This window comes from Sphingomonas kaistensis (assembly GCF_011927725.1).
Lineage (GTDB): Bacteria > Pseudomonadota > Alphaproteobacteria > Sphingomonadales > Sphingomonadaceae > Sphingomicrobium > Sphingomicrobium kaistense.
The window spans coordinates 111,347-165,975 of record NZ_JAATJC010000001.1 but is presented as its reverse complement, the minus strand read 5'-3'; the positions used below and the strand labels follow the sequence as shown (position 1 = coordinate 165,975).

56 protein-coding genes and 1 tRNA gene (1 of these 57 cut by a window edge) are annotated in these 54,629 nt (G+C 67.0%); 30 read left to right on the top strand and 27 right to left on the bottom strand.

The features are described 5' to 3' along the window. Positions 1 to 65: 65 nt before the first annotated feature. The 4 genes from rplQ to rpsM all read right to left on the bottom strand — a co-directional run bounded on the left by rplQ (position 66) and on the right by rpsM (position 2,587). Entirely contained in the window at positions 66 to 491 is a 426-nt protein-coding gene (rplQ, locus tag GGQ97_RS00805; protein ID WP_168067200.1) for a 50S ribosomal protein L17, read from the bottom strand. A 110-nt stretch (positions 492 to 601) separates the two neighbouring features. Next, positions 602 to 1,684, bottom strand: a complete 1,083-nt coding sequence (locus tag GGQ97_RS00800) for a DNA-directed RNA polymerase subunit alpha (RefSeq protein ID WP_168067199.1) — start codon at positions 1,682 to 1,684, stop codon at positions 602 to 604. A gap of 76 nt (positions 1,685 to 1,760) precedes the next feature. Further along, complete coding sequence (rpsK, locus tag GGQ97_RS00795; protein ID WP_029941296.1) at positions 1,761 to 2,150, bottom strand: 30S ribosomal protein S11; 390 nt, start codon at positions 2,148 to 2,150, stop codon at positions 1,761 to 1,763. A 68-nt stretch (positions 2,151 to 2,218) separates the two neighbouring features. After that, the gene (gene rpsM / locus GGQ97_RS00790) at positions 2,219 to 2,587 is read right to left on the bottom strand and encodes a 30S ribosomal protein S13 (RefSeq protein WP_168067198.1); all 369 of its coding nucleotides are present in this window, start codon (positions 2,585 to 2,587) and stop codon (positions 2,219 to 2,221) included. A 225-nt stretch (positions 2,588 to 2,812) separates the two neighbouring features. Here rpsM and GGQ97_RS00785 point away from each other — a divergent pair, with 225 nt between their 5' ends. From GGQ97_RS00785 to GGQ97_RS00760, 6 genes are read left to right on the top strand one after another with little or no spacing between them, the layout of a single operon-like run. Next, the gene (locus GGQ97_RS00785; RefSeq protein ID WP_168067197.1) at positions 2,813 to 3,733 is read left to right on the top strand and encodes a bifunctional riboflavin kinase/FAD synthetase; all 921 of its coding nucleotides are present in this window, start codon (positions 2,813 to 2,815) and stop codon (positions 3,731 to 3,733) included. Between the two features lie 27 nt (positions 3,734 to 3,760). Then, the gene (gene ileS, locus GGQ97_RS00780) at positions 3,761 to 6,658 is read left to right on the top strand and encodes an isoleucine--tRNA ligase (RefSeq protein WP_168067196.1); all 2,898 of its coding nucleotides are present in this window, start codon (positions 3,761 to 3,763) and stop codon (positions 6,656 to 6,658) included. Between the two features lie 32 nt (positions 6,659 to 6,690). Further along, complete coding sequence (gene lspA, locus GGQ97_RS00775) at positions 6,691 to 7,161, top strand: signal peptidase II (protein WP_168070574.1); 471 nt, start codon at positions 6,691 to 6,693, stop codon at positions 7,159 to 7,161. Further along, entirely contained in the window at positions 7,154 to 7,573 is a 420-nt protein-coding gene (locus GGQ97_RS00770; protein ID WP_168067195.1) for a DUF3035 domain-containing protein, read from the top strand. Before lspA ends, GGQ97_RS00770 begins: the two co-directional genes overlap by 8 nt. A 25-nt stretch (positions 7,574 to 7,598) precedes the next feature. Then, on the top strand, positions 7,599 to 8,150 hold the full coding sequence (locus tag GGQ97_RS00765) for a winged helix-turn-helix domain-containing protein (protein ID WP_168067194.1): 552 nt from the start codon (positions 7,599 to 7,601) through the stop codon (positions 8,148 to 8,150). A gap of 56 nt (positions 8,151 to 8,206) precedes the next feature. Further along, positions 8,207 to 8,563 carry a hypothetical protein gene (locus GGQ97_RS00760; RefSeq protein ID WP_168067193.1) on the top strand — a complete coding sequence of 119 codons (357 nt, stop codon included), beginning with the start codon at positions 8,207 to 8,209 and terminating at the stop codon, positions 8,561 to 8,563. Between the two features lie 4 nt (positions 8,564 to 8,567). Here GGQ97_RS00760 and GGQ97_RS00755 read toward each other — a convergent pair whose 3' ends face one another. From GGQ97_RS00755 to GGQ97_RS00740, 4 genes are read right to left on the bottom strand one after another with little or no spacing between them, the layout of a single operon-like run. Beyond that, on the bottom strand, positions 8,568 to 9,398 hold the full coding sequence (locus GGQ97_RS00755) for a sulfurtransferase (protein WP_168067192.1): 831 nt from the start codon (positions 9,396 to 9,398) through the stop codon (positions 8,568 to 8,570). Further along, a complete protein-coding gene (queF, locus tag GGQ97_RS00750) occupies positions 9,398 to 9,844 on the bottom strand; it encodes a preQ(1) synthase (RefSeq protein ID WP_168067191.1) in 447 nt (148 codons plus the stop codon). Before queF ends, GGQ97_RS00755 begins: the two co-directional genes overlap by 1 nt. Continuing rightward, on the bottom strand, positions 9,841 to 11,826 hold the full coding sequence (locus GGQ97_RS00745; protein ID WP_168067190.1) for an OPT family oligopeptide transporter: 1,986 nt from the start codon (positions 11,824 to 11,826) through the stop codon (positions 9,841 to 9,843). The genes queF and GGQ97_RS00745 overlap by 4 nt, the downstream gene beginning before the upstream one ends. A 3-nt stretch (positions 11,827 to 11,829) precedes the next feature. Next, positions 11,830 to 13,038: a M20 metallopeptidase family protein gene (locus GGQ97_RS00740; protein WP_168067189.1), complete on the bottom strand. Its 1,209-nt coding sequence runs from the start codon at positions 13,036 to 13,038 to the stop codon at positions 11,830 to 11,832. Between the two features lie 141 nt (positions 13,039 to 13,179). On the opposite strand from GGQ97_RS00740, the gene GGQ97_RS00735 reads away from it, so the two are divergent. Next, complete coding sequence (locus GGQ97_RS00735; protein ID WP_245197779.1) at positions 13,180 to 15,339, top strand: prolyl oligopeptidase family serine peptidase; 2,160 nt, start codon at positions 13,180 to 13,182, stop codon at positions 15,337 to 15,339. 54 nt (positions 15,340 to 15,393) lie between these two features. Here GGQ97_RS00735 and GGQ97_RS00730 read toward each other — a convergent pair whose 3' ends face one another. Continuing rightward, the gene (locus tag GGQ97_RS00730) at positions 15,394 to 15,951 is read right to left on the bottom strand and encodes a L,D-transpeptidase family protein (RefSeq protein WP_245197777.1); all 558 of its coding nucleotides are present in this window, start codon (positions 15,949 to 15,951) and stop codon (positions 15,394 to 15,396) included. A gap of 271 nt (positions 15,952 to 16,222) precedes the next feature. Between GGQ97_RS00730 and GGQ97_RS00725 the strand changes: the two genes are divergently transcribed. Beyond that, positions 16,223 to 16,804 (top strand): hypothetical protein, encoded by a 582-nt coding sequence (locus GGQ97_RS00725; protein ID WP_168067046.1) that lies wholly within the window; start codon positions 16,223 to 16,225, stop codon positions 16,802 to 16,804. Between the two features lie 95 nt (positions 16,805 to 16,899). Next, complete coding sequence (gene guaA, locus GGQ97_RS00720) at positions 16,900 to 18,453, top strand: glutamine-hydrolyzing GMP synthase (protein WP_168067187.1); 1,554 nt, start codon at positions 16,900 to 16,902, stop codon at positions 18,451 to 18,453. A gap of 119 nt (positions 18,454 to 18,572) precedes the next feature. Here the strand turns inward: guaA and GGQ97_RS00715 are convergent, their stop codons facing one another. After that, positions 18,573 to 19,472 (bottom strand): DUF4394 domain-containing protein, encoded by a 900-nt coding sequence (locus tag GGQ97_RS00715; RefSeq protein ID WP_168070570.1) that lies wholly within the window; start codon positions 19,470 to 19,472, stop codon positions 18,573 to 18,575. Positions 19,473 to 19,660: 188 nt separating this feature from the next. Between GGQ97_RS00715 and GGQ97_RS00710 the strand changes: the two genes are divergently transcribed. Further along, the gene (locus tag GGQ97_RS00710) at positions 19,661 to 21,247 is read left to right on the top strand and encodes an FAD-dependent oxidoreductase (protein ID WP_168067186.1); all 1,587 of its coding nucleotides are present in this window, start codon (positions 19,661 to 19,663) and stop codon (positions 21,245 to 21,247) included. Positions 21,248 to 21,315: 68 nt separating this feature from the next. Then, complete coding sequence (locus GGQ97_RS00705) at positions 21,316 to 21,894, top strand: L,D-transpeptidase family protein (protein ID WP_168067185.1); 579 nt, start codon at positions 21,316 to 21,318, stop codon at positions 21,892 to 21,894. On the opposite strand, the gene GGQ97_RS00700 is transcribed toward GGQ97_RS00705, so the two are convergent. Continuing rightward, positions 21,891 to 22,268 carry a SpoIIAA family protein gene (locus GGQ97_RS00700; RefSeq protein WP_168067184.1) on the bottom strand — a complete coding sequence of 126 codons (378 nt, stop codon included), beginning with the start codon at positions 22,266 to 22,268 and terminating at the stop codon, positions 21,891 to 21,893. The two genes, GGQ97_RS00705 and GGQ97_RS00700, sit on opposite strands and share 4 nt — an antisense overlap. A 73-nt stretch (positions 22,269 to 22,341) precedes the next feature. Here GGQ97_RS00700 and GGQ97_RS00695 point away from each other — a divergent pair, with 73 nt between their 5' ends. Both GGQ97_RS00695 and GGQ97_RS00690 read left to right on the top strand, forming a co-directional pair. After that, positions 22,342 to 22,929, top strand: coding sequence for a ferric reductase-like transmembrane domain-containing protein (locus GGQ97_RS00695; protein ID WP_168067183.1), 588 nt, complete (start codon positions 22,342 to 22,344; stop codon positions 22,927 to 22,929). Then, complete coding sequence (locus GGQ97_RS00690) at positions 22,929 to 23,228, top strand: PepSY domain-containing protein (protein ID WP_168067182.1); 300 nt, start codon at positions 22,929 to 22,931, stop codon at positions 23,226 to 23,228. Before GGQ97_RS00695 ends, GGQ97_RS00690 begins: the two co-directional genes overlap by 1 nt. Here GGQ97_RS00690 and GGQ97_RS00685 read toward each other — a convergent pair. From GGQ97_RS00685 to GGQ97_RS00665, 5 genes are all read right to left on the bottom strand, one after another. Next, the gene (locus GGQ97_RS00685) at positions 23,225 to 24,124 is read right to left on the bottom strand and encodes a hypothetical protein (RefSeq protein ID WP_168067181.1); all 900 of its coding nucleotides are present in this window, start codon (positions 24,122 to 24,124) and stop codon (positions 23,225 to 23,227) included. The two genes, GGQ97_RS00690 and GGQ97_RS00685, sit on opposite strands and share 4 nt — an antisense overlap. A gap of 114 nt (positions 24,125 to 24,238) precedes the next feature. Then, positions 24,239 to 26,302, bottom strand: a complete 2,064-nt coding sequence (locus tag GGQ97_RS00680; protein WP_168067180.1) for a 3-hydroxyacyl-CoA dehydrogenase NAD-binding domain-containing protein — start codon at positions 26,300 to 26,302, stop codon at positions 24,239 to 24,241. Positions 26,303 to 26,367: 65 nt separating this feature from the next. Next, positions 26,368 to 27,147, bottom strand: coding sequence for an SDR family NAD(P)-dependent oxidoreductase (locus tag GGQ97_RS00675; protein WP_168067179.1), 780 nt, complete (start codon positions 27,145 to 27,147; stop codon positions 26,368 to 26,370). 4 nt (positions 27,148 to 27,151) lie between these two features. Beyond that, complete coding sequence (locus GGQ97_RS00670) at positions 27,152 to 27,928, bottom strand: SDR family NAD(P)-dependent oxidoreductase (protein WP_168067178.1); 777 nt, start codon at positions 27,926 to 27,928, stop codon at positions 27,152 to 27,154. 26 nt (positions 27,929 to 27,954) lie between these two features. Then, complete coding sequence (locus GGQ97_RS00665) at positions 27,955 to 29,211, bottom strand: acyl-CoA dehydrogenase family protein (RefSeq protein WP_168067177.1); 1,257 nt, start codon at positions 29,209 to 29,211, stop codon at positions 27,955 to 27,957. A 97-nt stretch (positions 29,212 to 29,308) separates the two neighbouring features. On the opposite strand from GGQ97_RS00665, the gene GGQ97_RS00660 reads away from it, so the two are divergent. The 6 genes from GGQ97_RS00660 (at position 29,309) to GGQ97_RS00635 (ending at position 34,352) form a co-directional block, all read left to right on the top strand. Continuing rightward, complete coding sequence (locus GGQ97_RS00660) at positions 29,309 to 29,875, top strand: hypothetical protein (RefSeq protein WP_168067176.1); 567 nt, start codon at positions 29,309 to 29,311, stop codon at positions 29,873 to 29,875. A 63-nt stretch (positions 29,876 to 29,938) separates the two neighbouring features. After that, complete coding sequence (locus GGQ97_RS00655; RefSeq protein ID WP_168067175.1) at positions 29,939 to 31,096, top strand: acyl-CoA dehydrogenase family protein; 1,158 nt, start codon at positions 29,939 to 29,941, stop codon at positions 31,094 to 31,096. A 34-nt stretch (positions 31,097 to 31,130) separates the two neighbouring features. Beyond that, complete coding sequence (locus tag GGQ97_RS00650; RefSeq protein ID WP_168067174.1) at positions 31,131 to 32,252, top strand: acyl-CoA dehydrogenase family protein; 1,122 nt, start codon at positions 31,131 to 31,133, stop codon at positions 32,250 to 32,252. Between the two features lie 61 nt (positions 32,253 to 32,313). Beyond that, entirely contained in the window at positions 32,314 to 32,511 is a 198-nt protein-coding gene (locus tag GGQ97_RS00645) for a (2Fe-2S)-binding protein (RefSeq protein WP_168067173.1), read from the top strand. Between the two features lie 68 nt (positions 32,512 to 32,579). Further along, positions 32,580 to 33,062: a bacterioferritin gene (gene bfr, locus GGQ97_RS00640; RefSeq protein WP_168067172.1), complete on the top strand. Its 483-nt coding sequence runs from the start codon at positions 32,580 to 32,582 to the stop codon at positions 33,060 to 33,062. A 69-nt stretch (positions 33,063 to 33,131) separates the two neighbouring features. Then, the gene (locus tag GGQ97_RS00635) at positions 33,132 to 34,352 is read left to right on the top strand and encodes a DUF418 domain-containing protein (RefSeq protein WP_168067171.1); all 1,221 of its coding nucleotides are present in this window, start codon (positions 33,132 to 33,134) and stop codon (positions 34,350 to 34,352) included. Here the strand turns inward: GGQ97_RS00635 and GGQ97_RS00630 are convergent. The 8 genes from GGQ97_RS00630 to GGQ97_RS00595 all read right to left on the bottom strand — a co-directional run bounded on the left by GGQ97_RS00630 (position 34,349) and on the right by GGQ97_RS00595 (position 41,189). Then, the gene (locus GGQ97_RS00630) at positions 34,349 to 34,807 is read right to left on the bottom strand and encodes an Hpt domain-containing protein (RefSeq protein ID WP_168067170.1); all 459 of its coding nucleotides are present in this window, start codon (positions 34,805 to 34,807) and stop codon (positions 34,349 to 34,351) included. The two genes, GGQ97_RS00635 and GGQ97_RS00630, sit on opposite strands and share 4 nt — an antisense overlap. 36 nt (positions 34,808 to 34,843) lie before the next feature. Further along, on the bottom strand, positions 34,844 to 36,208 hold the full coding sequence (gene der / locus GGQ97_RS00625; protein ID WP_168067169.1) for a ribosome biogenesis GTPase Der: 1,365 nt from the start codon (positions 36,206 to 36,208) through the stop codon (positions 34,844 to 34,846). Between the two features lie 57 nt (positions 36,209 to 36,265). Next, positions 36,266 to 37,585, bottom strand: coding sequence for an outer membrane protein assembly factor BamB family protein (locus tag GGQ97_RS00620; protein ID WP_168067168.1), 1,320 nt, complete (start codon positions 37,583 to 37,585; stop codon positions 36,266 to 36,268). Between the two features lie 16 nt (positions 37,586 to 37,601). Then, on the bottom strand, positions 37,602 to 38,297 hold the full coding sequence (locus tag GGQ97_RS00615; RefSeq protein ID WP_168067167.1) for a tetratricopeptide repeat protein: 696 nt from the start codon (positions 38,295 to 38,297) through the stop codon (positions 37,602 to 37,604). Positions 38,298 to 38,393: 96 nt separating this feature from the next. Beyond that, positions 38,394 to 39,263 (bottom strand): 3-methyl-2-oxobutanoate hydroxymethyltransferase, encoded by an 870-nt coding sequence (panB, locus tag GGQ97_RS00610; protein ID WP_245197776.1) that lies wholly within the window; start codon positions 39,261 to 39,263, stop codon positions 38,394 to 38,396. Further along, on the bottom strand, positions 39,260 to 39,697 hold the full coding sequence (locus GGQ97_RS00605) for a hypothetical protein (RefSeq protein WP_168067166.1): 438 nt from the start codon (positions 39,695 to 39,697) through the stop codon (positions 39,260 to 39,262). Before GGQ97_RS00605 ends, panB begins: the two co-directional genes overlap by 4 nt. 80 nt (positions 39,698 to 39,777) lie before the next feature. Further along, the gene (locus GGQ97_RS00600; RefSeq protein WP_209022761.1) at positions 39,778 to 40,950 is read right to left on the bottom strand and encodes an MFS transporter; all 1,173 of its coding nucleotides are present in this window, start codon (positions 40,948 to 40,950) and stop codon (positions 39,778 to 39,780) included. Beyond that, on the bottom strand, positions 40,947 to 41,189 hold the full coding sequence (locus GGQ97_RS00595) for a plasmid stabilization protein (RefSeq protein WP_168070567.1): 243 nt from the start codon (positions 41,187 to 41,189) through the stop codon (positions 40,947 to 40,949). Before GGQ97_RS00595 ends, GGQ97_RS00600 begins: the two co-directional genes overlap by 4 nt. Before the next feature lie 76 nt (positions 41,190 to 41,265). On the opposite strand from GGQ97_RS00595, the gene typA reads away from it, so the two are divergent. From typA to GGQ97_RS00575, 4 genes are all read left to right on the top strand, one after another. Then, the gene (typA, locus tag GGQ97_RS00590) at positions 41,266 to 43,098 is read left to right on the top strand and encodes a translational GTPase TypA (protein ID WP_168067165.1); all 1,833 of its coding nucleotides are present in this window, start codon (positions 41,266 to 41,268) and stop codon (positions 43,096 to 43,098) included. 401 nt (positions 43,099 to 43,499) lie between these two features. Further along, positions 43,500 to 44,252, top strand: coding sequence for a cell wall hydrolase (locus tag GGQ97_RS00585; RefSeq protein ID WP_168067164.1), 753 nt, complete (start codon positions 43,500 to 43,502; stop codon positions 44,250 to 44,252). 161 nt (positions 44,253 to 44,413) lie between these two features. Next, positions 44,414 to 44,920, top strand: a complete 507-nt coding sequence (locus GGQ97_RS00580; protein WP_168067163.1) for a response regulator — start codon at positions 44,414 to 44,416, stop codon at positions 44,918 to 44,920. Positions 44,921 to 44,978: 58 nt separating this feature from the next. Continuing rightward, the gene (locus GGQ97_RS00575; protein WP_168067162.1) at positions 44,979 to 46,271 is read left to right on the top strand and encodes a L,D-transpeptidase family protein; all 1,293 of its coding nucleotides are present in this window, start codon (positions 44,979 to 44,981) and stop codon (positions 46,269 to 46,271) included. A 187-nt stretch (positions 46,272 to 46,458) separates the two neighbouring features. On the opposite strand, the gene GGQ97_RS00570 is transcribed toward GGQ97_RS00575, so the two are convergent. Continuing rightward, a tRNA-Gln gene (locus tag GGQ97_RS00570) sits at positions 46,459 to 46,532 on the bottom strand. 165 nt (positions 46,533 to 46,697) lie between these two features. Between GGQ97_RS00570 and GGQ97_RS00565 the strand changes: the two genes are divergently transcribed. Next, positions 46,698 to 47,756, top strand: a complete 1,059-nt coding sequence (locus tag GGQ97_RS00565) for a Ppx/GppA phosphatase family protein (protein WP_168067161.1) — start codon at positions 46,698 to 46,700, stop codon at positions 47,754 to 47,756. Positions 47,757 to 47,787: 31 nt separating this feature from the next. Continuing rightward, complete coding sequence (locus GGQ97_RS00560; protein WP_168067160.1) at positions 47,788 to 48,456, top strand: RlmE family RNA methyltransferase; 669 nt, start codon at positions 47,788 to 47,790, stop codon at positions 48,454 to 48,456. Here GGQ97_RS00560 and GGQ97_RS00555 read toward each other — a convergent pair. Further along, the gene (locus GGQ97_RS00555; RefSeq protein ID WP_168067159.1) at positions 48,416 to 49,360 is read right to left on the bottom strand and encodes a LysR family transcriptional regulator; all 945 of its coding nucleotides are present in this window, start codon (positions 49,358 to 49,360) and stop codon (positions 48,416 to 48,418) included. The two genes, GGQ97_RS00560 and GGQ97_RS00555, sit on opposite strands and share 41 nt — an antisense overlap. A gap of 96 nt (positions 49,361 to 49,456) precedes the next feature. Between GGQ97_RS00555 and GGQ97_RS00550 the strand changes: the two genes are divergently transcribed. The 5 genes from GGQ97_RS00550 to groL all read left to right on the top strand — a co-directional run bounded on the left by GGQ97_RS00550 (position 49,457) and on the right by groL (position 54,343). Next, positions 49,457 to 49,777, top strand: coding sequence for a hypothetical protein (locus tag GGQ97_RS00550; RefSeq protein WP_168067158.1), 321 nt, complete (start codon positions 49,457 to 49,459; stop codon positions 49,775 to 49,777). A gap of 215 nt (positions 49,778 to 49,992) precedes the next feature. After that, on the top strand, positions 49,993 to 50,826 hold the full coding sequence (locus GGQ97_RS00545; protein WP_168067157.1) for an SMI1/KNR4 family protein: 834 nt from the start codon (positions 49,993 to 49,995) through the stop codon (positions 50,824 to 50,826). Positions 50,827 to 50,865: 39 nt separating this feature from the next. Next, on the top strand, positions 50,866 to 52,257 hold the full coding sequence (locus GGQ97_RS00540; RefSeq protein WP_168067156.1) for an MATE family efflux transporter: 1,392 nt from the start codon (positions 50,866 to 50,868) through the stop codon (positions 52,255 to 52,257). A 101-nt stretch (positions 52,258 to 52,358) separates the two neighbouring features. After that, positions 52,359 to 52,646: a co-chaperone GroES gene (groES, locus tag GGQ97_RS00535; protein ID WP_168067155.1), complete on the top strand. Its 288-nt coding sequence runs from the start codon at positions 52,359 to 52,361 to the stop codon at positions 52,644 to 52,646. Between the two features lie 53 nt (positions 52,647 to 52,699). Next, positions 52,700 to 54,343 carry a chaperonin GroEL gene (groL, locus tag GGQ97_RS00530; RefSeq protein WP_168067154.1) on the top strand — a complete coding sequence of 548 codons (1,644 nt, stop codon included), beginning with the start codon at positions 52,700 to 52,702 and terminating at the stop codon, positions 54,341 to 54,343. Between the two features lie 66 nt (positions 54,344 to 54,409). Here the strand turns inward: groL and GGQ97_RS00525 are convergent, their stop codons facing one another. Beyond that, positions 54,410 to 54,629, bottom strand: the 3' portion of a protein-coding gene (locus tag GGQ97_RS00525) for a hypothetical protein (protein ID WP_168067153.1). Its footprint extends 407 nt past the window's final position; only the last 220 of its 627 coding nucleotides appear in the window; its start codon lies off the right edge, out of view; its stop codon occupies positions 54,410 to 54,412.

Sequence of the window (54,629 nt, the reverse complement as noted above, 5' to 3'; positions counted from 1 at the left end):
CAAAAGAAAAGGGCCGCTCCGGGGTGTCCGGGGCGGCCCTTTCCGTTTGTGCTGTGCGCTACCGCTCAGGCGGCGAGCTGATCGTCCTCGTCGTCGATCATCACCGGGCCGCTGTCCTGGCCCTTGGCCGAAACGTCGCGGTCGACGAATTCGATGATCGCCATCTGCGCGGCGTCAGACATGCGGATGCCGGCCTTGACCACGCGGCAGTAACCACCGCTGCGGCCGGCGTAGCGCTCGGCCAGGACGTCGAACAGCTTCACCAGCTGCGCGTCGTCGAGCAAGCGGGCGTGCGCCAGACGGCGGTTCGAAAGACCACCCTTCTTGGCGAGCGTGATCAGCTTCTCGGTGTAGGGACGCAGTTCCTTCGCCTTGGCGAGGGTGGTGGTGATCTGCTCATGCTTGATGAGCGCAGCCGCCATGTTGCGGAACATGGCCGCGCGGTGGGCCGAGGTCCGCTGCAGCTTACGATGGCCAACGCGATGTCGCATGTGTTCTTCCTTTGTCGTTCGTCAGGACCCCGTTCGAGGTAGGTCCAGCCAGGCGGTGAATAGGGCACCGCCCTTACCCTTTTGCCCCGGCCGAAGCCGGGGCGGGAGCCTTAGCCGAGCATTTCCTGCTCGAGCTTCTTGGCCATCTCTTCGATGTTCTCCGGCGGCCAGCCAGGGATGTCCATGCCGAGGCGCAGGCCCATCGAGGCAAGGACTTCCTTGATCTCGTTGAGGCTCTTGCGGCCGAAGTTCGGCGTGCGGAGCATCTCGGCCTCGGTCTTCTGGACCAGGTCGCCGATGTAGATGATGTTGTCGTTCTTGAGGCAGTTGGCCGAACGGACCGACAGCTCGAGCTCGTCCACCTTCTTGAGAAGGTAGCGGTTGAGCTGGTTGGTGTCGGTGGTCTCCGGCACCGCACCGCCGGCCATCGGAGCGGCCGGGGCTGCCTGGCCGATCATCGGCGAGGCGGCGCGATAACTCTGGTCGTCGAAGCCGACGAACAGGGCGAGCTGGTCCTGCAGGATGCGCGCGGCATAGCCGACCGCTTCCTCGGGGCTGACGGTGCCGTCGGTCTCGACGGTCAGGGTCAGCTTGTCATAGTCCAGTTCCTGGCCGACGCGGGTGTTTTCCACCTTGTAGGCGACCTGGCGGACCGGGCTGTACAGCGAGTCGATCGGGATCAGGCCGATCGGCGCGTCGAGCGGGCGGTTGTTGGCGGCGGCCACATAGCCCTTACCCACGTCCGCGGTCAGTTCCATGTTGAGCGTCGCACCCTGGTCGAGGTGGCAGATCACCAGCTCGGGGTTGGTGATCTCGATGTCGCCCGAGGTCTGGATCTGGCCGGCGGTGACCGGGCCCGGACCGGTGGCGGTCAGGTGGAGGCGCTTGGGGCCTTCGCCTTCGAACTTCAGCGCGACCTGCTTGGTGTTGAGGACGATGTCGGTGACGTCCTCGCGAACCCCGGCGAGGCTCGAGAATTCATGCAACACGCCTTCGATCTTGATCGAGGTGATCGCGGCGCCCTGGAGGCTGGAGAGCAGCACGCGGCGCAGCGAGTTACCGAGCGTCATGCCGAAGCCGCGCTCCAGCGGCTCGGCCACGAACACGGCCTTGCGGCGGGCATCGCCACCGACCTTGCGCTCCAGCGCGTTGGGCTTCTTCAGTTCCTGCCAGTTCTTTGCGTTGACGGCCATTTGTCTTCCTTGGCAGCGGGGGCCGCGTCCGGCCCCCTGGAGTATCGGGTGGGTACGAGAAAGGTCGAAGCGCCGGTTAGACGCGGCGACGCTTGCTCGGACGGACGCCGTTGTGCGGGATCGGGGTCACGTCGCGGATCGAGGTGATCTGGAAACCGACCGCCTGGAGGGCGCGAAGCGCGCTTTCGCGGCCCGAACCCGGTCCCTTGACCTCGACCTCGAGGGTGCGGACGCCGTGGTCGGCAGCCTTGCGGCCGGCATCCTCGGCCGCGACCTGCGCGGCGTAGGGGGTCGACTTGCGGCTGCCCTTGAAGCCCATCATGCCGGCGCTCGACCAGGCAATCGCATTGCCCTGCGCGTCGGTGATGGTGATCATGGTGTTGTTGAAGCTCGCATTCACGTGGGCAACGCCCGCCGAGATGTTCTTGCGCTCGCGGCGCCGAAGGCGCTGAGGTTCGCGTGCCATATCCTACTATCCTTATCCATTCGTCCCGAGCGTTGCTCGAAGGACGTGAAGCTGAAGCGAGAAGAAGATTACTTCTTCTTGCCCGCGATCGGCTTGGCCTTGCCCTTGCGGGTGCGCGCATTGGTGTGCGTGCGCTGGCCGCGGACCGGCAGGCCCTTGCGGTGGCGCAGGCCACGGTAGCAGGCGAGGTCCATCAGCCGCTTGATGTTCATCGCGGTCTCACGACGGAGGTCACCCTCAACCGTGTGATCGGCGTCGATCGCTTCGCGGATCTGCAGGACTTCCTGGTCCGACAGGTCCTGAACGCGACGCTCGGAAGCGATGTTCAGCTTGGTGGCGATTTCCTTGGCCTTGGTGCGACCAATGCCGTGGATGTAGGTCAGCGCGATTTCGACGCGCTTGTTGGTGGGGATGTTGACCCCGGCGATACGTGCCATGAAGGTGCGTTCTTCCTCTGGTTAGCTCCACGGGTCAGCGGTCATGCCAACCCATCTCGTCGCTTGCACCCCGCATTCCAGTCCAGACTAACGCCAAAACGGCGGACGCAACGAGAGCGCCGCCGGGACCGGAGGAACGGGATGGGTGCCAGATATGCTGCGGGTGCGAGAGAGTCAACGGCTCACTAGCGGTGCGGGCCAGTCTCTTCTACACAGCCGGCCAAGATGCAACGCCTCCTCCTGGCCGACGGCATTCCGGACCGCTTCCGGGGCAGTGTCGTGGCCCTTGGCAATTTCGATGGCTTCCATCTCGGCCACCAGGCGGTGGTCGGGCGCGCGGTGGCGCGGGCGGCGCATGAAAGGCGCCCCGCGGTGGTCGCGACCTTCGACCCCCACCCGGTGCGCTTCTTCAAGCCCGACGCGGCGCCGTTCCGGCTGACCAGCCTCGACCAGCGCGAGGCCCTGTTCGCCGGGGCCGGGGCCGACGCCATGCTGGTGTTCGATTTCGGGGCCGCGCTGGCCGCCACCAGCGCCGAGGATTTCGTCGCCCTGCTCGCCCGCGACGTCGGCGCGGCGGCGGTGGTCACCGGCGAGGACTTCACCTTCGGCGCCCGGCGCGGCGGCAATGCGATGGTGCTGCGCGAGCTCGGCGCCGCCCACGGCCTTGCCGCCGAAGCGGTGGCGCCGGTCGCGCTGGGGGATGAACCGGTCAGCTCGAGCCGTATCCGCCAGGCCCTGACGGCGGGCGATCCGGGCACCGCCACCCGCTTGCTGACCCGCCCGTTCGCGATCCGCGGAATCGTCCAGCATGGCGACAAGCGCGGGCGGGAAATGGGCTATCCCACCGCCAACCTGACGCTTGGCGACTACCAGCGCCCCGCCTACGGCATCTACGCGGTGCGGGCGCGACTGGCCGACGGGACCGAGGTGGCGGGGGTCGCCAACGTCGGCGTGCGCCCGACCTTCGAGCCGCCGGTCGAGCTGCTGGAAACCTATCTGTTCGACTGGTCGGGCGACCTCTACGGGCAGGAGATCGAGGTCGCGCTGCACCATTTCCTCCGCCCCGAGCGCCGCTTCGACAGCATGGATGCGCTGGCCGCGCAGATGCGCAGCGACGAGGCCGAGGCGCGGCGGTTGCTGCTGTAAGCGCGCGCCGCTAGAGCCGCGCGCGACATGTCCGACGAGACCCCAGAGAAGCGCGACTATCGCGACACCGTATTCCTGCCCAAGACCGGCTTCCCGATGAAGGCCGGCCTGCCGCAGAAGGAGCCGGCGTTCCTTGCCCGCTGGAAGGAGGCCGACCTCTACGGCCAGCTCCGCGCAGCCCGCGAAGGCCGGAGCAAGTTCATCCTCCACGACGGCCCGCCCTACGCCAACGGCGACATCCACATCGGCCACGTCCTCAACAAGACACTGAAGGACCTCGTCGTCCGCACCCAGACGCTGATGGGCAAGGACGCGCCCTACGTGCCCGGCTGGGACTGCCACGGCCTCCCGATCGAGTGGAAGGTCGAGGAGCAGTATCGCAAGAAGAAGCGCAACAAGGACGAGGTCCCGCCGGCCGAGTTCCGCGCCGAATGCCGCGCCTACGCCCAGCATTGGGTCGACGTGCAGCGCGAGCAGTTCCAGCGGCTCGGCATCCTCGGTCAGTGGGACAAGCCCTATCTGACGATGAGTTTCGAGGCTGAAGCGACCATCGTCGGCGAGCTGTGCAAGGTCGCCGAGAGCGGCCAGCTCTACCGCGGCGCCAAGCCGGTGATGTGGAGCCCGGTCGAAAAGACCGCGCTGGCCGAAGCCGAGATCGAATATGAGGACGTGACCTCGACCCAGATCGACGTCGCGTTCGAGATCGTCGAGAGCCCGGTGCCCGAGCTGGTCGGCGCCGAGGCAGTCGTCTGGACCACCACGCCGTGGACCATCCCGGTCAACCAGGCGATCGCGTTCGGCGAAGGCATCGATTACGAAGTCATCGAATGGGGTTTCCCGGTCCGCCGCTACCTGGTTGCGTCCGACCTCAAGAATGCGCTGATCAAGCGTCTCAGCGAAACGCTGGACAAGGACGATGACGCGCCAGTCGCTGACTTTCCGCCCGAATTCCACGAGGCCTTCCTCGCCGAGCTCGAGCGTCAGGAACGGGAGAATCCGCCGCCGCCGCCGGCCACCTGGCGCGGCGAGCAGCTGGCCGGCACGGTCGCCCGCCACCCGATGCACCAGCTCGGCGGCTTCTTCGCCAAGCCGCGCCCGCTGATCGCGGCGCCGCATGTCACTACCGACGCCGGCACCGGCCTCGTCCACATGGCGCCCGACCATGGCGAAGAGGATTTCGAGGCGTGCAAGGCGGTTGGCATCGACCCCGTGTTCGCGGTCGAGGGCGACGGCAAGTATCGCGAGGACTGGCTGTGGCTGGGCGGGCAGGGCTCGGTCATCAACCCGAAGTTCAACGGTCCCGAAGGCCCGATCCTCACCGACCTGCGCGAAGCCGGGGCGCTGCTGAGCGCGGGCGACTTCCGCCACAGCTATCCCCATTCATGGCGCTCCAAGGCGCGCGTTATCTACCGCTGCACCCCGCAATGGTTCGTCGGCATGGACCGTCCGATCGAGGGCGGCACCACGCTGCGCCAGCGCGCCCTGTCCGAGATCGAGCGCGTCCGCTTCGTCCCCGACAAGGGCCGCAACCGCATCGGCTCGATGGTCGAAGGCCGTCCTGACTGGGTGCTCAGCCGTCAGCGCGCGTGGGGCGTGCCGATCACCCTCTTCGTCGACCGCAAGAGCGGCAAGTATCTGGTCGACCCGGAGGTAAACGCCCGCATCGTCGCCGCCGTCCGTGAAAAGGGCGTCGACGCCTGGACCGAGGAAGGCGCCGTCCAGCACTTCCTGGGTGAGGGCCGCAACCCTGACGATTACGAACAGGTCACCGACATCCTCGATGTCTGGTTCGACAGCGGCTGCACCCATGTCTTCACGCTGGAAAGTGGCCACTGGCCCGAGCAGCGCTGGCCCGCCGACCTCTACCTCGAAGGCTCCGACCAGCATCGCGGCTGGTTCCAGTCCTCGCTTCTGGAAAGCTGCGCGACCCGCGGCCGGGCGCCCTACGACACGGTGCTGACCCACGGCTTCACCATGGATTCCAAGGGCATGAAGATGTCCAAGAGCCTTGGGAACACGGTCAACCCGCTCGACCTCATGAAGGAAACCGGGGCCGACATCCTGCGCCTGTGGGTCGCGTCGGTCGATTTCACCGAAGACCATCGCATCGGCAAGGAAATCCTCGCCGGCGTGTCGGACGCTTATCGCAAGATCCGCAACACTTTCCGCTATCTGCTGGGCGCGCTGGAAGGGTATGAGGAAGCCGAGCGAGTCACCGACGTCGCCGAGATGCCCGAGCTAGAGCGCTACATGGCGGCGCTGCTGAGCAAGCTCGACGAGGAACTGCAGGCGGCGGTCGAGGCGTATGACTTCAACGGCTACGCCCGCGCGCTGACCGACTTCTGCAACAACGACTTGTCGGCCTTCTACTTCGATATCCGCAAGGATTGCCTTTATTGCGACGCGCCCGGCGACCCCAAGCGCCGCGCTTATCGCAGCATGCTGGACACGATGTTCCATGCGCTGGTGCGCTGGTTCGCCCCGATCCTGGTGTTCACCACCGAGGAAGTGTGGGCGACCCGTTATCCGGACGCGCAGTCGGTCCACCTCAGCGACTGGCCGGAACTGCCCGACGCCGCCGACCGCCGCCTGCTCGACATCTGGTCGACCTATCGCGCCTTGCGTGAGCAGGTCACCGCCGAGATCGAGCCGATGCGCCGCGAAAAGACCATCGGCTCGAGCCTCGAGGCCAAGGTGGCGATCGGTCTGCCCGACACCGCCGACCGTCCGATGCTGTCGGCCGACGAACTGGCCGAGCTGTTCATCGTCTCCGAAGTGCTGCTCGACACCGGCACCGTGGTCGAGGGGCCGGCGGTGGTCGCGCACCGCACCGATTATCACAAGTGTGGCCGCTGCTGGCGGCATCTTCCCGAAGTCGGGGAAGACGGCGACCTGTGCGCCCGTTGCGAAGAGGTGGTGGCGTGAAGGGCAAGACCGGATTTGCGCTGGCCGGCGCGATGTTCGTCCTCGACCAGTTCACCAAGTGGCTGGTGGCGGGGCCGCTCGGCCTGACCGAATTGGGGCAGAACATCCACCTGCTGCCGTTCTTCGACCTTACCCGGGTCCACAATCGCGGCATCTCGCTCGGCCTGCTGACCGCGGGGTCGGAGAATGCGCGCTGGCTGCTGGTGGCGATGACCGCGGTGATCGCCGGGGTGGTGGCCTGGTGGCTGACCCGCGAGGAGCAGCGCGGCGACCAGCTGGCGCTCGGCCTCGTGCTGGGCGGGGCGCTCGGCAACATCGTCGACCGCGCCCGCCTTGGATACGTATTCGACTTCCTCGACCTTCACATCGGCGAGTTTCGTCCGTTCCTGGTCTTCAATGTCGCCGACGCATGCATTAGCATCGGCGTCGTGATCCTGATATTGCGCGCCTTCCTGGTCCGCGAGCCCAAGCCTTCGATGACGAAAGAGCCTGACAATGCGTAAGCAGCTTTCCCTACTCACCATCCTCGGGACGGGCCTTGCCCTGTCCGGCTGCGCCCTGTTTGGCGGCGGCGGGAGTGGCGGCACCAAGCTCGACGAATTCCGTGTCGCCCGCAACGCGCCGTTGGTGATCCCGCCCGACTACAGCTTGACGCCGCCGCGTCCGGGCACCGCCAGCCTGACCGCCGAGGGCGCCCAGACCCAGGCGGTCCAGGCACTGTTCGGCGGCCCCGCGCCGCGCTCGTCGAGCGAAACCGGCCTGCTTGAAAAGGCCGGTGCCGATCGCGCCGCGCTGGGCGCCCGCTCGGTGGCTGGAAGCCCCGACACGGCGGTGGTCGACAAGGGTGCGCTGACGCAGACCATCCTGTCCGCGCCGGCCGGTGACGGGCAGACCGCGTCGGTGCAGACGCCGTAAGCAAGACGATAGGGACGGGGGACGAATGGCAGACGATACGATTTCCGCCCGGCTGGTCGAGGTCGAGGCTTTGCTGGAGAAGTCGCGCAAGCGCTTCGAGGAAGGGACCAAGTTCGCCGACGAGGCGCACGCCATGGTGTCCGAGCTTCAGCAGCAGCTGATCGGCGCGCCGGTCAATCTCGGTGCGCGCGACGATGCCGACGATGTCGCTTCCAAGCTCCTCGCAAGCCTCAAGGCGCAGGGCTCCGAGCTTCCGCCGACCCTGTGCGGCGGGCGGATGGCGGTCGACCAGGTCCAGCGCCTGATTCGCATCGACGGTCACCCGATCGCGATCACCGAGATGGAATATCGCGTGCTCGAATTGCTGGCTTTCGCACGCAACAACGTGGTGACCCGCACGATGCTGCTGAAGCATCTCTATCGCCGGGCCGACGACCAGCCGCAGCCCAAGATCATCGACGTCTTCATCTCCAAGCTGCGCAAGAAATTGCGCATGTCGAGCGGCGGGGCCGAGTTCATCGAAACCATTCCGCAGCGCGGCTGGATCCTGCGCGACCTGGAGGCCAGCCCGGCCTGACCTAGGGTCGAGCGGGATTCACCTCTTCTCAACCATGCGGCTTTACTTCGAGTCGCATGATCCATTTCCAGCCCGAACAAACCGGCCAGGCGGCGCCTTATGCCGATGCGGTCAATCGTCTGCGCAGTGTCCGCAAGGCGCTTGGCCTGGTCGAGATGTTCGAGGGCCGGCCTAAGCGTGATCTCGACGACATCACCTTCGAGGCGCTGCTTCCGCTTGCCTCGCCAGCGCAACAGGCTTGCGCAGACCAGCGTGCGATCGGGGCAGCAGGCGCGGCCGCAGCCGGTATCGAGGCGCTGATCGGCGCCGACGGCGCGGGCGAGACCACCCATCCGGCGGCGCTGCAGGTGCTGGGCGAAACGCTGCGCCGTGACCTTGCCGGTATCGAAGCCCTATTCGCGGGCCGGGCCTGACCCGCTAGCCGCGTTCCTTCGGCGTCAACGGATCGGCGCCCCATTCACTCCAGCTTCCATCGTAAAGCCGGGAATCGCGGTTGCCGAGAAGGTGGGCGGCGAAGATCAGGCTGTTGGCCGTCACTCCCGACCCGCAGCTGGCGACGAACGGCCGCTCGGGGTCGATTCCGTGCTGGACAAACAACTGGCGAAGTTCGTGCGGCGGGCGGAAGCGGCCGTCGGCGTCGTAGAGCGCGCTCATTGGTAGGTTGCGGGATCCCGGTATGTGGCCGGGCTCGAGGCCCGGACGGGGCTCGGGACCGGTGCCGGCGAAACGCTCGGGCGAGCGCGCGTCGGCGATGGTCATGCCTGTTCCGCGCAGCAGGTCGCCCTTGCTGACCACGGCCTCGGGACGGGGAACGCGAGCCTCGAACCGGGCAGGGCGCGCGGTCGGCGGCTCGGCACTGACAGGCTGGCCTTCCGCGATCCAGCAGTTGAGCCCGCCATCGAGGATCGCAACCCGCTCTGCGCCGAAATGACGGAGGGTGAACCAGGCGCGGGCGGAGGTATGGATGGCGCTGTCGTCGTAGATCACGATTCGGTCGTCGGAGCCGACACCAAGTGCCTCCATCGCCGCAGCGAATTCGCCGGCTGGAGGCAGCATGTGCGGGCTGGTGGCGGAGGTGTCGGCCAGCGCGGCGATGTCGAAGAAGCGGGCGCCCGGAATATGACGGCGGGCGAAGTCGGCACGGGCGTCACGCCTGGCATCGGGCAGGTGCCAGCTGGCATCGAGCACCACGACGTCGGCAGCGCCCTTGCTCGCCGCCAGCCAGGAGACCGAAACCAGCGCGTCCATCATCCTCTCCCGCGATAGCTCGCAACGCCCTGATCCGGCACCCAAAGGCCCTCCGGCGGCGCACCCGACTGCCAGAAGACGTCGATCGGAATGCCGCCGCGCGGATACCAGTAGCCGCCGATCCGCAGCCACCTGGGCTTCATCTCGTCGAACAGCCGCTGGCCGATTCCGACCGTCACATCCTCGTGGAAGCCGCAATGGTTGCGGAACGAGCCGAGGAACAGTTTGAGGCTCTTCGATTCGACGATGGTTTCGCCCGGCGCATAATCGAGCACGAGATGCGCGAAATCGGGCTGCCCGGTGACCGGGCAGAGCGAGGTGAACTCGGGCGCGGCGAAGCGAACGAGGTAGAGGCTGCCGGCCCGCGGGTTGGGCACGTAATCGAGCGCTGCTTCTTCAGGAGAGGCGGGGAGGCCCGTGTTCTGGCCGAGATATTTGGGGGTCATCGATAGGTCGCTTCGTCGGGAATGCCCGGCTCGCTCGGCACCGTAGGAAGGGTCGCGGCGCTGCGCCGGGTGGAATGGTAGAGGAACAGCACGGCCGACACGAAGGCCGCGATGCTGAGGAGGACGCTCGGCTCGAACCCGTCGGGGAACAGGCTGAGCGGCGTGTCGTCGTCGGTCGCCGCCACCGCGCCGGCGAAGGCGACGCCGAACAGGCTTTCGCCGACGATCAGGCCGGTTGCCATCAGCACGCCGAGCCGCTCCTTGACCTCATAATTGCCGGAGCGCTCGGCCCAGCGATTGTAGAGGTGGCCGAGCAGCGCGCCGATCGGGATCAGCAGGGTCAGCGCCATCGGCAGGTAGATGCCCATGCCGACCGCGAGCGGGGGCAGGCTGCGCTTGCCGGTGCGGCGGAGCAGTTCGTCGATGACGATCACCACCGCGCCGATGCCGGCACCGATGCCGATCAGGTCCCAGCGCAGGTTTCCGCCCAGCACACCCTGCGCGATGGCGGAGATGAGTGCGGCCTGCGGCGCAGCAAGTGCGTTTTCGCCCGCGCCCGGCGCGCCCTGGAAACCGAAGGCGCCGTTCAGCAGGTCGAGGATCGGCGGGATGACCAGCGCGCCGAACAGCACGCCCAGCACCAGCGCGACCTGCTGCCGCCACGGCGTCGCGCCGACCAGCTGACCGGTCTTGAGGTCCTGCAGATTGTCGTTGGAGATGGTGGCGATGCCGAACACCACCGCGGTCACGAACAGCGCAAAGGCGACCAGCGTCTGGGTCATTTGGGGCGTCAGGTCGCCCCCGAACAGGGCGGCGAGGATCAGGCTGATGCCCAGCACGGCAAGGATCCCGACGCCGGAGATCGGACTGTTCGACGCGCCGATCAGGCCCGCCATGTAACCGCAGACCGAGGCGATGATGATTCCGGCGACGAGGATGTAGGCGAGGCTGAAGCCGATCAGCGCGGCGACGTGAGTGTGGAGGTCGGTGCCGCTGACGAAATAGGCCAGCAGTCCGGCAATCGGCAGCATCAGCAGCAAAATCGAGATACCGATCAGCTTGATCGGGATGTCGCGTTCGGTCAGCGGCAGGCTTTCCTGTCCCCCGCCTTCACGCTGCCGGCTGGCGGCGAGCGCCCCGGAAATACCGCGTCCAATCGCGGGCAGGATCTTGAGCAGGGTCCAGATCGCCGCGACGCCGATGGTCCCGGCGCCGATGAACCGCACTTCAGAGCGAAAGATCGCGCCGACATGGTCGCCAAGCTCGACCCCGGCCGCGGCGGGGGTGAGGGCGGTGAGCCACGGCACCAGCACGCCCCAGCTGATCACCAGCCCGACCACCATCGCGATTCCGACGCCGAGCCCGACGAGGTGACCGACACCGATCAGCGCGAGGCTGAGGCTGCCTGACAAGGTGGTGCCGCCGGCCCCGACCGAGACGGTCCGCGCGGCCTCGGCGGTGACCAGCTTCAACTGGGTGGCGAGGGCGTAACCAGCGCTGACCAGCGACGAGAGGATGATCGCGCCGAGCCCCTTGCGGTTCTCCTCCGCGCCGCCGACTCCCGCGCCGACCTTGAGCACTTCGGCGGCCGCCACACCTTCCGGGTAGGGAAGGTCGCTACCCGTTACGAGGGCGCGGCGCAGGGGCACCGAATACATGACGCCCAGCACGCCGCCTATCGCGATCACCGCGACCGACAGCCAATAGGGGAAGCCCGTCCACCAGCCGATCATCACCAGGCCCGGCAGGACGAAGATGATCGCGCTCAGCGTGCCCGCCGCCGAGGCGATGGTCTGGACGATGTTGTTTTCCTGAATGGTGGTGTCGCGAAACGCCTTCAGCACCGCCATCGAGATCACCGCGGCCGGGATGCTGGTCGCAAAGGTCAGGCCGATCTTGAGCCCGAGATAGACGTTGGCGGCCGTGAACAGCAGGGTCAGGACCGCGCCGAGCAGGATCCCGCGGAGCGTTAGTTCGCGCATGGCTTACTCCCAGCCGCGTGCCAGGAAGCGGGTCGCGAAGGCGCAATGCAGCGCGACCCCGCGGCTTAGCCACTGTTCCTCCAGCGTCATCTGCGCGTGGTGGAGTGAGGGGCGGCTCTCGGGATCCTTGTGACCCTCCGGCGCGACGCCGAGAAAGGCCATGCAGCCCGGGATCTTCTGCAGGACATAAGCGAAATCTTCGCCGCCCATGATCGGGCTGCCCATCTCCTCGAAGCTGCCTTCGCCGAACAGGTCGGTGCTGAGCGCCTCGACCATGGTCACCGCGCGCGGATCGTTGCGGGTGGCTGGGTAGCCATGGTCGATGCGGACCTCGGCGGTGCAGCCGTGGGTCGCGGCGACGCTCTTCAGGATATGCTCGAAGGCGGTGCGTCCGGCGTCGCGGCGCATGTCGGAAAGGGTGCGCAATGTCCCCTTCAACTCCACCGTCTCCGGGATGATGTTGTAGGCGGTGCCTGCCTGGATCTGGGTGATCGAGATCACCGCCGCATCGAAGAAGGGGACCGCCCGGGCGATCCACTGCTGCAGGGCGCCGACCGCTTCGCAGGCGACCGGGATCGGGTCGACCGCCTGGTAGGGCATTGCGGCATGGCCACCGCGGCCACGGATGGTGGCGTTGAGGGCATCGGTGGACGCAAGCAGCGCGCCCGCGCGGCTGGTCACTTGGCCACCCTTAAGCGTCGGCCAGATGTGCAGCGCGAAGGCCCCGTCGGGCGCTGGATCGTCGAGCAGCCCGTCCTCGATCATGAAGCGGGCGCCGTGAAAGCCTTCCTCGCCGGGCTGGAACATGAAGACGACCGTGCCCTCGAGGCTCGCCTGCTGCGCGCTGAGGATGCGCGCGGCGGTCGACAGCATCGCCGAGTGGGTGTCGTGGCCGCAGGCGTGCATGTGGCCCGCCGTCTTGCTGGCGAAGTCGAGCCCGGTTTCCTCGTGTATGGGAAGCGCGTCCATGTCGCCGCGCAGCAGAACGGTACGGCCCGCGCGGGCGCCGCGAAGGATGGCGACGAAGCCACTGGTGCTCTTCGAGTCGCGTATCTCGAGCGGCAGGCCTTCGAGCGAGGCCTTCAACTTCGCGCTGGTGCGGGTGCAATGGAGGCCGATCTCGGGATCGGCATGGATCGCGCGGCGGAGCGCGACCATGGCTTCGAACTCGGCCTCGGCGGCGGCGTGGAAGTCGGTGTTGACGAGGGTCATGCCCATCGGGATGCGACGGTTTGGGGCGAGAGGCAAGCCGCCAGCGGCTAAGGCCCGGCTTGCCTCTCCCATGTGCCCTGCTAGCAAGGCGTCATCTCGTTTTCGTCCTGAAGGTCCCCCATGCGCAAGAGCTTGATTCTGATGACGCTTCCGATCGCCGCCTGCTCGACCACCCCGCCCGCCGGACCGCTCCCCGCGCCGCCGCAGGCCGAGGCTCCGGCCGTCGTCGAGGCGGCTCCGGCTCAGGCCTCGCTGACCTATCCGCAGACCACCCGCGGCGACGTGGTCGAAACCCAGTTCGGGACCGCGGTCGCCGACCCCTATCGCTGGCTGGAGAATGACGTTCGCAAGGACCCGGCGGTTGCGACCTGGGTGGCCGAACAGAACAAGGTGACCGACGCCTTCCTCGACACGCTGCCGGGGCGGGACATCCTCAAGAAGAGGATGACCGAGCTCTACAATTACGAGCGCGTCGGGACCCCGACCAAGAAGGGCACCCGCTATTTCTACCAGCGGAACGCGGGCCTTCAGAACCAGTCGCCGCTGTACGTGCGCGACAGCGTCAACGGGCCCGAGCGGCTGCTGATCGATCCCAACACCTTCAGCACCGACGGCGCCACCGCGCTGGCCGAATGGGTGCCCAGCGAGGATGGCCGCTACCTGCTCTACGCGATCCAGGACGGCGGATCGGACTGGCGCACGCTCAAGGTGCTCGACGTCGCCACCGGCAAGGTCGTCGCGGACGAGATCAAGTGGGTGAAATTCTCCGGCCTGAGCTGGTCCAAGGACAATCGCGGCTTCTTTTATTCGCGTTTCCCCGAGAGCCGCGAAGGGCAGGACTTCCAGTCGCTGAACAAGAACCAGGCGGTCTACTACCACCGCCTCGGCACCGCTCAGAGCGCCGACCGGCTGATGTTCGACCGGCCGGACAAGCCCGAACTCAGCAACACGGCGACCGTCAGCGACGACGGGTCGACCCTGGTCGTCACCTCGTCGAGCGGCACCGACGAGCGCTACGAGGTGACCCTGGTCGACTGGCAGAAGGCCAAGCCGACCCGCCGCGTGCTGATCCCGGGCTTCACCCACGATTACAGCTACATCGGCAATCGCGGATCGACCTATTACTTCCAGACCAACGACGGCGCGCCGCGGCTCAAGGTCGTCGCGATCGACGTCAATGCCCCCCGCGCCAACAAGCGGACCATCGTGCCCGAACAGGCCGAAACGCTGAGCGGGTCGAGCCTGGTCGGCGGCAAGCTCATCACTTCCTACCTCAAGGATGCCGCGACCGAAGTGCGGGTGCACAGCCTGACGGGTGCGCGCGAGCGGGTGATCGAGCTTCCGGGCCTGGGTACCGCCGGCGGCTTTTCGGGCGACCTCGACGATCCCGAAACCTTTTTCGCGTTCACCAGCTTCAACCGGCCGACCACCGTCTATCGCTATGACGTCAGGTCCAACGCAAGCACTGCCTGGTTCAGCCCCAAGCTGCTGTTCAATCCCGACGACTTCACCGTCGAGCAGCGCTTCTTCGCGTCCAAGGACGGAACCCGGGTGCCGATGTTCATCGTCCGCAAGAAGGGCCTGACCGGGCCGGCGCCGACGTTGCTCTATGCCTATGGCGGGTTCAACGTCTCGCTGACGCCAAGCTTCTCGGCGACCCGCCTGGCATGGCTGGAGCAGGGCGGCGCCTACGTCCTCGCCAACATCCGTGGCGGCGGCGAATATGGCAAGGCGTGGCACGATGCCGGGCGCCTGGCGAACAAGCAGAATGTGTTCGACGACTTCATCGGCGCGGGCGAGGCGCTGATCGCGCAGGGCATCACACCCAAGGGCGGTCTCGCGGTGCAGGGCGGCTCCAACGGCGGCCTGCTGATCGGCGCGGTGGTCAACCAGCGCCCCGACCTGTTCGCCGCGGTCAATCCGGCGGTGGGCGTGATGGACATGCTGCGCTTCGACCGCTTCACCGCGGGGCGCTACTGGGTCGACGATTATGGCTACCCCAATAAGGAAGCCGATTTCCGCACCCTGCTGGCCTATTCGCCCTACCACAACGTCAAGGCGAACGTCGGTTATCCGGCGATCCTGGTCACCACCGCCGACACCGACGATCGCGTCGTTCCGGGGCACAGCTTCAAGTATGTCGCAGCGCTGCAGCATGCGCACCCGACCGGCGCTCCGCAGCTGATCCGGATCGAAACCCGCGCCGGCCACGGTTCGGGCAAGCCGACCGACAAGATCATCGAGGAAGCCAGCGACGTCACCGCGTTCATGGCGCGGTTCACGGGACTGGCGATCAAGTAAGGGTCAGACGGTCGGTCGGCGAGGGCAGGGGAGCACCCTCGCCGACCGAAGTCGTCAGCCGATCACCACCCGGTCGCCGACCTGGGTCATCGCGAACAGCTTGGCGGCGAACGCCGACGGCAGGCGGACGCAGCCGTGGCTGGCCGGGCGGCCCGGATTGGCACCGGCGTGCAGCGCGATGCCATATTGGTCGAGGCGCTGCATGAAGGGCATGGGCGCGTTGTCGTACTTGCGGCTGTGATGCATCCGCTTCTTCTCGAGGATCGGAAAGATGCCCGGGGGCGTGTCCTTGCCCGGCTTGCCGCTGGAGATGGTCGACACCCCGATCAGCTCACCAGCGCGATACACATAGGCGTGCTGGTCCTCGAGGCTGATCACCACTTCGACATTGCCGTCGGTCGGGGCACCGGCGGCCCACCAGAAACCGCCCGGCTTGAGCGGCTTTGCGGCGATCACCGGTTCGGCATGGTCGCGCGCGGCGGCCACTGCGGCGGAAGCTGCCATCAATGCGGCCGGGCTTTCGTCTGGCCCGAGCGAGGACGAAGAAGCGGCGGCGCAAGGGGTCGCCACCGCGACGGCAATGGCTGCCGCCAAGGTTGCTAGGCGTTTCATTTTTCATGACTCCGTTTGATCGTAAAAACACGTGGCAACGGAGAGAGGTTCCGACGAAGAGCGGAAGCGGAACGAACTTTTTTGCTTTGTCAATCGCGCAGACAAAAAAAGTGCACGAAGATTTTTCCCGGATTTCCGGGAAGCGCGACGGCCGGCGGTAAGAAAAGTGAACCGCGGCAAACGGCCCATTCAGAGATGATGCAGCGCGAATCGTTCAAAAGCGTTGCAACAGGCGAAGAACCGCTTGGAATGAAAATAGGAGGCAGTGGCCATGAAGGCTGTTTCAAAGATCCTGACGGGTGCGGCCGCGGTTGCGGCGATCTCGATCGGTGCGGCGGCCCCGGCCGCAGCGCAATATTATCCCGGTTACGGCGGCTACGGCGGCGGCGGGCTTGGTGACGTGATCACCGGCGCGGTGCTGAACTCGATCCTGCGTGGCCAGAATCCGTATGGCTACAACCAGTATTACGGCGTCAACACTTACGACCAGGAGCGCGTCGCGGTCCAGCAGTGCGCTGCGGCAACCGAACAGCGTCTCAATGGTCGCTACGCCGGCGGCAACCAGTATGGCGGATACAATCCTTACGCCTATAATCAGGGCACGGTGTATCGCGTCGCCCAGATCGACCGAGTGAACCGTACCCGCAACGGCAACATGCGGGTCTACGGCCTGGCGACCAATGCCGCCTACCAGGGCAATTACGGCCAGCCCTATTACGGCGGCTACAACCAGCCTTACGGTGGCTACAATCAGCCCTACGGCGGTTATAACCAGGTCCGCGGCAACTTCCGCTTCGACTGCAAGTTCGATCGCAGCGGGCGGATCACCGACCTCAAGGTCAGCCGCGCCTAACCGCTGACCCGTCCGCCGCGGTGGACAGGAGGGCGCCGGAGCCATAGGGCTTCGGCGCCTTTTCCTATGTCCCGCGAACGGAGCCAAGCCGCCCCATGCAACCGGCCGAAACCCTGCTCATCATCGACTTCGGCAGCCAGGTGACCCAGCTCATCGCCCGCCGCATCCGCGAGGCCGGGGTCTATTGCGAGATTGCCCCGTTCAACGCGGCCGAGGAAGCCTTTGAGCGCCTCTCCCCCAAAGGCATCATCTTTTCGGGCGGCCCGTCGTCGGTAACCTGGGAGGACAGCCCGCGCGCGCCCCAGGCGCTGTTCGACAGCGGCCTGCCCCTGCTCGGTATCTGCTACGGCCAGCAGACCTTGCATCAGCAACTGGGCGGCAAGGTCGTCACGTCCGATCAGAAGGAATTCGGGCGCGCCTTCATTGAGGTATTGGCACCGTCAGCCTTGTTCGACGGCCTGTGGGAGGTAGGTGAGCGGCACCAGGTGTGGATGAGCCACGGCGACCGGGTCGAAAGCCTTGCCGAGGGTTTTTCGGTGGTCGCCGCCTCCGAAGGCGCGCCGTTTGCGATCGCCACCGACGAGGAGCGCCGCCGCTACAGCCTGATGTTCCACCCCGAGGTGGTCCACACCCCCGACGGCGGAAAGCTGCTGGCGAACTTCGCGCGGCATATCTGCGGCTGCTCGGGCGAATGGTCGATGGCCGCCTATCGCGACCAGAAGATTGCCGACATCCGCGCCCAGGTCGGCTCCGGCCGGGTCATTTGCGGGCTGTCGGGCGGGGTCGACAGCGCGGTCGCCGCGGTCCTGATCCACGAAGCGATCGGCGAGCAATTGACCTGCGTGTTCGTCGACCACGGCCTGATGCGCACGGCGGAAGCCGACCAGGTCGTCTCGCTGTTCCGCGGGCATTACAACATCCCGCTGGTCCATGTGCGCGCCGAGGAGCTGTTCCTTTCGGGGCTGGCCGGCCTCACCGATCCCGAGGCGAAGCGCAAGTTCATCGGCAAGACCTTCATCGAGGTGTTCGAGGCGGAGGCGGCCAAGATCGGTGGGGCCGATTTCCTGGCCCAGGGGACGCTCTACCCGGACGTTATAGAAAGCGTCAGCTTCACCGGCGGGCCGTCGGTGACGATCAAGAGCCACCACAATGTCGGCGGGCTGCCCGAGCGGATGAACATGAAGCTGGTCGAGCCCTTGCGCGAACTGTTCAAGGACGAGGTGCGCGAACTCGGGGTCGAACTGGGCCTGCCACCGGCGTTCGTCGGCCGCCATCCCTTCCCGGGGCCGGGCCTCGCCATCCGTATCCCGGGCGAAGTCACTAGGGAGAAGTGCGACATCCTGCGCAAGGCGGACTCGATCTACCTCGAGGAGATCCGGAGCGCCGGGCTGTACGACGCGATCTGGCAGGCCTTTGCGGTGTTGCTGCCGGTCCGCACCGTCGGCGTGATGGGCGATGCGCGTACTTACGACAGCGTCTGCGCCCTGCGCGCGGTGACCAGCGTCGATGGCATGACCGCCGACGTCTATCCGTTCAGTTCTGAGTTCCTGAGCCGGGTCGCGACCCGCATCGTCAACGAGGTGGGGGGCATCAACCGGGTGGTCTACGATTACACCTCGAAGCCGCCTGGCACGATCGAGTGGGAGTGACGCCGGAGGCCCGGAGCGTCGGCGAATGATGTCGCCGGAGTTCGTGACCAAAGGCCGATGAGCGAACCCGCAGGTGCAGGGGGACGGACCTGCGGGTTCGCTACCTTTGGCCGGGCCGGTTAGGCCTGAAGCGCAAGCCTGGCCGTGGCGGAGCGGCGGCGGCGCAGGGACGCACCGACGACCGCAAAGCCGAGCAGCATCATCGCCCAGGTGCCGGGCTCGGGAACCGGAGCAACCGAGATGCCGATCAGGCTTCCCGCGCCGATGGTCCCGATGCGGGTCGCCGCGCCGGTATTGAAGTCGACGCTGTAGAAGCCGTCATTGAGATTGAAGAAGCCGGCCCCGGTCGCGCCCGAAATGTCGAACCCGAGCAGGTCGGCGGTGGAGAACGACACGCCGAGCGGCCCGAACAGGCCGCCATTGAGGTTGGTGTTGACGTAGGTCCCGGCGTTGGCATTGGTCGACCGGACCAAGGCGTCAGTGAAGGCGTCGAGGCCGTAGAGCGTGGTGGTGGTCGCTCCGAACACGCTGTTGGTGTAGGCGGCGCCGATCAGGTCGATGTTGCTGGTGCCGTTCAGCGTCAGCACGCCGTCCACCGTCACCGCCGGCGGTGTCACGGTCTGGTTGACCCGCAGGTTCTGGTTGGTGTCGCTGGTGACGCGGATGCGATCCACGGTCGGATTGAAGTCGAAGCCGAATGAGCTGCCATCGGGGGCGGTCGTCAGCGCGCCGAGGTTGGTTGCCGTGTAGGTGCCGCCGCTGGCGGTCAGCCGGTACAGGTTGCCGTTGGTGCCGAGCGCGTAAAGCTGGCCGTCGTTGGGACGATAGTCGATGCCGCGCAGCGACACGCCCGTGCCGAGCCCGGTGATGGTGCTGGTCGAGGTGATCGTGCCGGGAGTGGCCGAATCGAAGGTCACGATGGTCCCCGCACCGGTCAGTCCGACCACCGTTTCCGCCGAAGCGGGGGCGGCGGCGAGCGATGCGGCGATCAACAGGGAAGCGGCACAGGCGTTTCGCATGGACAGTCCTTTCTCGGCACCGTGACGTTCGGCACGGGTGAACGATTGGTTAACGGAAATTAACTACGCACGGCGTTGAGCGGCGGATGCAGCGGCCCGCGAAGCTTTTTCGCTGAACCGACGAAGCGTTGCGTTCCGATGTTGGATCGAGTGCTGGCGCAAGCCGCCCGGACCATTACATTGCACCGATGGATTCAATCGGCGACGATCTCGAGACCATGGCCCCGCGCCCGTTCGCGGACGACCAGATGGCGGCGATCCGGGCCCATGCGACCGCTCGCAGCTATCGCGCCGGGGAGGTCGTCCTCGATGCCGGCGCACCACAGGATCGCTTCGTGCTGGTCGAGGAAGGCGAGATCGAGGTCGCCGATCCGATCACCGGGGAGCGATTTCGCGACGCGTCGCTCGGTCCTGGCCAGTTCATGGGCGAATTGGCGTTCCTCAACGGCGGACCGATGACGCTGACCATGCGGGCTGCGGTCGAGACCCGCACGATCGAAGTCCCGCGTGCCGCCATGCTGCGGCTGATGAGCGACGTGCCGGAGATCGGCGACCACATCCTCACCGTCTTCGCCGCCCGCCGCCGCCGGATCTTCGAGGAAGGCGACAGCAGCATCATCGTGTCGGGGTCCGCGCACGATCCCGCCATTGCCAGGGTCGCCAGCTTCCTCAGCCGCAACCGCCTGCCGTTCCGCGAGCTCGCCGAGGGAGCGCCGGGGGTCAGCATCAATGGCATCGAGCTGGCCGAGCCAACCCCGCGGCTGGTCGCCCGCCACTTCGGGCTCGACCTCAAGGCCCGGCCGGGCGAATCGCTCGACCTCATCATCGTCGGGGCGGGGCCGGCCGGGGTCGCCGCCGCCGTCTATGCCGGATCCGAAGGCCTGAGGGCGCTGGTGGTCGAGGATAATGCGATCGGCGGGCAGGCGGGGACCAGCAGCCGGATCGAGAATTACATGGGCTTCCCGACCGGCATTTCGGGCGCCGACCTGACGTTCCGCGGCCAGATCCAGGCGATGAAGTTCGGCACCTGCTTCGCCATGCCGCGCCGGGTCGAGGCGCTGGAGCAGCGCGACGGCGGCTTTTGCGTCACGCTCGACGATGGCGAGGAGTTGTGCACCAGCGCGGTGCTGGTGGCGACCGGGGTCCAGTATCGCCGCCTGCCGATCGAGCGGCTGGAGAGCTTCGAAGGCGCCGGCATCTACTATGCCGCGACCGAGATGGAAGCGCGCTTCTGCCAGAATACCGAGGCGATCGTGGTGGGCGGCGGCAACAGCGCGGGCCAAGCCGCCATGTACCTGTCGCGGGTGGCGCGGAAGGTGCACGTGCTGGTGCGCGGCGCGGGCCTTGCCGAGACGATGAGCGCCTATCTGCGCGAGCGGCTGGAAGCGGACCCGCGGATCGAGATCCACACCGGCAGCCGGCTTGCGGGGCTCGACGGCAACGATCACCTCGAAGCGGTCACGGTCGCCGGCCCCGACGGCGAGTGGACCGTCGGCTGCCGAGCCCTGTTCATCATGATCGGCGCCGCGCCGAACACCGGCTGGCTGTCGGGCCTTGTCGAACTCGACCGCGCGGGCTTCGTCCGGACCGGCCGCGAGGTCGGCGGAGGCAGCAGCTTTGCCACATCCTGCCCGGGCATCTTCGCGGTGGGCGATGTCCGCTCCGGTTCGGTCAAGCGCGTCGCCTCCAGCGTCGGCGAAGGGTCGGTCGTGGTCAGCGCGATCTGGAGCCACGTCAACGCGCCGCCGCCGGCGGAAACCGGGATCGGCGGCTAGGGACCCGCGATTAAATCCCGGGTTACCGGGGACTTGACGCCATTCCGCCATTTGCCATGGCAAGGCCCATGAACCGCGCCTCCGCCCTTCGCCTGACACCCCTCGCGCTTGCCGTTGCGCTTCTTGCTGGATGCGCCACCGCGCCGGTGAAGGTCGCGGAAGCGCCGCGCCCGGTGCCAGCGGCCCAGCTGCCCTATGAATGGACCAACGGCCACGCGCCCAAGGCGACCCAGCAGGCCAAGGAATTGTTCGGTTCGATCGCGCTGCGGCCTGGCCAGTATCACTGGGCCGCGACCATCCCCGACGCGCCGGCCAAGGTGGTGATCGACCGGATGCAGCAGCTGATGTTCGTCTACAAGGGCGACACATTGGTCGGGGTCAGCACCATCTCGTCGGGCAAGAAGGGCAAGGAAACCCCGCTCGGCTACTGGAAGGTGTTCCGCAAGCAGGTGAAGGGCTTCAGCCGCAAGTATGACAATGCGCCGATGCCCTACATGCAGATGTACGACGAGATGGGCATCGCCTTCCACGGTGGTGCGCTGCCCGGCTACCCCGCCAGCCACGGCTGCGTTCGCCTGCCGATCGAATTTGCCAAGAAGCTCTATCCGCTGACCCAGATGGGCACCGAGGTCGTGATCGAGGGTTAGGCCTCGCGGCCGCCTTCGACCCATGCCAGGGCGGCATCGCGCTCGTCCGGCATGAAGACACGGTAGGCGATGAAGGGGAGCATCATGCTCTCGAGCCTGGTCCCGGCCCGGATCCACGCCTGGTCCGAGACAACCGCTACCCGGCCGAAGCGATCGAGCTTGCCGAGCAACGGCATGGCGCGGGCGACGTACGAGGGCAGGGCGGTCAGCTGGAGGCCATGAATCGCCTTCGTCTCGACGAACAGGTGGACCTTGCCCGTACCCTCCATCAACGGGTCGAGGCGGTCCATGACCGTGTCGAGATCGGCGCCGGTGATGTCGCCTACGATGGTCAGGGCAAGCACGTCTCGCCGCGAGTCATGGATCGTCAGCATCCCGCGACTGTAGCAGACCCGCCCAGCTTGAATTGCTATTGCGAAGCGTTCTCAACTGAACTAGCAAGCTCGCGTGTCTTTCCACGGCAAGCATCTGGTCTGGGCGATCCTCGCCGCGCCGCTCGCGATCGCAGTGGTGCGCTTCGCCGCGACGCCCGACGCCTATCCCGATGATCTTCTCCATCCGACCGGCGAATGGTCCGCCAGGTTCATCATCGCGGCGCTGATGGTCACGCCATTGCGGCAGCTCTGGCCGCAGGCGCGGGCGGTCCGCTTCCTTGCCCGTCACCGCCGTGCGCTCGGCGTCGCGGGCTTCCTCTACGCGCTGTCGCACACCGTGGCCTACGTCCTCGACATGGGATCGCTTGCCGACATGCTGGCGGAGATCGGTGCGCCGTCGATCTGGACCGGCTGGGCGGCGCTGCTGATTCTCGTGCCGCTCGGCCTCACCAGCAACGATGCGGCGATGCGTGCGCTGCGCGGCTGGTGGAAGCGGCTGCAGCGGCTCGCCTATCCCGCCGCCATCCTGACCCTCGTCCACTGGGCGCTGGTCCACGACGGCCTTGCCGCCGCCCTCCTCCATTTCGTGCCGCTCGCCCTGCTCCAGGCCGTGCGGGTGGCGCGTCTGTTGTCCCCACCCTCACCACGGAGTCTTGCCTGATGCGTATCCTGCTTCTTACCGCCGCCGTCGCCCTGTCGGCCATCGTCGCCACTCCCGCCGCCGCCACCGGCAAGATGAAGTGCGACGCCCCGCAGAAGAGCTGGAAGAGCATGGCCAGCCTCGAATCGAAGCTGAAGAAGGACGGCTGGGAAGTCCGCAAGTCCAAGGTCGATGGCGGCTGCTACGAGGTCTATGGGACCGATCCGCAGGGCCGCCGGGTCGAGGCCTATTTCCACCCGGTCAGCTTCAAGATGCTGCTGAGCAGCCGCCGCGGCGAGGTGCTCTACAAGGCGAACTAAGGGGCGAGCAGGGGGCGCAGCGTCAACGCCAGCTGCGCCTCCACCCCCAACAGGTCGCGCTTGGCGGGCAGGCGGGTCACGAACAGCTGCCACATCCCCGCCGGCCGTTCCGCGCTGCGCCCGATACGGCATTCGTGCACCACCGGTCCCCCGATCACGTCGCCGTCCAGCAGCCGGGCCATCGCCTTCCTGAGCGCGCAGTCTTCCTGCGGATCGGCAAGCCGCACGGCCAATCCCGCAAGCCTGAGGCCACACGGGGCGTCGAACATCGCTTCGGCCGTTTCGGTCATCGCCACGAGCCTTCCGTGGCGGTCGAGCAGCAGCGTCATCTCGCCGCTGTCCGCAAGCCCCGCCAGCATATCCTCGCCGCGGGCCTGGCCGAGCGCGATCTCGACCCGGACCGCGCGATGGGCCTGGCGGGCGACCCGGGCGAAGACGTCGATCAGGTCGGGAGAGCAGGGTCCGTCGCGGCTCGACCGAAGCACGGCAAGCCCGACCAGGCCGCCATCGGGGTCGAGCATCAGCGGCGACTGGCACCCGAACGGCAGGTCGAGGTCGCTGACCGCATCGTCATAGAAATCGGTAGGGTTGGCGCTGCGATAGGCGGCATAGTGCCGCTCGAACTGGATCGAGCGGGCGACCCCGGTGGAGCAATTGATGCGCCAGTTCTCCGGTCCGTAGAGCTGCGGATTGACCAGGTGGCCCCGCGGATCGTGGCGTTCCTCGCTGAAGAAGTTGAAGCTGAGGGTCGGGCCCATGCCGCCGCCGCACAGCTGGGTGACGGCGCTCCCGGTCGCGTACGACAGGCGCCGCAGGGCCGTCCGCCAGCCGTCAGCCTCGAAGGGGGCGTTGAGGAACGCCAGCTCCGCTTCTCGCACTGACCGATCCACGATCATGTCGGATTCCCCGCCAAGCTAAATTCGGCGGTGGAGATGTCAGCGTATTCGTCGGGTTTGTCCAGTGCCGCGGCGTCGGGCGGGTTGCCCTGGCGCCGCGGCAGTGGGGCAGGCTCAGCGGCCGGTGAACTTCTCGCCCTTTTCGGCCTTGTCGAGCAGCAGCCGGGAGAAGGAGAAATCCTCGCCCATGTGCGGCGCTGCGGCCTTCAGCCCGTCGACGATCTTGCCGAGGCCCTCGGCATCCGCCCAGTGCATCGGCCCGCCGCGATAGACCGGCCAGCCGTAGCCATAGACCCACACCACATCGATGTCCGACGCGCGCTGGGCCATGCCTTCCTCGAGGATCTTCGCGCCCTCGTTGACCATGGTGTAGAGCGTGCGCTGGACGATCTCCTCGTCGCTGATTGCGCGCGGGGTGACCCCGGCCTTGGCGCGGAAGTCCTCGATGATTTCCTGCACCTTGGGGCTTGGCGAGGGGCGGCGCTTTTCGTCATAATCGTAGAAGCCGGCGCCCTTCTTCTGGCCCCAGCGGTCGACCGCGCACAGCGCATCGCGGATGTTCTCGATCCGGGTGGGATCGCGGTGCCAGCCGATGTCGACGCCGGCGAGATCGGCCATCTGGAACGGGCCCATCGGCATGCCGAAGTCGACATGGACCTTGTCGATCTGCGCCGGGGTGGCGCCTTCCAGCAGCAGCTTGGTCGCCTCGGTCTGCCGCGGGATCAGCATGCGGTTGCCGATGAAGCCGTAGCAAACGCCCGCCACCACGGCGACCTTCTTGATCTTCTTGGCCAGCGCCATGGCGGTGACCAGAACGTCGTCGGCGGTCTTCGCCCCGCGCACCACTTCCAGCAGCTTCATGACGTTGGCGGGCGAGAAGAAGTGCAGGCCGACCACGTCCTGCGGGCGATTGGTCGCGGCGGCGATCTCGTCGACGTTAAGGTAGCTGGTATTCGAAGCAAGGATCGCGCCCGGCTTGGCGATCTTGTCGAGGCGGCCGAAGATGTCCTTCTTGATCTCCATCTGCTCGAACACCGCTTCGATGATGAGGTCGCAGTCGGCCAGCGCGTCGAAGTCGAGCGTGGGGTTGAGGAGACCCATCATCTGGCCGACCTGTTCGGCCGTGAAGCGGCCCTTCTTGGCGCTCGCCTCATAATTGCGGAGCATGACGCCGGTGCCGCGGTCGAGCGCTTCTTGGGCAGTCTCGACGATCGTCACCGGGATTCCGGCCGACAGGAAGTTCATCGAGATGCCGCCACCCATGGTGCCGGCGCCGATTACGCCGACCTTGCGGATCTCGCGGGGGCGCACGCTCTCGTCGACGCCTTCGATCTTGGCCGCCTTGCGTTCGGCGAAGAAGAAATATTGCTGGGCCTTGGCCTGGGTGCCGCTCATCAGCTCCATGAACAGCTGGCGTTCGACCGCCACGCCGTCGGCATAGGGATGCTGGGTCGCGGCGCGGACCGCCTCGAGGTTCTTGCGCGGTGCGTCGAAGCCCTTGAACACGCGCGGGTTGGCGGCGACGAAATCGTCGAACACGCTGGGCGAGGCTTCCTCGATCTTGTTCTGGCGCTCGCTCGATTTGGGCAGCGGGCGGATGTCGGCGACTTCGGTCGCATAGGCGACGGCGTGCTGGAGGAGGTCGCCCTCGATCATCCGGTCCACGAGCCCGATCTCGAACGCTTCCTGCGCACCGATCGGATTGCCGCTGGTGGTCATCTGCAGCGCCTTTTCGACGCCGGCGACACGCGGCAGGCGCTGGGTCCCGCCCGCGCCCGGCAGCAGGCCAAGCTTCACTTCGGGCACGCCCAGCTTGGCCGACGCAACGGCCGCGCGATAATGGCAGGCCAGCGCCACTTCGAGCCCGCCGCCGAGCGCGGTGCCGTGGATCGCGGCGACAACCGGCTTCGAGCAATTCTCGATGATGTCGACCACTTGCGGCAGCATCGGCTGGGCGAACGCCTTGGGCGTGCCGAACTCGCTGATGTCGGCGCCCGCGAAGAAGGTCGCGCCTTCGCCGATGATCACCACCGCCTTGATCTCGTCGGAGCCATCCGCCTCCTCGATCCCCTTCACGAGGCCCTCGCGAACCGCATGGCCGAGCGCGTTCACCGGCGGATTGGCGGAAGAGATGACGAGAACGTGGCCGTGGCGGCTGGTGCTGATGGGCGAGGTCATGGACGGTCCTTCGCTGACAATGTTGTAGGTAAGATCCCTAGCCGCGAGGCCGGGAAAGGAAAGCGCTAGATCGCGGTCCGGCCGTAATCCTGGCGGTTGAACGGGTGCGAGCTCGACAGGCCACCGTCGACCACCAGCGCGTGGCCGTTGACGTAGCTGCTCTCGTCCGAAGCGAGGAACAGCGCCGCCCGGGCGATCTCGATGGGCTCGCCGCCGCGGCGCAGCGGGTTGAGGTGGCCGAGCTTGTCGGCCTGCCCCTTGGCCCGCGCCCGCTCGTAGACGAACTCGGTCATGCCGGTTTCGATCAGGCCCGGGCAGATGGCGTTGACGCGCACGTTGGAGCCCGCGAGCTGCTGCGCCGCGGTTCTGACCAGGCTGATCACGCCGGCCTTGCTGGCACTGTAGGCCGGGCCACCGGCGCCCGAACGGAGCCCCGCCACGCTGGCGGTGCAGATGATCGACCCGCCGCCCTGTTCCTTGATGACCGGGGCTGCATGCTTGATCGCCAGGAACGGGCCGATCAGGTTGACCCGCAGCACCTGCTCCCAATCTTCGACCGACTGCTCGAAGATCGAAGCGAGGCCGCCCGACACGCCGGCGTTGGCGAAGAAGCCGTGAAGCGCGCCATGCTGCTGCTTGGCCATGTCGACCAGCCGCGCGACATCCTCCTCGCGGCCGGCGTCGGCGACATGCTGTGCGCCCTTGAGGTCGGCGGCAATGACGGTGGCGCCATGCTTCGTGAACAGGTCGGCGCTGGCCTTGCCGATGCCCGACCCGGCGCCGGTGACGACGATCACCTTGCCTTCGAGGCGGGGGTGATGGCGGTGCTCGTTCTCGACGCTCATGGCCTCAGAACCCCGCGCCGAAGGTGCTTCCGCCGTCGACCACCAGCGTCTGCCCGGTGACGAAACTGCCGGCGTCGCTGGCGAGGAAGATGGCGGCACCGGCCAGCTCACGCGGCTCGCCGATGCGCTTCAGGGCGGAGATCTTGGTCACGCTCTTCAGGATGTCGGGATTCTCCCACAGCGCCTTGGCGAAGTCGGTCCGCACCAGTCCCGGCGCGATGGCGTTGACCCTGACCCCCGCCGGCCCGAACTCCGCCGCCAGGTTGCGGACCAGCTGGAGGTCGGCGGCCTTGGAGATGTTGTAGGCGCCGATCACAGTCGAGCTGGTGATCCCGCCGACGCTCGACACGATGATGATCGAGCCCGATTTACGCTCCACCATCTCGGGCGCGACGAAGCTGGTCAGCCAGTGGTTGGAGAGGACATTGTTGTCCATTATCTTGCGGAACTGTTCGTCCGTGATCCCGCCCATCGGCCCGTAATAGGGGTTGGAGGCCGCGTTGCAGACCAGGATGTCGATCTGGCCAAACTCGGCCTTGGTCCGCTCGACCAGCTCGCGCAGCGCGTCCTTGTCGGAGATGGACGCGGCGATCGCCACTGCCCGGCCCTTGCCCCGCGCGTTGATCGCATCGGCCACTTCCTCGCAGGCGTCCAGCTTGCGGCTGGAGATGACGACATTGGCGCCATGCGCCGCCATTTCCTCGGCGATTGCGCGCCCGATGCCGCGCGAGGAGCCGGTGACGATGGCGGTCTTGCCGGAAAGGTCGAAAAGGCTGGTCATACTCGCTCCATCAGTACGGCAGTCGATCAGGGCACCTGCGGGTCGATCGGCGGGTGCTTGCCATATTCCATCAATGCGATGGAACGGTTGTGGACTTCGTCCGGACCGTCGGCCAGCCGCAGCGTGCGGATGCCAGCCCAGCTGTGCGCCAGGCTGGTGTCCTGGCTGACGCCCGCGCCGCCGAACGCCTGGATCGCGTCGTCGATCACCTGCAGCGCCATCCGCGGCGCCTTGACCTTGATCATCGCGATCTCGGCCTTTGCCGCCTTGTTGCCGGCCTTGTCCATCATGTCCGCGGCCTTGAGGCAGAGCAGGCGGGTGCAGTCGATCTCGATCCGTGCTTCGGCGACGCGCTGTTCCCACACGCTATGTTCGCTGATCTTCTTGCCGAACGCGGTGCGCGACTGGATCCGCCCGACCATCAGTTCGAGCGCTTCCTCGGCCGCGCCGATGGTGCGCATGCAATGGTGGATTCGGCCCGGCCCGAGCCGTCCTTGAGCGATCTCGAACCCGCGGCCCTCGCCGAGCAGGAGGTTGTCGACCGGCACCCGGACGTTCTCCAGCCTGATCTCCATGTGCCCGTGGGGCGCATCGTCATAGCCGTAGACCGTCAGGTGGCGCTCGATCGTGATCCCGGGTGCGTCGAGCGGGACCAGCACCATCGACTGCTGGGCGTGCTTGCGGGCTTCCGGATCAGTCTTGCCCATCAGGATCGCGACCTTGCAGCGCGGGTCGCCTGCGCCCGAGCTCCACCACTTCTTGCCGTTGATGACGTAGTCGTCCCCCTCGCGCCGGATGTCGCAGCGGATGTTGGTGGCGTCCGAACTGGCGACCCCCGGCTCGGTCATCAGGAAGGCCGAGCGGATCTCGCCGCGCATCAGGGGGGCGAGCCACTGGTCCTTGTGGGCGCGGGTGCCGTAGCGATGCAGCACTTCCATGTTGCCGGTGTCGGGCGCCGAGCAGTTGAACACCTCCGACGCGAAGCCGACCCGCCCCATCTCCTCGGCGCACAGGGCATATTCGAGGTTGGTCAGCTGTTCGCCCTCGAAGGCGAAGCTTTCGTCGACATGCTGCAGCGCGCCGCCCGGCGGCATGAACAGGTTCCACAGGCCCTCGGCCCGGGCCTTGGCCTTGAGTGGCTCGAGACCCTCAAGGTGGTGCCAGCGGTCCCCCGTGTTGAGGTCGGCAATAAGGCCCGGAACGGCCGGCCGGACATGCCGCTCGATGAAGGCTCGAACCCGGTCGCGGAAATGGGCCTGGCGGTCAGTAAGATCGAAGTCCATGACACCTCTCAAATGGCTTGACCGTGCCTGTGTCAGAAAGCGTCGACCGGCGCCAGTGGCCGAGGAACGTGACCATCGCCTGCCGGTTGATGGTGGCATGAAACGCTTTACGCCCGCGCTCCTGCTGGTGGTCGCCGCCTGCCAGCAGCAGGCGCCGACCGACGGCAACCTCATCGTGCAGGATATTCCAGAACGGCCCGGCGACACCGCCCCCGCCACCGTCCCGCCGCCGGCTCCGCTGCCGCCGACCGGCCGCGCGGGCGACCGGGAGGTGGTTTCCGAAGCGCCCTTCGCCGCCGACAGCGCGCAGGGCGCCGCCAATGTCGTCCAGACCTATTTCGCCTTGATCGAAGCGAGGAAATATACCGAGGCTCACAAGCTGTGGGGCCCGTCGAGCGACCTTGCCGACGGAACCTTTGCTGCCAAGTTCGCGGGCTATCGGGAGTATCACGCCGAGGTTTACGCCCCGGGCGAAGTCAACGGCGGCGCCGGGTCGTTGTACGTTGAGGTGCCGGTCAAGACCTATGGCGTGACCACCCAGGGCGAGAAGTTCGAGGAACCGCAGGTCGTCACCCTGCGCCGCGTCAACAACGTCGACGGCGCGACCGCCGAGCAGCGCCGCTGGCACATCGCCAGCATCGCGGAGCCGCCCGCGCCGCATTGACCAAAGCGCCGCATTGACGACCCCCGGCCGCGTGTCGCACCACGGCCGCCAAGGAGAATCCGCATGTCCGATCTCGACACCTTCCGCGCCGACACGCGCGCCTGGCTGGAGGCTAATTGCCCGGCCGAGATGCGCACCCCCATGCGAAGCGAAGACGACGCCTGTTGGGGCGGCCGCCACTTCGCTTTCCAGAGCGAGGCGCAGGAGCGCTGGATGCGGCTCATGGGTGAGAAGGGCTGGACGGTGCCCGACTGGCCCGCGGCCTATGGCGGCGGCGGCCTTACCCCGGCCGAAACCAAGGTGCTGAAAGAGGAAATGCGCTCAATCGGCGCCCGCAGTCCGCTGTCGAGCTTCGGCATCTCGATGCTCGGGCCGGCGTTGCTGAAATATGGCACCGAGGAACAGAAAAACCGCTTCCTGCCCGAGATCGCGCGCGGCGAAATCCGCTGGTGTCAGGGCTATTCGGAGCCCGGTGCCGGGTCCGACCTCGCCGGCCTCCAGACCAAGTGCGAGGACAACGGGGATCACTGGCTGGTCAACGGCCAGAAGGTGTGGACCAGCTATGCCGACAAGGCCGACTGGATCTTCTGCCTGGTCCGCACCTCGACCGAGAGCAAGCATGGCGGAATCAGCTTCCTCCTGTTCGACATGGAATCGGAAGGGGTCAGCACCAAGCCGATCCTGTTGATCAGCGGCTATTCGCCCTTCTGCGAGACCTTCTTCGACAATGTAAAAGTTCCCAAGGACCAGGTCGTCGGCGACGTGAACAAGGGCTGGGACGTCGCCAAATATCTGCTCGGCCACGAGCGCGAGATGATCAGCGGGATGGGCCTCGGCTCAGGCTCGGCCCGGACGCTGGCGCAGAGCCTGGGCGCGATCGACGATCCCGTGCTGGCCGCCGACGTCGCGCTGTTCGACGTCGATGCCATCGCCTTTGCCGCGATGAGCGAGCATTTCATCGACCAGCTCAAGGCCGGCGAAGCGCATCCCGCCATGCCGAGCATGATGAAATACGCCGGGACCGAATTGAACAAGAAGCGCCACGAGCTGACCATGGCGGCGGGCGGTTCGGACGCGCTCGAATGGGACAGCGAGCGGAGCCACGGCGGCAAGGCAGCGCGCGAGTGGCTGCGGACCAAGGCCAATTCGATCGAGGGCGGCACCAGCGAGGTGCAGCTCGGGATCGTCGCCAAGCATATCCTCCGCCTGCCCGGCGCCTGAGCGCCGCTCGCGACCTGAACGAAAGTCTGACCGAATGATCCTCACCGACGACCAGCGCCAGCTTGCCGACATGGCGCGCACCTTCCTTGCCGAGGAAGGCACCATCAAGAAGCAACTCCGCCATTGGCGCGACATCGGTTGCAAGGACGGGTTCGGTCACGGCCTGTGGAAGCAGATGGCCGAGCTTGGCCTGACCGGCCTGGCAATCCCGGAAGAAGCGGGCGGCCTCGGCCTCGGCGCAACCGAAGCTGCGCTGGTGATGGAGGAGGTCGGCCGCAACCTCACGCCCTCGCCGTTCCTCACCACCAGCATCGTCGCGGTCGAGGCGCTGAAGGGCAGCGAGCAGGGCAAGCGCTGGTTTCCCGGCATCCTGTCGGGTGACACGGTCGCCGCCTTCGCGGTCGACGAGGGGCCGCATCATCGTCCGCGTGCAATCGCGCTGGAGGCGAAGCGTTCGGGCAATGGATTCGCGCTATCGGGCTCCAAGCAATTCGTGGTTCACGGCGCCTCGGCCGACCTGCTGATCGTCGCCGCCCGAACCGGCGGCTCGGCAGGGGAGAGCGACGGCCTGACACTGTTCGCGGTCCCCCGCGACGCGGCCGGAATGACGATCGAAAATGTCGCGCTGGCCGACTCCAGCAAGGCGGCGCGGATCAGCTTCGAGAATGTGGCGGTCGATGCCGACGCGGTGATCGGGGAGGTCGATGGCGGCTGGGAGCCGCTGCGCCGGGCCATGCGCGCCGGCCGCACCGGCGCCGCGGCGGAGCTGGTCGGGCTCGCTACCGGTGCCTCCGACATGACGGTCGATTACCTCAAGCAGCGCAAGCAGTTCGGCAAGCTGATCGGCGAGTTCCAGGTGCTCCAGCACCGCGCCGCCCACCTGTTCGGCGAGATCGAGATCGCCCGCGCCGTGACCCTCAAGGCCGCCGAATTGCTCGACAAGGGTGATGCCCAGGCGGGCATGATGACCCATGTCGCCAAGGCCAAGGCGGGCCGCGTGTCGGCGCTCGCGGTGCAGGAAGCGGTGCAGATGCACGGCGGCATCGGCATGACCGACGAGCATGACATCGGCCTCTACATGAAGCGCGAGAAGGTGCTCGATGCGCTGTTCGGCGACTCCAGCTATCACGCTCGGATGGTACAGGTGACCGGCTAGGCCGAAGTTGGCCGACATAGGAGCTCTTGCGAACGCTTCGCATTACTATTAGCAAGAGATCATGATCGTCTGCTGCTGCAACGCGATTCGCGAAACCGAGGTGCGGGAAGCCGCCCGTACCGGCGCCTGCAGCGTCGGCCAGGCCTATGCCCGCAAGGGCTGCAAGGTGAAGTGCGGCAGCTGCCTGCCGTTCGCCCGCGCGATCATCGCCGAGGAACGCGCCGCGATCGCCGCCAACCCGCCCAAGGTTGCCGCCTGAAGTTGCGAACGACTCGTGCGAGTCGTTAGCGCTTCGTCCCGCCGCCCGGCTTTGATAAAGGCGCTGCCATGAAGGGCGATACCAAGGTCATCGAGCTGCTCAACGAAGCGCTCAAGGCGGAACTCACCGCGATCAACCAATATTGGCTGCATTATCGCATGCTCGACAATTGGGGGGTGCATAAGCTCGCCGAATACGAGAAGCATGAGAGCATCGACGAGATGAAGCATGCCGACCGCTTTGCGGAACGCATCCTGTTCCTCGAAGGGCTGCCCAACTTCCAGATGCTCGGCCGGCTGCGGATCGGCGAAACGGTGGAGGAGATCCTCAAGGCCGATCTCGAGGCGGAATATGAAGCCGCCAAGATGTACCGCGAGGCCGCCGATTATTGCGACAGCATCCGCGACTATGTCAGCCGCGACCTGTTCGTCGAGGTGCTGCGCGACGAGGAAGGCCATATCGACTTCCTCGAAACCCAATTCGAGATGATCGCGCGGATGGGCCTGCAGAACTACATCCAGCTCCACAGCAAGGCCGCCGAGGCGCATTGATCGGGCCACCCCGGGCTTGACCCGGGGCCCGCCTTCCGTCCTTCTGCCGGCAAGGGCAGGGGATTAAACATGAGCATCGGCACGGGCGAGCGCATCGCCACCCTGGATATTGTCCGCGGCGTGGCAGTGATGGGCATCCTGGCGATGAACATCGTCGCCTTTGCCGACGTCCCCGCCGCCTATTTCAACCCGCTGGCGCAGACCGTGGCGGTACGGACCGGCGATCTCTTCGCCTATGCCGGCAACTTCCTGCTGTTCGACGGCAAGATGCGCGGGCTGTTCTCCTTCCTGTTCGGTGCGTCGTTGCTGCTGATGAGCGAGACGATGGCGCTGGGCCGGGTCCGCCGCCGCCTGTTCTGGCTGCTGCTGTTCGGCGCCGCCCACTTTTTCCTGATCTGGTGGGGAGACATCCTCGTCACCTATGCCGCGATCGGCTTCCTTGCGCTCGCCTTCCGCAACGCCAGCCCCCGCGCGCTGGTCGTCACGGCAGTGGTCCTGATCCTGGTCCAGTGCGCCATCTTCGCCGGCATGACACTCTACTCGCTCGACCTGCAGGGGCCCGTCTTTGCCGGCACGGCGACGCCCGAGCAGCTCAAGTCGTGGGAGGAACTGACCCGCGACACGATCATGCCGAGCACCGCGCGGCGCGCCGAGGCGATCGCGCTCTACCAGGGCCCGTGGACCGCGCTGGTCCATCACCAGGTCACCGAAAAAGCCATGTTCCCGGTGGTCGGGACCTTTGCCTTCGGGTGGGAAACGCTCGCCTACATGCTGCTTGGCATGGCCGCGCTGAAGACCGGCCTGCTGACCGGCGCATGGGACAATCGCCGCCTGCTCACCTGGGCGCTGGTCTGCCTCGCCGTCGCGCTTCCGGTTTATCTCGTCGCGCTGCGCTTCCTGTTCCGGTCGGAATGGGCGGCCTCGGCAGTATTCATGTGGGCCTTTGCCGCGGCCGCGCCGGTCCGCCCGATCATGGTCACCGCCTTTGCGTGCCTGATCATTCTCGCCACGCGCCGCGGCGGTCCGCTGGTGGAGCGGATCGCGGCGGCCGGCCGCGCGGCCTTCAGCAACTACCTCGGCACCTCGATCGTGATGACCGGGATCTTCTACGGCTGGGGCCTGGGCCTCTACGCCAGCCTCGGTCGCATGGAATTGCTGCTGGTGGTGATCGCCGCCTGGGCGGTCATGCTGCTGTGGAGCAAGCCGTGGCTGGAGCGCTTCCGCTACGGCCCGCTCGAATGGGCCTGGCGCAGCCTGACCAACTGGCGGGTCGAGCCGCTCCGGCGCTAGATCCGGCCGAAACCCTGGTTCGCCGCCTTGCGACCGAACCCGCCCGGGCCGGCCCCGCGGCTTATGCGCGGATTGGTGGCCTGGTCGAACAGCTCGATCGTCTGGTCGAACAGCTGGCGAAGCTTCACCACGTCGGCCACCAGTTCGTCGGGAAAGCGCTGCGTTTCGATGCACAGCCGCGCGGTCGATTCGATCAGCTCGGCGACCTTGGCCAGCGGCTCGGCACCGAACTGGCGCGCTTCGCCCTTGATGGTGTGGGCCGGCATGACCAGCGCGACGGTATTTTCCTCGCGCATCGCCTGCTCAATCGCGGCGACCGACTTCACCCCGTCCTCGCGAAAATAGGACAGGATACGGATGAACCCGGGGCCAAGCTCGCCCCGCGCCTTTTCGAAATGCGCCCAGTCGACCACGTCGGCGCTGCCTTCGGACACCTTGTTTCCCTCATACTGCATGGGGCGCACCCTAAGCCCAGAGGAGTAAAGGCGAGGTTATTTTTGGTCGAACGGGTTCTTGGTCGCGCGCAGGGTCATGCGCAGCGGCACCGCCCCGAGATCGAACTGCTTGCGCAGTGAATTGAGGAGGTAGCGGCGATAGCTTTCGGGCAGCTGGTCGACCCGCGTCCCGAACACCACGAAGGTCGGCGGGCGCGACTTGATCTGGGTGATGTAGCGCAGCTTGATCCGCTTGCCGCCCGGCGCTGGCGGCGGGTTCTGCTCGACCGCGGCCTCGAACCAGCGATTGAGCTCGCCGGTCGAGACACGGCGGTTCCAGCCCTCGCGCAGGGTGAAGGCAGCGCCGATCAGCTGGTCGATGCCCTTACCGGTGACCGCCGAGACGGTCAGCACCGGCACGTTCTTGAGCTGGCTGAGCCCTTCCTCGAGCGCGGCCTTGACCCCGTTGAACAGCGAGGAGGCATGTTCCGCAACGTCCCACTTGTTGATCGCGACGACCAGCGCGCGGCCTTCCTCGATCACTGCGCTGGCGATCTTGAGGTCCTGCACTTCCAGCCCGCGGGTGGCGTCGAGCAGCAGCACCACGACCTCGGCCATGTCGATCGCCCGGCGGGTATCCTGCGCGGAGAGCCATTCGAGCTTGTCGTCGACCTTGGCGCGCTTGCGGAGGCCCGCGGTGTCGACCAGCTTGACCTGGCGGGTCCCGCCGTCGGGCGAGGTCCACGTCCAGTCGGTGCTGATCGAGTCGCGGGTGATCCCGGCCTCGGGCCCGGTGATCATCCGGTCCTCGCCAAGCATCTTGTTGACGAGCGTCGACTTGCCGGCGTTGGGACGCCCGACCACCGCCAGATGCAGCGGCCGCATCGGATCCTCGTGATCGAGCTCGGGCTCGACCTCGACCTCGCGCTCGACATGCGGGCGGAGCGATTCGAACAGGTCGACCAGGCCTTCGCCATGTTCGGCCGACAAGGCGATGGGCTCACCGAAGCCGAGCGAAAAGGCTTCCAGCCGCCCGCTCTCGCCCTGGCGGCCCTCGGCCTTGTTGGCAGCGACGATTACGGGCGTGTCCTCCTGGCGGAGCCAGCGGGCGATTTCCTCGTCGAGCGGGGTGACGCCTTCGCGCGCGTCGATCAGGAACAGCGCTGCATCGGCCTCGCGCACCGCGGCCTCGGTCGAACGGCGCATCCGGCCGGGCAGGCTGGCGGGATCCTCATCCTCGAAACCCGCGGTGTCCATCACCTGGAATTCGAGTCCGAGCAACTGGCCGTCGCCCGTCCGCCGGTCGCGGGTGACGCCCGGACGGTCGTCGACCAGCGCCACGCGCTTGCCGACAAGGCGGTTGAACAGGGTGGATTTGCCGACGTTGGGACGTCCGACGATGGCAACAATGGGTTGGGGCATGGCCGCCGCCTAGCCGAAGACCTGCCTCAAAGCGAGCCTGACGCCCGCGGGCCGCCGTCAGCGGTAGGCGTGCAGCCGGCCCTTGTCGTCGAGCACGTAGAGCGTGTTGTTGGCCACCACCGGCGACTGGCTGATTGCCGCGCCGACGTTGGTCTGGCTCTGGAAGGCGCCGGTCGCGGGGTCGAGGTTGACCAGTACGCCGTTGCTTCCGCCCAGGATCAGCCGCCCGCCGGCCAGTACCGGACCGACATAGCTGATCGGTCCGCGCTTGCCCTTGGGGTTCTCGAACGCGGGCAGCTGGTTGATCCAGCGGATCTTGCCGTTGTTGCGGCTGATCGCCATCGCCTTGCCCTCGTCGGTCACCGCGAACAGCCAGTCGCCGGCGATCCACGGGGTCGCGATCCCGGCCAGGTTCAGTTCCCAGATGCGCTGTCCGCTGATGAGGTCGAGCGCGACCATCCGGCCGCCCTGGCCGAGCGCGAACACCTGGCCGTTGTCGATCACCGGCGAAGCGTCGATGTCGCTCAGGGTGGCGACGCTGGTCGAGATGGAGGTGCGGGCAAGCGCGTCCTGCCACACCAGGCGGCCATTCTCGAAGCGATAGGCGTTGAGTTCGCCCGACGAGAAGCCGGCGACCACCGTTCCGCGCTCGAAGGCGGGGGCGGCGGTGCCGAACACACCGGCGATCTCGACCGCGGCGGTGGCCGACCAGTTGGTCGCGCCGTCGGCGGTCTTGAGGCTGTAGAGCTGGTTGTCCTGGCTCATCACGTACAGCGTATCGCCGGCCACCGTCGGCGCACCGCGGAGCGGACCGCCCGGACGGACCTGCCAGACCGGAGCGCCGGTGGCCGCGTTCAGCGCCGCGACGAAGCCAAGGCCATTGGTCGCGAACACGCGGTCGCCTTCAACCGCGACTCCGCCGCCGAACAGGGAAGCATTGTTGCCGCGCTCGGTCCCGAACTGAGCGGCCCAGCGCTGTCCGCCGGTGGCCGTGTCGAAGGCGCGAACGGTGGCGCTGGTGTCGATGGTGTAGACGGTTCCGCCAGCGACGACCGGCGGCGCGGCAAGCCCGGCATCGACCGTGGAGCCCTGGCCGATTGAGACGTTCCAGGCCTCGGCCAGGGAAGCGCCCAGCGCCGGGTGGCCGGCCGACTTGGACGGGGTCCCGCCGGGCTGGTTCCAGTTGGGGTTCGCCTCGGGCGCCGGGATGGAAAAGGGCAGGGCCGCGGTTGCGGAATCGACCTGGACGTCGGGATCGGTCGACAGCACCGACACGCGATTGCCGACCACCGGGGTCTTGGGGCGCGACTTACCGACGATGCCGCATCCGGCCAGCATGCTGGCGGCAAGGGCAAGGGTTACGACTTTGCGGATCATCAGGCTGGATCAGTCCTCAACGGGCCGCCGCGGGGGCGGCCGGGATGGAAAGGCCCGCGGCAAGCTGCTCGGCGCGGGCACGGAGGGAAGGGGGTACGTTCTTGTCGGCGGCGATTCCGGTCAGCAGGCTTGCGGCCTCGCGGCGGCGATTGGCCTTGATCATCGCCAGCGCGGTCAGTTCGCCGGCCGAACCGTACCAGGCGCTGTCCTTGACCGCGAGCGGGGCGAGGCGGTCGATCACCTGCTGCGGCTGAAGGCTGTCGAATTCCAGCTGGGTCAGGCGGATCGACGCGGTGTCCCGCACCGTCTGGGGCACGTCGCCATCGTCCATCAGCGTGCGATACTGGGTGATGGCAGTGGCGCGGTCGCTCTTCTGCAGGGCCAGCGCGGCGCGCGTCAGGCGTGCGGCGCCGGACATGCTGCCGTTGCTGTCGGCCGCCAGCACGTCGAGCTTGCGCGCGATGTCGTCGGAGGTCTTGCCCTCGCCGACCTCGGTCAGGATCGACGAGAATTGCTCGCTGTTGGCCGCTGCCTGCTGGGCCTGCTGGCTGCGCCAGAACAGCAATCCTCCGACGGCGACGAGAAGCAGCACGGCGGCGGCGATGATCCACGAGCCGTAGCGCTTGAACACCGCTTCCGCCTGGTCGCGACGAAGGTTCTCGTCGACCTCACGGATGAACGTGTCGCTGGTTTCTCCGGGCGCTAGTGCCAAGTCGGTCCTCGTCTCGATGCAGTGAAACGCTCATTGGCTGGGCCTGATGAACGGGAGCTTGAAGATGGCGCTCCTAACCAGTTTTGGGCCAAGCGGCTAGGTCTTCGGCCGGTAGGTCTGGTCGGCGGTGGGGAAGCTGCGGTCGCGCACCTCCCCGGCGTAGACCGCGACCGCCTCGCCGATGCGGGTGGCGAGGTCGTCGTAGCGCTTCACGAAGCGCGGCGTGCGCTCGAACAGGCCAAGCATGTCCTCGGTCACAAGGACCTGACCGTCGCAGGCGGCCGATGCGCCGATCCCGATGGTCGGGATGGCGACCTTGCCGGTGATCTCGGTCGCAAGGTCCTCCATCACGCCTTCCAGCACGACCGCAAAGGCGCCCGCCTCGGCCACCGCCTGGGCGTCGCGCAGGATCTTGGCGGCTTCCGACTCGCTTCGTCCGCGCGCGCCGTAGCCGCCCAGCGAATTGACCGCCTGCGGGGTAAGGCCGACGTGGGCGATCACCGGAATGCCGCGTTCGGACAGGAAGCGGATGGTCGGGGCCATCGCCTCGCCGCCTTCCAGCTTCACCGCGGCGCAGCCGGTTTCCTTCATCACCCGCGACGCGCTTGCGAATGCCTGCTCCGCGCTTGCCTCGTAATTGCCGAAGGGCATGTCGACCGCGACCAGCGCGTGCCAGCTGCCTCGCACCACCGCCGCGCCGTGCGCGCACATCATTTCCAGCGTCACCGGAACGGTGGAGGGCAGGCCGTAGATCACCTGTCCCAGGCTGTCGCCGACGAGCAGCAGGTCGCAATGGGGATCGAGCAATTGCGCTGTCCGCATTGTGTAGGCGGTCAGCATCACGATCGGCTGCTCGGTCGTACCGTCCTGCTTGCGGCCCTTGATCCCCGGCACCGTCATCCGCTTGCCGGGGACGGGTGACGGGGTCGCGCGGCTGGTCGAGGTGTCGAGGGTGAAGGTGCTCAACGCAGGATTCCTCGCTTGCTTGCGTTCAGCGCGAACAGGAACACACAGATGGTGATGGCGGTGATGACGACCGGAAGGATCAGCGAGCCGGGTGGCGTTACCGCCTTGAGCTCGGGGTCGACCAGATAGGCCGAATTCTGCACCAGCTCGGCAAGCACCGAAAAGCCGATCAGCGGCACCGCCAGCCGGCGGCGAAGGAGAAGCATGATCGCCCCGGCGAGCCCGACCCAGACCGACAGGGCGAAGGCCGCCCACATCCATTCGGGAATTGCCTCGGTCATCGCTCGCACGTCCGGTGCAAGCGTCGCCGGGTCGAGGGTCACCTCGATCAGGTACATGGTGCAGCCTAGCGCCATCCACAGGGTCGAGAGCACCGCCCCGATCCAATAGCCGCGCGTTGCGGTGCGTTCGGCACCAAGCGTCATGTCCGTCATGGTTCAATCTCCCCCTGGCAAGTAGGCATCATCATAACGCGGCTGCCGGGCGGTGGGAACGGAGGGGCCCTGGCCTTTCATCAGGCGACCTTGCGGTGCGGGAGCAGCCACAGCATCACGCCGGCACCGGCCGCCACCGCCGCACTCGCCAGGAAGGTCGCAGAAGAACCGTCGCGATCCCACAACATGCCGGCGCCAAGGCTTGCCAACAGCACCGCGACCCCGGTCGCGACGTGGAACAGGCCGAAGCTGGTGGCGCGCAGTCCGGCCGGTGCGGCATCGGCGATCAACTTGGCGAACAGACCCTGGGTCAGCGCCATGTGGGCTCCCCACAAGCCGACCCCCACCACCAGCCCGGCAATCCCGCCGGTCATCGCGAGCACAACATTGCCGACCACCAGCAGGCCGATCCCGACCGTCAGGATCCCGCGCGGATCGCGCCGGTCGGACAGTGCGCCGGCGGGATAGGACAGCAGCACGTAGGAAAGGTTGAACACTACCAGCACCAGCGGCGCGAGGGTCAGGCCAAGCCCCGCCTCGACCGCCTTCAGCACCAGGAAGCTCTCGGAAAAGCGCGCCAGCGTGAACAGGAAGGCGACCAGGATGATCCGCCGGCAGCTCCTGTCGACGTCGCGAAAGCTGCCGAGCAATGGCTGGCGGTTGGCGGGCGGTGCCTCGCGCACCGGCTCGCGGAGGAAGAAGAAGGCGATTGCGACCGAGACAAAGGCCGGGATCACCGCGATCCAGAACACGCTGCGGATGTCGCCGGCCAGCCAGATCATCAGCCCGGCAGCGGCCAGCGGAGCGAGCAGGGCGCCGACCGTATCGAGGCTTTGCCGCAAGCCGTAGGCCGCGCCGCGCTGTTCGGGCGGCGTTTCGTCGGCGATCAGGGCGTCGCGCGGTGCCCCGCGCAGCCCCTTGGCGGTTCGATCGACCAGCCGTGCGCCAAGCACCGCAAGCGGCGATCCGGCCAGCGCCATCAGCGGCTTGGTCAGCGCGGCGAAGCCATAGCCGCCGAGGATCCACGGCTTGCGCTTGCCTTGCCGGTCGCTCAGCCGCCCGCCGGCCAGCTTGGCGAAGCTCGCGGTTGCTTCCGCCACGCCGTCGATCGCGCCGAGCACCGCCACGCTGGCGCCCAGCGTCACGGTCACGAACAGGGGCAGCAGTGCGTGGAAGATCTCGCTCGACAGGTCCATGAACAGGCTGACGAAGCCGAGCACCCAGACCGAGCGGGGAAGGGAGGGGCGGGTCACCCGCTGGATTTAGCCGCCTTCTTGCGTCTCGTCTCCCAGCCCTTTTTTGCCGCCTCGCTGCGGCTCCTCGAACGGCCCGATCCCGACTCCTTGCCGCCCCCGTCCATCTTGTTGACGGTCGCCCAGGCGATCCGCTCGGCCTCGTTGGCCGGCCGGCCCTGCGCTTCGTAACTTTTTTCGATTTCGGCGGCCTTGCGGCGCTGCTTGTCGGTGTAGGCGCTCTTGTCACCTTGCGGCATGTCATTCTCCTCTCTGCCATTGCTGCAACGCACCAATTCGGCTAAGGGCGCGCCAACTTCTCCCAAGGAAATCGCAATGACCCTCCGCAACGTGGCGATCATCGCCCACGTCGATCACGGCAAGACGACCCTCGTCGACCAGCTTTTCCGCCAGTCCGGCACCTTCCGCGACAATCAGCGGATCGACGAGCGGGCGATGGATTCGAACGACCTCGAGAAAGAGCGCGGGATCACCATCCTTGCCAAGTGCACCTCGGTCGAATGGGACGACGGCAAGGGCACTGCGACCCGAATCAACATTGTCGACACCCCCGGCCACGCCGACTTCGGCGCCGAAGTCGAGCGCATCCTGTCGATGGTCGACGGCGTGATCCTGCTGGTCGACGCCGCCGAAGGCCCGATGCCGCAGACCAAGTTCGTCACCGGCAAGGCGCTCGGGCTCGGGCTGAAGCCCATCGTCGTCGTCAACAAGATCGATCGTCCCGATGCCCGTCCGGCCGAAGTGCTCGACGAAGTGTTCGAGCTGTTCCTCAGCCTCGATGCCAATGACGAGCAGCTCGATTTCCCGGTGCTCTACGCCTCGGGTCGCTCGGGCTATGCCGGCCGCGAGGACACCGTTCGCGACGGTGACCTGACCCCGCTGTTCGAGACCATCGTCAGCCATGTCCCCGAGCCGGGCCTGCCGATCCACGGCGAGTTCAAGATGCTGGTCACCCTGCTCGACCGCGACCCGTTCCTCGGCCGCATCCTCACTGGCCGGGTCGAATCGGGTACGTTGCACATCAACCAGCCGATCCGCGCGCTGGACGTCCACGGCGCCCGCGTCGAAGAAGGCCGCGCGACCAAGATCTTCGCCTTCCACGGCCTCGAGCGCGTGCCGGTCGAACAGGCCCAGGCGGGCGACATCATCGCCATCGCTGGCCTGATGAACGCGACCGTGTCCAACACCATCGCCAACCCGGCGGTCACCACCCCGATCAAGGCCCGTCCGATCGATCCGCCGACGCTCGCCATGAGCTTCGCGGTCAACGACAGCCCCTACGCCGGCCGTGACGGCGACAAGGTGCAGAGCCGCGTCATCCGTGAGCGGCTGGAGCGCGAGGCGGAAACCAACGTCGCCATCCGCGTCACCGTCGCCCACGACAATGACAGCTACGAAGTCGCCGGCCGCGGCGAGCTCCAGCTCGGCGTGGTGATCGAGACGCTTCGCCGCGAAGGCTTCGAACTGTCGATCAGCCGCCCGCGCGTGCTGTTCCAGGACGGCCCGAGCGGACGCGAGGAGCCGTATGAGACGGTCGTGATCGATGTCGACGACGAATATAGCGGCACGGTGGTCGAGAAGATGAGCCTGCGTAAGGCCGAAATGACCGACATGCGCCCGTCCGGCGCCGGCAAGACCCGCCTGACCTTCAGCGCGCCTTCGCGCGGCCTGATCGGCTATCACGGCGAATTCCTGTCGGACACCCGCGGCACCGGCATCATGAACCGGCTGTTCGAGAAATATGGCCCCCACAAGGGCCAGATCACCGGCCGCCAGAACGGCGTCCTGATCTCGATGGAAAAGGGCAAGGCGCAGGCTTACGCGCTCAACATGCTCGAAGAGCGCGGGATCATGTTCATCTCGCCCGGCGACGACCTCTACGAGGGCATGATCATCGGTGAGAATGCCAAGCCGCAGGATCTCGAGGTCAATCCCCTCAAGGCCAAGCAGCTGACCAACTTCCGCGCCAGCGGCAAGGACGAAGGCATCCGCCTAACCCCGCCGCGCCGGATGACGCTGGAACAGGCGATCGCCTACATCCAGGACGACGAGCTGGTCGAAGTGACCCCCAAGGTCATCCGCCTGCGCAAGCGGCACCTCGATCCGCACGAGCGCAAGCGCCAGAGCCGCAAGTCCGAAGCGGCATAACAATAATAAGAAGGGCCCCTACACGATAGTCGGGGCCCTTTTTTCTTGCCCTCGGACCGAGTCGAGGCCGTGGCAGTAGGACGGCCTTTTTCGGCTCCGCGCGCCGAGGGCTCGGCTCGTCCGTCCACTCGTCCCGAAGCGGGAACCGTTTCCGCAACTCGTCCCGCCCGCCCCTCGGCTCAGCCATTATCGGGTGTGTTTCGCGGCGATGCGCCATATCTGACCCTCGGAACAAAGAGAGCGACGGCGTCACCAGCGATTTATCGGGGCGCCAGGGCAAGACGGACGAGGGCTGAGGCCGCTGCACCCGAGGGGTGCGGAGTGCAGGCGGCAAGAACCCTCGACCGCATGGATATGAGAATGAATTGACCAAGCGTTTTGCGTTGGGCCGCGTGCCCGCGATGTTACTTCTTTTGGCCGCTTCCGGCGCCGCAGTCCCTGCCTCGGCACAGGTCGCGACCATCACCGCCACCCCGGTGGCCGCGACCACCGCCTCCCCGGTCTCCGTCGCCACCGCTACCCCGGTCGCCGTAACCGCAGCACCGGCCCGCAATCCCGCCGCCATCGCGTCGGCACCGATCCTCCAGGTCACCCCGACCCCCGCCGCCAGCATCCTCCAGCCCGCCAATCCGGGCCGTGCCGCGATCCTTTCCACCACTCCGCGCCCGGTCACGGGCACCACCCCGCCGACCGGCACCACCGACGTCCGCCCGGCGGTCACCCACGCCGGCCTGTGGCCGATGGTGTGGGCCAAGCAGACCGGCCCCGCTCTCACCGAGCAGGAAGAATGCATCGCCATCGCGGTCTATCATGAAGCCCGCGGCGAGCCGCTCGACGGGCAGCTGGCGGTCGCCGAGGTGATCATGAACCGCGCCGCCTCGGGCCGCTATCCGGCCGGCTGGTGCCAAGTGGTAAAGCAGCCGTGGCAGTTCAGCTTCGTCAATCCGCGCACCGGCCACATGCCCGCCGTCCGCCGCGACAGTGCGGCCTGGGCCTATGCCCAGGCGATCACGCGCATTGCGGTCGGCAACTTCGCCGATGCGCTGCCTGGCGACGTACTGTGGTACCACGCTGATTACGTCGCGCCGAGCTGGGGTCGCCGGCTGGCCAAGGTCGAAAAGATCGGCGCTCACATCTTCTACCGCGCAAGCTGAGGCGCACCTGCCCGCCGAAACGGCGCGTCAAGGCTGACGTCATGGCGTCTCGCCTCCCTAACCACTCGGCTCGGCGATAACCTGCTCAACGCGGGATTCGCATTGCGTCTGCTCACTGCAACCCTCCGATCCGGGCGGCCTTGCCGCCGGGAGGGTGCAAGGTGTTGAAGATATTGATCGTCGAGGACGAGCGGCCATTGGCGGAGACGCTTCGCTACCTGGTCGAAGACAATCCCCGTTATCGGGTGGTCGGCATCGCCGAGGACCTGCCCTCGGCGCTCGAACTGCTCGAGCATGGCGAGCCCGACCTGGCGCTGGTCGACCTTCACCTCGCGCGCGGATCGACCGGATTCTCGGTCGCGGTCCGCCTCAACGATGCCGGCGTCCCGTGCCTGTTTGTGACAGGGCGCCCGCCCGGCTTCGCGATGCCCGACCTTGCGCTGGGGATCCTGCTTAAGCCGTTTACCGGCAACGACGTTCATCGGGCGCTGGCGCTGGCCGAGGATGTCATGCGTGGCCGCGAGACGCTGCGCCCGAGGTTGCCGCGCAATCTGCAGCTGTTCGAGGCCGACGAGGAACCCGAGCCGATGCCGGTCGCGGCCGCGCTGCCCGAACGTCAGGGTCTCAAAGCGAGACTGGAACGATGGATCAGCGGCACCGCGCATTGAACCTTGCGGTCAACTGTTCGTTAAACGGGCAAGCAACTGATTAAACGGATATTTCGCTGTGCCCCATCGACTGTTCCTCGGCGCTGCCTTCATGGCAGCGGCGCTGGGCGGAGCCTATCCGGCCACCGCCGCGACTACCGCCAACGCTAGCGACGGCATGCCGGCGGCCAGTGCCGTCGCCCGCTTCTACGAAGCGCGCCAGCAGCCGCTGTGGCTGCGCTCGCCCGACGCCATCCGGACCCTGATCGACGCCTTGCGTACTGCCGAGGTCGACGGCCTTGCCCAAGGACCCGAACTGGCCGCTACGATCGAGCGCGTGCTTGGCGAAGCCCAATATGGCATCCCCGGCGCCGACCGGGAGGCCGAGCGGCTGATGAGCAACGCCTATGTGCTCCATGCCCAGGCGCTCAAGTGGCCGGGCCGTGCGACCATGATCTACGCCGATCCTTCGCTCAGCCCGCGCGTGCCGACCCCGGCCGAAGTGTTGGAAGCGGCCGCAGCGGCGCCCGATCTTGCCGACCATGTGCGCCAGACCGTTGCGGTGAACCCGATCCACGCCGCCCTGCGCGAAGCCGCGGTCCGCGACATGCGCTTGCTCGGCACCCCGCCGCGCGCGCTGAAGGCCAGCCTTGAACGCTCGCGCCTCCTGCCGTCCGAAGGGCGCTTCGTCCTGGTCGACGTTGCAAGCCAGCAATTGATGATGATCGAAGGCGGCCAGGTGGTCGACCGGATGAAGGTCGTCGTCGGCAAGCCGACGATGAAGACCCCGCTGCTGGCTGGCACGCTGCGGCAGGTCACCTTCAACCCTTACTGGAACGTGCCGGTCGATCTTGCCGCCACCAACATCGCGCAGAATGTCCTGAAGAACGGCCTCGGCTGGTTCAATGCGCGCAATTACGAGGTGCTGTCCGGCTGGGACGCAGCGGCCACCGTAATCGACCCCGCCTCGGTCGACTGGAAGGCGGTCGCCGCCGGGACGGTCGAGGCCCGGGTCCGCCAGCGGCCCGGTCGCGGCAATTCGATGGGCGACATGAAGTTCGAATTCCCCAACGACAAGGGCATCTACCTTCATGACACCCCGGATCGCCAGTTGTTCTCGGAAGCCGAGCGCACCTTCAGCTCCGGCTGCGTCCGGCTGGAGGATGCAGCCCGGCTCGGCCGCTGGCTGCTGGGCCGCGAGCCGGTCGCGGCCAGCGCCCGTCCCGAACTCAACGTCGCGCTTCCGACGCCGGTGCCGGTCTACCTGACCTACCTGACGGTGCGCCCGGAGGCCGACGGCACGCTCGCCTATGCCCCCGACGTGTACGGCCTCGATACGGGGGGCGACGCTCTTCTGGCGGCAGCGAACTAAGCCCGGTCCGCAAAAATTAGACACACAGGAAGAGCCGGCGGCACTGGTCCGCCGGCTCTTCCTGTGTGCGTCATCGGCAAGGGACGGCTCGCCACCTGCCCGGCGCATGGCTGAAGCAGCTAGACCCGCGCCGAGAGGAGACGGGGACTCTTCCAGTGCCCGCAGGGGACGGTGCCGAAGGAGGAAATGGATGCCCGACGTGGATTCGAACCACGATTGACGGAGTCAGAGTCCGTAGTCTTACCATTAGACGATCGGGCATCAGGCGCGCCTGGGCGCGACGACAGGGCGCAGCTAGGGGGCCGGTCCCACGCTGTCAACGTCTTTGCGGCAACTTGCGCTTGGGCTTCAATCTGGCTTAAGCCTTTCGGCAAGTCAGCCGTCCGGGGTTCATTCGGGCGGTGCAGAGTTGATGGAACAATTGCGATGGCATCCCACCTTGCCAGCGCGCCGATGCCGGGTCGTCCGGCCGGGCACCGAGAGCGAGAGCGCACCGTCGCGGCCAGCCCGACGCCGCCGCAGCAGCCTTATGCCGCGATCGACCTGGGCACCAACAATTGCCGTTTGCTGATCGCGCGCCCGTCGTCGGGCGGATTCACCGTCGTCGACGCCTTTTCCCGCATCGTCCGCCTGGGCGAAGGCCTCGCCTCCAGCGGTCGCCTTACCCAGAACGCGATGGACCGCGCCGTCGAGGCGCTCGGCGTGTGCAGCGACAAGCTTCGCCGCCGCCGCGTGGGCCTTGCCCGTTCGGTCGCCACCGAGGCCTGCCGCCGCGCCGCCAACGGCCGCCACTTCATCGAGCGGGTGCGTGACGAGACGGGGATCGTGCTGGAGATCATCGCCCCCCAGGAAGAGGCCCGCCTGGCCGTCCTCGGCTGCCACAAATTGCTCGAGCCCGGCGATGGCCCGGCGATCATCTTCGACATCGGTGGCGGATCGACCGAGCTGGTGCTGGTCGAGCCCGGCGGACCCGACGGCAATCCGCGCATCAAGGCCTGGTGGAGTGCGCCGTGGGGCGTCGTGTCGCTGACCGAGAGCGAGGGCAGGGCCGCGATCGAGGGGCCGGACCGGGTCGCCGCCTACGCCCGCATGCGGACCCGCGCATCGCGTGCGTTCGACCGCTTCACCGAAATGCTGCCCGAGCGGACCGACAATATCCGCCTGCTCGGCACCAGCGGCACGGTGACTACGCTCGCTTCGGTCCACCTCGCCCTGCCGAGCTACGACCGGCGCGCCGTCGACGGCCTGCACGTTCCGATCGCTGCGATGCGGGAGATTTCGACGAGCATCGCGGAGATGGACTTCCAGGGCCGTTCGGCGCTGCCCTGCATCGGCTCGGAACGCGCCGACCTGGTGGTCGCCGGCTGCGCGATCCTCGAGGCCATCCTCGACATCTGGCCCGCCGCCCATCTCGGCATCGCCGACCGCGGCATCCGCGAAGGCATCCTGCGCAGCCTGATGGCGCGCGACGGACACAAATTGTGAGCGCCCACCCTGCCAACCGGAGCGCTTGGTTATGAACACCCGCGTCAAGACCGCCAAGGGCCGCAAGGTCGGCTCCACCAAATGGCTCCAGCGGCAGCTCAACGACCCCTACGTCAAGAAGGCCAAGGCCGAGGGCTATCGCAGCCGGGCCGCCTACAAGCTGATCGAACTGGACGAGAAGTTCAAATTCCTGCGCGGTGCGAAGGCGGTGGTCGACCTCGGCATCGCGCCTGGCGGGTGGAGCCAGGTGGTGCGCAAGAAATGTCCGGCGGCGGCGGTGGTCGGGATCGACTTCCTCGAGGTCACCCCGCTCGACGGCGTCACCATTCTCCACATGGACTTCACCGACGAGGATGCCGATGCGCGCCTCAAGGAAGCGCTCGGCGGGGAGGCGGACATCGTCCTGTCGGACATGGCGGCCAATACGGTCGGCCATCCGCAGACCGATCACCTGCGCACCATGGGCCTGGTCGAGCTGGGCCTCGAATTCGCCAAGGACGTGCTGAAGCCCGGCGGCGCCTATGTCGCCAAGGTGCTGGCAGGCGGGACCGACCACCAGCTGCTGGCTGAACTGAAGAAGCATTTCACCACCGTGAAGCACGCCAAGCCGCCCGCCAGCCGCAAGGATTCGAGCGAATGGTATGTCGTCGCGCAGGGCTTCAAGGGGCGGCGCGAAGAACCGGTTCCGGCGGAGGATTGAGCGCCGGGTCGGTGGCGCGGATGTGCCGCATCAGCCGTTCGTAGAGGAAGTCGGCCACCAGCCGCACGTTGGGATTGTGCCGCACCCGCTCGTGCGTCAGCAGCCACAATTTGCGGTCGTGCTGGCTCATCGGGCGGAGGCATTGCAGGAGGTCGGAGTCCGCCCGCGCGACGATGCAGGGCAACACGCCCACGCCCAGGCCCGACTTGATCCCCGACAAAAGTCCGTTGCTTCCGTCATATTGCATCGTCACCCGGTCGAGCAGGCCCATTTCCTCCAGCCAGCCCGAATAGACCCGCCATAGCCCGCCGCCGCCACCACCGATGATGTTGTGGTGGAGGAGGTCGTGGCGATTGTGCGGAAGCCCGTGCTGCGCCGCATAATCGCGGCTGCAGTAGAGCGCCCAGTCGTCGCCCTGCAGCACCCGCCCGACCAGCCCTTCGGGCTGTGCCTTGCTGGTCGAGCGCAAGGCGATGTCGGCCTCGCCCGCGCCGAGGTCACGCAGCTCGCGGCTGGAGTCGAGTTCGATCCTGATTTCCGGATGGGCCAGGTGCAGTTCGCGCAGCCACGGCGTCAGCAGGGTCACCGCGAAGACCTCCTCCGAGGTGATCCGCACCGTTCCGCCAAGCGCCCGCGCCTGGGCCCTGGCGCGTCCTTCCGCCGCCACCGCCGCACCTTCCAGCGCCTGCGCCAGCGGAAGCACCGCCTCGCCCGCGTCGGTCAGGCGATAGCCCTGTGCGCGCCGCTCGAACAAGCGCACCGCAAGGGCTTCCTCCAGCGCCGTGATCCGCCGCGCCGCGGTGGACTGGCTCATCCGAAGCGCCTTGCCCGCGCCGAGCGTACTGCCATGCTTCGCCACGGCGAGGAAAACCCGCCAGTCGCTCCATTCCGGTTCGCGCGCCATGCCGCCTTCTAACGCAAGCAGCGTCCACCCGGTTATGCAAAAATGCCGAACCGGTCGGCGACAACAATGCTCACGCCCGGCCCGCCGAGCGCCTACATGAAGCTCCAGACGCCGGCGTCATCCTTGCAACCCGTCAATCGACAGGTGGATGACATGAAGAACAGCATTCCCATCGCCCTGGCCGCGGCCCTGTTTGCGGCCCCCGCGACCGCAGCACCGGCATCGGTGCAGGATCGCATCGCTGATCTGTGCAGCGTATCCAACACCGACCTCGAGGGACAACGCCTGGCCAAGGCCTGCCGCACGCAGGTCCGTGCCAGCTTCGCTGCCGAGCAGCGCGCCGAAGCCGCCGCGCGGGTGCCGCTGACCCGCCTGCCGTTGCGCATCGCCGACGCTGCGCCGGTCCGCCCTCGCTGAGCCTGGAAATCCCCTTCTGGGACAGCAGGGAACGGGACCGGGCACGGTCGGTTGCCCCAACGCGTTTCTGTGGGGGCCGCATGGACACGCAATCGTAGGTGGGCTCGCCTGGCGTATCTTTCGGCGGGCCCACTTGCCGCATCGCCCCCGAACCCCTTTCACGCCGCCACGCCGGTTCAAGCGGACATTAGGAAAATCCTGCTAGAGGTCGGGGGATGGACGCTCCCGACCCCAATCGCCGCCTGCTGCTGATCGGCGGGTCGATCCTGGCTGCGGTGGTCGCGGCGGGCGTCGCGCCGACCGCCTGTGCGATGCGCAACATAACGAAGGGACCGACCGGCATGACCACGGCGCCGCCACCGCGTCCTCCGGGCAAGCCCAAGCCCTTGCTGGACGAGGATATCGGTCCGGTCCTGGCCCGCCTCGATGCCTGGTATGCGGCGCATCTTCCGGCCGACCGATACCGCTGGAACCCGCCCGCGAGCGAGGAGCAACTGGCCGCCTTTGAGAAAGCGGTCGGACGGACTATGCCCCAGTCCTGGCGCCAGCTTTACCGATGGCACAATGGCGAGAATGAAGACCGCTGGGGCCACTTCTACGGCCTGCCGCTCTGCTCGCTCGAATTCGCCGCGGGGGACTGGCAGATTTGGCAGCAAGGGCTCGATTGGTTCGGGGGCAACCGCTACGCCATTCCCGGAGCCGGTTGGCCGGCAGGCGCGGTCGATCCCGCCTACATCAATCTCGCGCGCATCCCGCTCACCGTGGACCGTTCGGGCAACAATATCGGACTGGACTTCGATCCCTGGCCCGGCGGGCGGGTAGGCCAGGTCATCATCTATGGCCGCGACGAGGACGTGAAAGTGGTGCTGGCGGAGTCGCTCGGCGGCTTCCTCGGCTGGATCGCCGACCTGCTCGAAGCCGGCAACTTCCGCCTCGATGCCGTTCCGGGCGAGCAGCGGCTGCGCCTGTTCCGGCTGAAAACGCCCGCTGTCGATCACTTCCACGAAGGGGCGCGACTGCTTCTCGGCGCGCCCAAGCAATATCTCTAGCCACTCGCGCTCTGCCCGCCGCGCGGCTAAGCGCCGCCGATGCCGACGCTTCCTACCGCTCCCCGATCAACCCGCGAGGAAGCCGCGGCCACCTTTGCCTTGGCCTGGCCGCTGGTCCTGTCCAACCTTGCCGCCAACGCCATCACCACCACCGACGTGCTGATGCTCGGGCGGCTGAGCCCGGAAGCGCTCGCCGCCGCCGCGCTGTCGGTGAACCTCTACAACCTGCTGCTGTTTACCGGGGTCGGACTGTCGGTGGCCATTTCGCCGATGATCGCCGCCGCGCTCGGACGGCGCAAGGGCGCGGCCCGGGACAGCCGGCGCAGCTTCCGCATGGGGCTGTGGCTGGTCAGCTTCTACGCGCTCGCCGGCACCGCCGTCCTGTCGCTGGCCGAGCCCCTGTTCCTGTTGCTCGGCCAGGATCCGGCGCTCAGCCGCTCGGCCGGCGACTTCATGCACATACTGCAGTTCGCGCTGTGGCCGACCTTGCTCGGCTTCCTGATGCGCAACCTGCTGACCGCCTTCAACCGAGCCTGGGTGCCGCTGGTGGTGGCGCTCGGCGGCGTCGCCCTCAATGCCTTCCTCAACTACGGCCTGATCTTTGGCCATTTCGGCCTGCCCGCGCTGGGCATGCAGGGCAGCGCGCTGGCGACCGTGATCACCAACGTCGCGATGCTGGCGCTGCAGGTGATTGCCGCGGTGCGCCTGCCAAGGTTGCGGATGATGCACCTGTTCGGGCATTGGTGGCGGGCCGACTGGTCGCGGTTCCGTGAGCTTGCGAAGCTCGGCATTCCGATCAGCCTGACCTGGAGCTTCGAAGTCGGGGTGTTCAGCGCCGCGGTCTATCTGATGGGGCTGATCGACACGACCAGCGTCGCCGCGCACGTGATCGCCCTGCAGCTTGCCGCCCTGATGTTCATGGTGCCGCTTGGCCTCGCCCAGGCCGCGACGGTGCGGGTCGGCTACGGCCATGGCGCGCGCGATTCCCAGTGGGTGACGCGGGCAGGGCGGGTTGCGATTGCCTTCGCGCTGGCCTTCGCGCTCGCCTCCGCCGCGATCATGTGGCTGTTCCCCGCGCCGCTCGCTGCCCTGTTCCTCGACATGGGCAAGCCCGAAAGCGCGGCGGTGCTTGCGCTTGCGGTGCAGTTCCTGCTGATCGCCGCCGTATTCCAGATCGCCGACGGGGCGCAGGTGGTCGGCGCCTCGATCCTGCGAGGGCTCCACGACACCCGCGTCCCCATGTTCTACGCCGCCTTCGGCTATTGGGCGGTCGGAATCGGGGTCGGCGCCTGGCTGGCGTTCGAGACCCCGTTGCGGGGCCGCGGGATCTGGATCGGCCTTGCGCTCGGTCTTGCGATCGTCGCGGTGCTGATGCTGTGGCGCTGGTCGCGGCGCGAGACACTGGGGCTGGTTTCCACCCGCGCCCATTGACGTTCCGCCGACCCCCAACCATATGCCGGGCGACGCTGGCACTCTCCCCAAGCGAGTGCCAGCGGAACCATTCATCAAGCAACTTGCATAGGGGCTAGCACATGGCTTTCAGGCCGCTTCACGATCGAGTTCTCGTCCGCAGGGTCGAGGCCGAAGCAAAGACCGCCGGCGGGATCATCATCCCCGAAACCGCGCAGGAAAAGCCGCAGCAGGGCGAAGTCGTTTCCGTCGGCACCGGCGCACGCAACGACCAGGGCGTGGTCACCCCGCTCGAGGTCAAGGCCGGCGACCGCATCCTGTTCGGCAAGTGGTCGGGCACCGAGGTCAAGGTCGACGGCGAAGACCTCATCATCATGAAGGAAAGCGACATCCTCGGGATCGTCAGCTGAGCTTCAGCACTGCGACAACTTCGACAACTTCCACAGTTTGAAAGGGTAGCCACATGGCAGCCAAGGACGTGAAATTCAGCCGCGACGCGCGTGAGCGCATTCTCCGCGGCGTCGACATCCTCGCCGATGCGGTCAAGGTCACGCTGGGGCCGAAGGGCCGCAACGTCGTCATCGACAAGAGCTTCGGCGCTCCGCGCATCACCAAGGACGGCGTCACCGTCGCCAAGGAGATCGAGCTCAAGGACAAGTTCGAGAACATGGGTGCGCAGATGCTGCGCGAAGTGGCCTCGAAGACCAACGACATCGCCGGTGACGGCACCACCACCGCGACCGTGCTCGCCCAGGCGATCGTTCGCGAAGGCATGAAGTCGGTCGCAGCCGGCATGAACCCGATGGACCTGAAGCGCGGCATCGACCTCGCCGTCCAGAAGGTGGTTGAGGACCTCAAGGCCCGCTCCAAGCCCGTCGCCAATAGCCAGGAAGTCGCCCAGGTCGGCATCATCTCGGCCAACGGCGACCGTGAAGTCGGCGAGAAGATCGCCGAAGCCATGGATAAGGTCGGCAAGGAAGGCGTCATCACCGTCGAGGAGGCCAAGGGTCTCGAGTTCGAGCTGGACGTCGTCGAAGGCATGCAGTTCGACCGCGGCTACCTGTCGCCCTACTTCATCACCAACCCGGAGAAGATGCAGGTCGAGCTTAGCGACCCCTACATCCTGATCCACGAGAAGAAGCTTTCGAACCTGCAGGCGATGCTTCCGATCCTCGAAGCCGTGGTCCAGAGCGGTCGTCCGCTGCTGATCATCGCCGAGGACATCGAAGGCGAAGCGCTGGCGACCCTGGTCGTCAACAAGCTGCGCGGCGGCCTCAAGGTCGCGGCCGTCAAGGCGCCGGGCTTCGGTGATCGCCGCAAGGCGATGCTCGAGGATATCGCGATCCTGACCGGCGGCGAGATGATCTCGGAGGATCTCGGCATCAAGCTCGAGAACGTCACCGTCGGCATGCTCGGCACCGCCAAGCGCGTCACCATCGACAAGGACAACACCACCATCGTCGACGGCGCCGGTGACAAGTCCGGCATCGAAGGCCGCGTCGGTGCGATCCGCCAGCAGATCGAAGTCACCAGCAGCGACTATGACCGCGAGAAGCTCCAGGAGCGCCTCGCCAAGCTCGCCGGCGGTGTCGCCGTGATCAAGGTCGGCGGTTCGACCGAGGTCGAGGTCAAGGAGCGCAAGGATCGCGTCGACGACGCCCTCCACGCGACCCGCGCCGCGGTCGAGGAAGGCATCGTCCCCGGCGGCGGTACGGCCCTGCTGTACGCCACCAAGGCGATCGAAGGCCTCAAGGGCGCCAACGACGACCAGACCCGCGGTGTCGATATCATCCGCAAGGCGCTCTACGCGCCGGTCCGCCAGATCGCGTCCAACGCCGGTCATGACGGTGCGGTGATCTCGGGCAAGCTGCTGGAGGGCGATGATGCCAACCTCGGCTTCAACGCCCAGACCGACACCTACGAGAACCTGGTGTCGGCCGGCGTGATCGACCCGACCAAGGTCGTCCGCACCGCCCTCCAGGACGCGGCGTCGGTCGCCGGCCTGCTGATCACCACCGAAGCGGCGATCAGCGAGCTTCCGGAAGACAAGCCCTCGGCCGGCGGCATGCCTGGCGGCATGGGCGGCATGGGCGGCATGGACTTCTAAGTCCCGCCTCTCTGTTTCGAACGGAAAGGGCCTCGGCATATGCTGCCGGGGCCCTTTTCTTGTGCCTTACTCCAGCACGCCGTCGGGGCGCCGCACCCGGCCGCCCTGGAAGCCCGCGGTCTTCCGGATCGCCGGCCAGTCCTCCATCCGGTCGGTACCGAAAGTGAAGCTCAGTAGCGCGGTGGGATCCTCCGACTGGCCGGGCTGGGTCGAATGCAGGAACTGGTCGCCGAAGATTACCGCCTCGCCCTCGCGATAATCATAGCTGCGGGTTTCCCCGGTCAGG

Bases quoted from the DNA above. Each gene is read 5' to 3' on its own strand.
- rpsM (WP_168067198.1), bottom strand. From the start codon at position 2,587: ATGGCACGTATCGCCGGGGTCAACATCCCCACCAACAAGCGCGTCGAA.
- GGQ97_RS00755 (WP_168067192.1), bottom strand. From the start codon at position 9,398: ATGGACGCGCTGGTTTCGGTCTCCTGGCTGGCGGCGAGCAAGGGCGCT.
- GGQ97_RS00655 (WP_168067175.1), top strand. From the start codon at position 29,939: ATGTCCGATCTCGACACCTTCCGCGCCGACACGCGCGCCTGGCTGGAG.
- GGQ97_RS00735 (WP_245197779.1), top strand. From the start codon at position 13,180: ATGACGCTTCCGATCGCCGCCTGCTCGACCACCCCGCCCGCCGGACCG.
- GGQ97_RS00685 (WP_168067181.1), bottom strand. From the start codon at position 24,124: ATGATCGTGGATCGGTCAGTGCGAGAAGCGGAGCTGGCGTTCCTCAAC.
- GGQ97_RS00665 (WP_168067177.1), bottom strand. From the start codon at position 29,211: ATGGACTTCGATCTTACTGACCGCCAGGCCCATTTCCGCGACCGGGTT.
- GGQ97_RS00595 (WP_168070567.1), bottom strand. From the start codon at position 41,189: ATGCCGCAAGGTGACAAGAGCGCCTACACCGACAAGCAGCGCCGCAAG.
- ileS (WP_168067196.1), top strand. From the start codon at position 3,761: ATGTCCGACGAGACCCCAGAGAAGCGCGACTATCGCGACACCGTATTC.
- queF (WP_168067191.1), bottom strand. From the start codon at position 9,844: ATGACCCCCAAATATCTCGGCCAGAACACGGGCCTCCCCGCCTCTCCT.
- der (WP_168067169.1), bottom strand. From the start codon at position 36,208: ATGCCCCAACCCATTGTTGCCATCGTCGGACGTCCCAACGTCGGCAAA.
- GGQ97_RS00540 (WP_168067156.1), top strand. From the start codon at position 50,866: ATGCCGACGCTTCCTACCGCTCCCCGATCAACCCGCGAGGAAGCCGCG.
- GGQ97_RS00760 (WP_168067193.1), top strand. From the start codon at position 8,207: ATGATCCATTTCCAGCCCGAACAAACCGGCCAGGCGGCGCCTTATGCC.
- rplQ (WP_168067200.1), bottom strand. From the start codon at position 491: ATGCGACATCGCGTTGGCCATCGTAAGCTGCAGCGGACCTCGGCCCAC.
- GGQ97_RS00630 (WP_168067170.1), bottom strand. From the start codon at position 34,807: ATGCAGTATGAGGGAAACAAGGTGTCCGAAGGCAGCGCCGACGTGGTC.
- GGQ97_RS00680 (WP_168067180.1), bottom strand. From the start codon at position 26,302: ATGACCTCGCCCATCAGCACCAGCCGCCACGGCCACGTTCTCGTCATC.
- GGQ97_RS00745 (WP_168067190.1), bottom strand. From the start codon at position 11,826: ATGCGCGAACTAACGCTCCGCGGGATCCTGCTCGGCGCGGTCCTGACC.
- GGQ97_RS00765 (WP_168067194.1), top strand. From the start codon at position 7,599: ATGGCAGACGATACGATTTCCGCCCGGCTGGTCGAGGTCGAGGCTTTG.
- GGQ97_RS00770 (WP_168067195.1), top strand. From the start codon at position 7,154: ATGCGTAAGCAGCTTTCCCTACTCACCATCCTCGGGACGGGCCTTGCC.
- GGQ97_RS00545 (WP_168067157.1), top strand. From the start codon at position 49,993: ATGGACGCTCCCGACCCCAATCGCCGCCTGCTGCTGATCGGCGGGTCG.
- GGQ97_RS00565 (WP_168067161.1), top strand. From the start codon at position 46,698: ATGGCATCCCACCTTGCCAGCGCGCCGATGCCGGGTCGTCCGGCCGGG.
- GGQ97_RS00785 (WP_168067197.1), top strand. From the start codon at position 2,813: ATGCAACGCCTCCTCCTGGCCGACGGCATTCCGGACCGCTTCCGGGGC.
- GGQ97_RS00675 (WP_168067179.1), bottom strand. From the start codon at position 27,147: ATGAGCGTCGAGAACGAGCACCGCCATCACCCCCGCCTCGAAGGCAAG.
- guaA (WP_168067187.1), top strand. From the start codon at position 16,900: ATGCAACCGGCCGAAACCCTGCTCATCATCGACTTCGGCAGCCAGGTG.
- groES (WP_168067155.1), top strand. From the start codon at position 52,359: ATGGCTTTCAGGCCGCTTCACGATCGAGTTCTCGTCCGCAGGGTCGAG.
- groL (WP_168067154.1), top strand. From the start codon at position 52,700: ATGGCAGCCAAGGACGTGAAATTCAGCCGCGACGCGCGTGAGCGCATT.
- GGQ97_RS00645 (WP_168067173.1), top strand. From the start codon at position 32,314: ATGATCGTCTGCTGCTGCAACGCGATTCGCGAAACCGAGGTGCGGGAA.
- typA (WP_168067165.1), top strand. From the start codon at position 41,266: ATGACCCTCCGCAACGTGGCGATCATCGCCCACGTCGATCACGGCAAG.
- GGQ97_RS00730 (WP_245197777.1), bottom strand. From the start codon at position 15,951: ATGAAACGCCTAGCAACCTTGGCGGCAGCCATTGCCGTCGCGGTGGCG.
- GGQ97_RS00670 (WP_168067178.1), bottom strand. From the start codon at position 27,928: ATGACCAGCCTTTTCGACCTTTCCGGCAAGACCGCCATCGTCACCGGC.
- GGQ97_RS00555 (WP_168067159.1), bottom strand. From the start codon at position 49,360: ATGGCGCGCGAACCGGAATGGAGCGACTGGCGGGTTTTCCTCGCCGTG.
- GGQ97_RS00740 (WP_168067189.1), bottom strand. From the start codon at position 13,038: ATGACCCTCGTCAACACCGACTTCCACGCCGCCGCCGAGGCCGAGTTC.
- GGQ97_RS00635 (WP_168067171.1), top strand. From the start codon at position 33,132: ATGAGCATCGGCACGGGCGAGCGCATCGCCACCCTGGATATTGTCCGC.
- GGQ97_RS00560 (WP_168067160.1), top strand. From the start codon at position 47,788: ATGAACACCCGCGTCAAGACCGCCAAGGGCCGCAAGGTCGGCTCCACC.
- GGQ97_RS00725 (WP_168067046.1), top strand. From the start codon at position 16,223: ATGAAGGCTGTTTCAAAGATCCTGACGGGTGCGGCCGCGGTTGCGGCG.
- GGQ97_RS00700 (WP_168067184.1), bottom strand. From the start codon at position 22,268: ATGCTGACGATCCATGACTCGCGGCGAGACGTGCTTGCCCTGACCATC.
- GGQ97_RS00705 (WP_168067185.1), top strand. From the start codon at position 21,316: ATGAACCGCGCCTCCGCCCTTCGCCTGACACCCCTCGCGCTTGCCGTT.
- GGQ97_RS00585 (WP_168067164.1), top strand. From the start codon at position 43,500: ATGTTACTTCTTTTGGCCGCTTCCGGCGCCGCAGTCCCTGCCTCGGCA.
- GGQ97_RS00800 (WP_168067199.1), bottom strand. From the start codon at position 1,684: ATGGCCGTCAACGCAAAGAACTGGCAGGAACTGAAGAAGCCCAACGCG.
- GGQ97_RS00550 (WP_168067158.1), top strand. From the start codon at position 49,457: ATGAAGCTCCAGACGCCGGCGTCATCCTTGCAACCCGTCAATCGACAG.
- GGQ97_RS00605 (WP_168067166.1), bottom strand. From the start codon at position 39,697: ATGACGGACATGACGCTTGGTGCCGAACGCACCGCAACGCGCGGCTAT.
- bfr (WP_168067172.1), top strand. From the start codon at position 32,580: ATGAAGGGCGATACCAAGGTCATCGAGCTGCTCAACGAAGCGCTCAAG.
- GGQ97_RS00660 (WP_168067176.1), top strand. From the start codon at position 29,309: ATGAAACGCTTTACGCCCGCGCTCCTGCTGGTGGTCGCCGCCTGCCAG.
- GGQ97_RS00710 (WP_168067186.1), top strand. From the start codon at position 19,661: ATGGATTCAATCGGCGACGATCTCGAGACCATGGCCCCGCGCCCGTTC.
- GGQ97_RS00715 (WP_168070570.1), bottom strand. From the start codon at position 19,472: ATGCGAAACGCCTGTGCCGCTTCCCTGTTGATCGCCGCATCGCTCGCC.
- GGQ97_RS00650 (WP_168067174.1), top strand. From the start codon at position 31,131: ATGATCCTCACCGACGACCAGCGCCAGCTTGCCGACATGGCGCGCACC.
- rpsK (WP_029941296.1), bottom strand. From the start codon at position 2,150: ATGGCACGCGAACCTCAGCGCCTTCGGCGCCGCGAGCGCAAGAACATC.
- GGQ97_RS00620 (WP_168067168.1), bottom strand. From the start codon at position 37,585: ATGATCCGCAAAGTCGTAACCCTTGCCCTTGCCGCCAGCATGCTGGCC.
- lspA (WP_168070574.1), top strand. From the start codon at position 6,691: ATGTTCGTCCTCGACCAGTTCACCAAGTGGCTGGTGGCGGGGCCGCTC.
- GGQ97_RS00690 (WP_168067182.1), top strand. From the start codon at position 22,929: ATGCGTATCCTGCTTCTTACCGCCGCCGTCGCCCTGTCGGCCATCGTC.